Raw genomic sequence first — 57347 nt, 5'->3', positions numbered from 1 at the left:
TGGCCACCGCGCACCGCGGGGGTGAGCCAGGTGTTGCCGATCTCCACGGCGTCGGGAATCGACCCGCCGGGCAGGGCGGTGACCGGCTCGGCCGACAACGGCCAGCTCAGCGGCCCCTGCCAGTAGTCGAGCCGGGTGAAACGGGTCGCGCCGACCACGCTGTCGTCGGCGGCGGTGACGATCGCGAAGGCCAGCGCGGTGCCGGCGAGCTGGGCGGCCTCGGCCTGGAAGACATAGGTGCGCGCCTCCTGTTCACCGTGCGGGACGATGGTGAACCCGGCCGGGCCGCCGAACGCTGCGGCTGCGGCGGCCAGACCGGGAACATGGTGGGGCGCAAGGGGTTCCAGCCGTACGATGCGGCCGTCGAGGATAACGGGTGCGGGCATGAGACCGGCGTCCCTTCGTCTGAGGGGGTCACCGAATCACGAGGCGTGGATCTCACGCGGCACGTGATTGCGGCGAAGCGACACGAACGATCCAGCAGCATCGAAAAGAACTGGATGCAAGATAGCCGAACGTGACGCGTTCACCCGCTCGAACGCACAGGATGTCGGGGTCGAAATTTGGCCGATTTCGCGGCCGATTCTCGGAACTGCCTACCGCTTCTCGGCGATCGCCGCCACGATGAGTTCTTCCCACACCGTGAGCTTGCTGTCGACCGCGCGCAGCCCGACTTCGTCCTCGGCCTTGTCCCGATTCCAGATCGCGGCCGGGAGGACACCGGGTTCCTGGATGCGCAGGTCACCGAACAGGGCGATGATCTCCTCCTCGGTGCGCCAGCGCCCGCGGCCGAAGGTCGACTGCAGTGTGCTCTCGGCCTGGATGGTCTCGTCGTTGTGCCCGGACCGGAAGTGGGAGATGAACACGCTGGAGCCGGCGGGAATCTGCTCGGACCAGTACCGCACGATGCCGTGCGGGTCCTCGTCGTCGTTGAGGTGGTGCAGCAGCGCGCTGAAGATCACCGCGACCGGCTGGTCGAAATCGATGAGCGCGGTCACCTCGGGGTTGACCCGGATGTCGGCGGAATCGCGCACGTCGGCCTGCACGACGGTGGTTCGCTCGTCGGTCGCCAGCAGGGCGCGGCCGTGGGCGAGCACGATCGGGTCGTTGTCGATGTAGACCACCCGGGAGTCCGGATTGATCTTCTGCGCGACCTGGTGGACGTTGTTCGCGGTGGGCAGGCCGCTGCCGAAATCGAGGAACTGGGTGAGCCCGGCCGCGGCCAGCTCGCGCACCGCGCGGACGAGGGCCTCGCGGTTGGTGGTCGCGATCGCCACCGAACCGGGCAGATTCAGCTTGAAGTGGTCACCGACGGCGCGGTCCACCTCGTAGTTGTCCTTGCCGCCGAGCATGTAGTCGTAGACCCGGGCGATGCTCGGCTTCGACTGGTCGATCACATTCGCGTTGTCGCTCATCGTCGACGACCCCTCCGCTGTTCTGGTGTGTTTCCGCCGCCCATCGTAGGAGAACACCGGCGTGTCGGCACGGTTTCCACGTGGTCGGTGCGCGAAATCGGTTCGGCGCGTACCGGTTCCGTGGTACGCGGTGCGATGGGGCGGTCCGCGGTCGTCACGGTCTCGTGTCGGTGACCGGGATTGGTCGCGAGGACGTCGCAATCGCCTTCCGGACGTGTTTTCGCACGTCAGGGGCGTAACGGTTCGATAAATGACACGGATGTGGGCAATGTGATCAAACGTCCAGTTGGGCAGGGGTTTTGCCAGTACCGACGCGTGTTCTCCGAAAAGGTAACGCGCGTTATCCTTTCGTGTCGTACAGGTGTTCGATGTGATGCAGATCACATCGTCTGTCTTTCGGCTACCGCAGCTGGCACGCTCGTAATTGCTGAACGTTAACCGTTCGTGATCATCGGCCAGGTCGGCGCGGACCTTCCGTCACGAACGCCCCGATCGTCCGCTTCGGCGCGACGACCACCGAAAGATCCAGCTGGGATCACCATCGGCCGTGTCGGGACGGTCGTCCAGAAGGGACCTCATGGTTATGAGCAGCATCTACTTCGAACCGAACAGCAATCTGTCAGTTACCGACCGTGATCGCCGCGTCACCGACTCGTCCATCGCCCCGCTGGCGATGCCCGGGCTGATCCTCGGCCTGGTCCTGCTCGGCCTCGGTGTCGCCGCGCTGCTGCGCCTGGGGGACTGGGCGGGCAACTACGGTCCGGTCCTCGTCCTGGTCGCCTACCTGCTCTATGTGGCCGCGGCGCTGCGACTCGTGCTCTGGGGCGCGGTCACCGTGCGATCGTTGCACCGCAGATAGTCGATCGACTTTTCCGAGCCGCCGCGCACTGCGCGGCGGCTTTATTCTTTCGTCGCCTTTCGGCCGCGGGAAATCCGGTAATGTCTGTCGAGCGGATTCCGGTCTGTCGACGAGGTTTCTCGGTGCGGGTATTCGACCTACTCCAGCTGGCGGAGGTGCGGACATGACCGATCCCACGGGTGACGCCGAACGTGTATTGGTCTCCCCGGTGCCCGAACCGCCACCGGACGACAATTCCCCCGAACGGGTGGCGATCCGGGCCAGGATCAAGAAATTCGTGCTCACCGTCGTCATCATCGCCGCGCTCGGCGGCGCGCTGTTCGGCTACGACACCGGCGTCATCTCCGGCGTCCTGGTCTTTCTCACGCCCGATTTCGGGCTGAGCCAGACCCAGGTCGGCATCCTCACCAGTTCGCTGCTCATCGGCGCCGCGGTCGGCTCGATCAGCGGCGGCTGGATGGCCGACCGGTGGGGCAGACGCGCGACGTTGCTGTTCGCGGGCGTGCTGTTCTTCTTCGGCGCGCTCGCGCAGGCACTGTCGCCCGATGTGGGGACCATGATCGCCACCCGGTTGCTGCTCGGTGTCGCGGTGGGCACCGCCTCGCTGGTGGTCCCGATGTACGTCTCCGAGATCGCCCCGCCCACCTATCGCGGGCGGCTCGTGTCGATGAACAGCCTGATGATCGCCAGCGGGCAGTTGCTCGCCTACATCGTCAATGCCGCGCTCTCGCCGACCGGGAACTGGCGGCTGATGCTGGCGATGGCGGCCATTCCGGCGGCGGCCCTGGTGATCGGCATGTATTTCATGCCGGATTCGCCACGGTGGTATCTGAAGAAAGGGCGCGACGACGAGGCGCGCAGGGTGCTCGAACAGTCCTATTATCCCGAGCACGTCGAGCCGACGATCACCGATATCAAAGACACCGAAGCGGCCGACGAGGCGGTCAAAGCCAGATTGCGCGACCAGCTCCGTAAACCGAAAGTCCGCGCGCTGTTCTGGACCGGTGTCGGATTGGCCTTGATCCAGCAATTCGTCGGCGTCAACACCGTCATCTATTACGCGCCCTCGACCTTGAAATCGGCGGGAATGGGCGACAGCGCGGCGGTCACCTCGTCGATCGGCATCGGTATCGGCGCGGTGGTCGGGGTGATCATCGGGATGACCCTGATCGATCGCATCGGCAGGCGGCCGCTGATGTTCGTCGGCCTGTCGGTGATGGTCGTCGCGCTGATCGCGATGGGGCTGGTCGAGCGGCTCACCCAGAACGCCACCACCGGCTACATCCTGCTGGCGTCGATGATCGTCTACGTGTGCTCGTTCCAAGTGGGCGTCGGCGTGCCGACCTGGCTGCTGCTCTCGGAGATCTTCCCCGCCCCGATCCGGGCCACCGCGATGAGTATCTGCACCTTCCTCATCTGGATGGGCAATTTCGTTGTCTCGCTGGTGTTCCCGCCGCTGGGCGAGCTGTGGGGCGCCTCGACGATGTTCTTCTTCTTCGCCGTGGTCTCGGCGTTCTCGCTGTACTTCTGCTTCCGGCGGGTGCCCGAGACCAAGGGCGTGACGCTGGATCAGATCACCGCGGCGGCGGAGAGCTGATCCAGCGGCCGGCTCAGTCCTGCGGCGGGTCGACGAAGATGTCGTACTCGAGTTCGCCCGCGCCGCCGTAGCCGGACAGGTCGGTGATGCCCTCGGCCGCGAGCACGTCGACATCGAGGAAGGTGTTGCCGGTGGTGGTGCGGGCGTCCTTGGACAGGATGGCCACGGCCGCGTCGGCCACGATCTCGGGCGTGCGCGCCTTGGCGATGGCGTCGTCGCCGCCGAGCAGGTTCTGCACCGCGGCGGTGGCGATCAGCGTCTGCGGCCACAGGCAGTTCGCGGCGACCCCGTGCTCGGCGTATTCGGCGGCCCAGCCCAGCGTGAGCAGCGACATGCCGTACTTGGCGAGCATGTAGGCGGGGTAGGAGCCCAGCCACTTGGGGGTGAGGTTCAGCGGCGGCGACAGGCTCAGGATGTGCGCGTTCTCGCTCTCGCGCAGATGCGGCAGGCAGGCGCTGGAGAGCAGGTAGGTGCCGCGCAGCTGGATCTGCTGCATCAGGTCGAAGCGCTTGATCGGCAGTTCCTCGGTGGGGGCGAGCGCGATGGCCGAGGCGTTGTTGACGCAGTAGTCGATCCCGCCGAAGCGCTCCACCGCCTTGGCGACCGCGCCTGCCACCGACGCCTCGTCGCGCACGTCGCCCACCACGGCCAATGCCTGACCACCCGCGGCCTCGATCTCGGCGGCCGCGGTGTGGATGGTGCCCGGCAGGCGGGGGTCGGGCACGTCGGTCTTGGCCAGCAGCACGACATTGGCGCCCTGCTTCGCGGCGGCGACGGCGATGGCCAACCCGATTCCCCGGCTGCCACCGGACATGATCATCGTGCGCCCGGCGAGCGGGTGGGTAGCGGTCATGGCGAGCTCCTTGTCGTCGATGGCGCCGGAGCGGCGGGTGCCGGTGACGTTACAGATATTCGACGAGCGTGGCAATAGTGAAATATGTAGACTCGACCCGTGAAATCCGCTGTGACCGGCCTCGACGCGGACATCCGCCCCGTGTCGGCCCGCTCGGCGCTGATCCGCATCCTCATCGCGGCCGATTCCCCGACCATGACCGCGCGCGAGATCTGCGCCGCCACCACCGCCGTCGGCTACCCGGAGGCCACCGTCCGGGTAGCGGTCTCCCGGATGGTCGCCGCCGGTGACCTGCTGCGCGAACGCCGTGCCTACACCCTCACACCCGGCCTGCGCGCGCGCCGCACCGAACTCGCCGCCCCGCACACTGTGACATGGAACGGCGACTGGGAGCAGGTGCTCGTCACCGCCACCGGCCGCCCCGCCGCCGATCGCGCCGCCCTGCGCACCACGCTGCTCTCGCTGCGCCTCGCCGAACTCCGCGAGGGTGTCTGGATGCGCCCCGCCAACCTCGTGCGTGCCTGGCCGAGCGGCCTCGACGACACCACCTACCGATTGCGCACCCACCCCGTCGACGACGCCGTAGCGCTCACCCGCCGCCTCTGGCCGCTCGACGAGTGGTCCGCCCGCGCCCGCACCCTGCTCGACGCCATCGACAACCCCGACACCACCGCCAAGTTCGCCGCGGTCTGCGCCGGACTCGACCACCTCACCACCGACCCGGTGCTGCCCGCCGAACTCCGGCCCACCGAATGGCCCACCGACCTGCTGCGCACCACGACCGCCGCCTACCTCACCTGGTTTCGCGAGCTGGGGCAGCAGGTCCGATAGGCACCGGTCAGCCGCGTAGGCTGGGTCGGTGAAGCAACTGTGAAAGACCTGACCGTCGGCGTCGTCGCGACCTCCCGCAAGGAAAACGAACACCGTTTGGCCGTCCATCCGGCCCATCTGGACCGCATCGACCCCGGACTGCGCGGGCGGATCTTCCTCGAACACGGCTACGGCGAACGCTTCGGCTACACCGACGAGATCCTCGCCCCGCTGGTCGCCGGGCATCGCACCCGCGAAGAGCTGTTCGCCGAATGCGATGTGCTGCTGCTGGCCAAGCCGCTGGCCGAAGACCTCGAACAGATGCGCCCCGGCACGATCGTGTGGGGCTGGCCGCACTGCGTGCAGGACGCGCGCATCACCCAGCTCGCCGTCGACCGCGAGCTGACGCTGATCGCCTGGGAGGCGATGAACCACTGGACCAGCTCCGGCGCCTTCAGCGTGCACGTCTTCCACAAGAACAACGAGCTCGCCGGATACTGCTCTGTTCTGCAAGCGCTCCAATTACGCGGTGTCACCGGGGATTACGGCCGACGCATGCGCGCCGCGGTGATCAGTTTCGGCGCCACCGCGCGCGGCGCGGTGCGGGGGCTCTCGGCGCTCGGGATCAGTGACGTGACCGTGCTGACCCAGCGCAGTGTCTCGGCGGTCGCCTCGCCGTTCGCCTCGGTCCGGATGCAGCACTTCCAGCGCGATCCGGCCGATCCCGGCCGCACCCTGGCGTTGAAGGCCCCCGAGCCGGGACCGCTGGCCGAGGTGCTGGCCAACTATGACGTGATCGTGAACTGCATGTTCCAGGACACCGAGGAGCCGTTGACCTTCGTCACCAACGACGATCTCGACTTGTTTCCGCGCGGAACGCTTTTCGTCGACGTGTCCTGCGACGAGGGAATGGGCTTCGAATGGTCACGGCCCACCTCGTTCGCGGACCCGATGTTCACCGTCGGCGACGACCTGCACTACTACGGTGTCGACCACAGCCCGTCGTATCTGTGGAACTCGGCCACCTGGGAGAACTCCGAAGCACTGCTGGAGTACCTGCCGATCGTGCTGGGTGGTCCGGAGGCGTGGGACGGTGACGAGACGATTCGTCGCGCCATCGAGATCCTCGCCGGGCGGATCCAGAATCCGCGCATCCTGTCGTTCCAGGGGCGCGCTCCCGAATACCCGTACGCGGTCGCGTAGGTAGTCCACGCGCTGGTATCGGGCGCGGTGCCGGGAGTGGTTCCGGCGCCGCGCCCGCGGTGTCAGCGAAGGCCGAGCAAGCCGAGGGCGAAGTCGGCGTATTCGGTGGCGATCTGCTCGGGGGAGGCGGGCCCGTCGAGCCGGAACCACTGCGGCAGTGCGGTGCACATCGTCGCGATGGCGCGGCCCGCTGCTCGGGCGTGGTCGGTCGGTAGGCGCGCCTCGGTGAGGGCGATGTCGATGTCGTCGTCGAGCAGGTATTGGATCTCGTTGCGTGAGTGGGTGATCCGGCGACGGTTCGAGGGTTCGAGGCTGCGCATCTCGCTCGCGCCGATGAAGGCGAGTTCGCGGCGGTGGGTGTGGAACAGTGCGAGCGCTTCGACTGTGCGGATCACCCGGTCGCGGCCGGTCGCGGCGTCGCGGCGGGCCGCGCGCACGCGCTGGTGCAGCTCGTCCATGGTCAGGTCGAGCGCACGGACCAGCAGTTCCTGTTTGTCGCGGTAGTGGTGGTAGACGCCGGGCACGCTCATGCCCGCGCGCCGGGCGATGGAGCGCATGGTGGCGCCGTGATAGCCGGTCTCGACGAACGAGGCGATGGCGGCGGCGAGTACGGGGTCGATGTCGAGCGTGGGGAATTCGCGCCACGCGGACGACGGGTCGGTCCGGTGATCGGACTCGGTCTCGCGGGAACCGGGCGCGCCGGAGGTTGTTGCGTTGGACTCGGTGGCGTGCGAGGTGGTCGTGTATGGGCGGCGCGGGGATGTGCGGGTGGCGTCCTGCTCGCCGATCAGCCAGGGCACTGTGGTGCCGAGTTCGGCGGCCAGGGTCTTGAGGCGGGGGACCGAGACTCCGGTCCGGCCGTTCTCCACGGCGCTGAGCGTGGCGGGGCTGACGCCGATCCGCCGGGCCGTCTCCCGCAGCGACAGGCCCGCTGCCGTCCGGGCGTCCCGCACCCGCGCCCCCAGCTGTCGCTGCTCCGATGCTTCCATGATGTTCAGGATAGCTGAACGTCTGGCGCTGACGGAATGGCGTTGTTGACAGGGATTGTCCAGTCATGCCACTGTCGAGGCAGTTCATTGCCGAGCGATCGTTCGGCATCCGCGAGCGAGGAGTGTCACCGTGGCGATCGATCTGTCCCACCCCGCCGAGGTGCGGGAGTTGGCCGAGCGCACTCGCGCGTTCATTCGCGAACAGGTGCTCCCGATCGAGGACGAGCACGACGGGAACATCACCGCCGCCGGTGGCGAGAAGCTGCGCCTCGAGCTGCAGGCGGCCGCCCGTGACGCCGGTGTCTTCGCGCCCCACGCCCCGGTCGAATACGGCGGCCACGGACTCGGCATGTCCGATCGCGCCCCGGTCTTCGAGGAGGCGGGCTACTCCCTGTTCGGTCCCACGGCGCTCAACATCGCCGCGCCGGACGAGGGCAATGTGCACATGCTGGCCCACATCGCCGACCCGGAGCAGAAGCAGCAGTTCCTCGAACCGCTCGCCCGGGGCGAGGTGCGCTCGGCCTTCGCCATGACCGAACCCGCCCCCGGCGCAGGCTCGGACCCCTCCGCGCTGACCACCCGCGCCGTGCGCGCCGAGGGCGGCTGGCGGATCACCGGCCACAAATGGTTCATCACCGGCGCCGACGGGGCGGGCTTCTTCATCATCATGGCCCGCACCTCCGGCGAACCCGGCGAGCGCGGCGGCGCCACGATGTTCCTCGCCCCGGCCGACACCCCCGGCCTGCGCGTCGGCCGCCACATCGACACCGTGGACAAGTCGATGATCGGCGGCCACTGCGAGGTCTTCTTCGAGGACCTGCTCGTCCCGGAGTCGGCGGTGCTCGGTGAGGTCGACCGCGGCTTCGACTACGCCCAGGTGCGGCTCGGACCCGCCCGGATGACCCATGTGATGCGCTGGCTGGGTGCCGCCCGCCGCGGTCACGACGTCGCGGTGGCGCACGTGGCGCAGCGCCGCGGATTCGGTTCGCGCCTCGGCGATCTGGGCATGGTCCAGCAGATGATCGCCGACAACGAGATCGACATCGCGGCCACCCGCGCGCTGCTGACCCGCGCCTGCTGGGAACTCGATCGCGGCGAACCGGCCGCGAACGCCACCTCCATCGCGAAAACCTATGCCGCCGAGGCGATCTTCCGCATCGTCGACCGCAGTACCCAGATGTGCGGTGGTCTCGGTGTCGCCGCCGATCTGCCGCTGGCGCGGCTGGCGCGGGAGGTGCGTCCGTTCCGGATCTACGACGGACCCTCCGAGGTGCACCGGTGGGCCATCGCCAAGCGCGCGGTGAGCGCGGCCAAGCGGGCGCAGCGGGACGCCGAATGAGTCTGCCCGGCATGGACATCGACGCGCTGGGACGGTTCCTGCGCGAACAAGTTGTCGAGGTGCGTGGCGACCTGCGGGTCGAGCTGATCAGCGGCGGCCGGTCGAATCTCACCTATGTGGCCGCCGATGACGTCTCGCGCTGGGTGGTGCGCCGCCCGCCCGTCGCCGGGCTCACCCCGTCGGCACACGACATGGCGCGCGAGTTCACCGTCACCGCCGCACTGTGGGAATCCACTGTGCCGGTGGCGAAGACGATCGCCTTCGACGCGACGGGATCGACCCTCGGCGCGCCGATGACCGTCGTCGAATTCGTCGACGGGACCGTGATCCGCGACCAAGACGACCTCGCCACCCTGGACGACGACCAGGTGCGCGCCACCGCCGACGAGCTGGTGCGGGTGCTCGCCCGGCTGCACGCGGTCGATCCGGCGGCGATCGGGCTGGCGGAGTTCGGGCGGCCGCACGGGTTCGTCGCCCGGCAGGTGAAACTGTGGGCGTCGCAATGGGATCGGGTGAAGACCCGCGACCTGCCCGATGTGGCGACCCTGCACACGGCGCTGCTCGAGGCGGTGCCGCGGGAATCGTCGGCCTCGATCGTGCACGGCGACTTCCGCATCGACAACACCATTCTCGACACCGCCGACCCGAGCCGGGTGCGTGCCGTGGTCGACTGGGAACTGTCCACCCTCGGCGACCCGCTCACCGATGTCGCCCTCATGTGCGTCTACCGGTCACCGGTCTTCGACCTCGTACTCGGCTCGCGCGCCGCCTGGACCAGCGACCGGATGCCGACCGCCGACGCACTCGCGCAGACCTACGCCACCGCCGCCGGTCGCGACCTCGGTGACTGGGGCTTCTATCTCGCGCTGGCCAACTTCAAGCTCGGCGTCATCGGCGAGGGCATCACGCACCGGGCCAGGCAGGGCTCCGACGCGGGCGCCGCGGCCGAACGCGCGGCCGAGGCGACGCCGGAGTTCATGGCGGCGGGCCTGCGCGCGCTGAAGGGAGACCGGACATGACCGAAACCAGGACCGCGCTGATCAGTGGTGCCTCGCGTGGCATCGGGCTTGGTATCGCGAATCAACTTGCCCAGCAGGGATATTCGCTCACCATCACCGCTCGTGACGCGGTGCGGCTCGACGCGGTTGCGGTCGACCTGCGGGCCGCCGGTGCACCCGAGGTGGTCACGGTCGCCGCGGACATGGCGGACGAGGACGGTGTCGGCCGGGTGCTCGGCGCGCACGCCGACCGCTTCGCGTCGATGTCGGCGCTGGTCCTCAATGCGGGCGTCGGCACCGCGGGTACGTTCGCGGAGTCCTCGATGCGGCGCTTCGACAAGACCTTCGCGGTGAATGTGCGCGCACCGGTGCAGCTGATCCAGGGCGCCCTGCCCCTGCTGCGTGCCGGAGCCGCCGCCGAACCCGAGCGTGGTGCGAAGGTGATCGCCCTGGCTTCCATCGCCGGGGTGTACGCCGAAGCCGGACTCTCGGTGTACGGCGCCGCCAAGGCGGCACTGATCTCGTTGCTGGCCACGCTCAACGCCGAGGAATCGACCCACGGTGTCACCGCGACCTCGATCGCGCCGGGCTATGTCGACACCGAGATGAGCGCCTGGATCCACGACCGGATTCCGCCCGACCGCATGATCGCGGTGAACGATGTGGTCGAGATGGTCGATTCGCTGCTGCGGCTGTCGGCGCGGGCCGTGGTCCCGAACATCGTGATGTCCCGCGCGGGGTCGGACGCCTATCGGGCGTGAGTCGTCGGGTGAACCGATTGCCACGCGAGGGGGCAGACGCTTATCGGCGCGACTGTCGCGGCAGTGCGTGCGAAGAAGTGCCGTACCGCGCGACTGCAGGCGCGCTTGGATGGACGCGCGCCGGGCGTCCTCGAGTACCGTTCCTGACCGTGACCGCACCACACCTCCCCGATGACGCCACCCGATCGCGGTGGCGCGGTGGTGTGGTGGTCGGACCAGGGTTGATGGCTTTCACCGGTCGGATCGGGGACGCACCCGCGCATGCGCACGCGGGGGTGCAGGTGCTGTTCGTCGCGCGCGGCCGGATCGTCCTGCGGGATGCGGAGGGTGGGGAGGCCGTTGCCGAGATGGCGATCATTCCGCCCGGTGTCGGGCACGAGGTGCGGGCCGATCCGGACACCATCGGGTTCGTCGCCTACTTGGACCCGGACGGTCTCACCGCCCGGGCGGCCCTGCGGCGCTTCGCCGGGCTGTCCACCGGCCGGGCCGAGAGCTGGGTGGCCGCCGCCCAGCCGCGCCCACCCGCGAATCCGCTCGACCTGCCCGCCGGCAATGTGCGTAGCACCCATCCCGCGGTCGCCGACGCCCTGCGCATCGCGACCGGCTACGAAGGTGGACCGCCCACCCTCGTGGAATTGGCCGCACGCGTGGGGATCTCGCCGAGCCGCCTGTCCCATGTCTTCGCGACCGAGGTCGGGCTGCCGTACGCGGCGTGGCGGCGCTGGACCCGGTTGCAGCTGGGGCTGGGCGTGGTCGGGTCCGGCGGGTCGCTGACCGAGGCCGCGCACGCGGTGGGATTCGCCGACAGCGCCCACCTCACCCGCACCTGCCGGGAGTTGATGGGGCTGACGCCGACCGAGGTGCTGATCGCGATCGGCTGGCGCCCTGACCCACAGGTCAGCTGATTTCTACAAGCCCGCGCCGCGGTGTCGGGGCGAGGCTGAATCCATGTCCACCTTCTTCGCCCCGCTCGTCCGCTACGGCTACGCGCCGTTCATGCTGCTCGGCGTCAACGGCACCGGGATCGTCCTGGCCGCGGCCGGTGCGCCCAAGTTCTGGCTGCTGGCACTGCTGATCCTCGCGATCGCGGTGTCGTTCGTCGTCGAGCGCGTCCTGCCCTATCAGGACAGCTGGAACACCTCCCAGGGCGACCTCGGCCGCGACACCGCGCACACCTTCGTCAACGAAACCCTGATCCTGGTCAGCGTCGGCGTGATTCCCCTGCTGGCCGCGGTGATTCCCGGTGACGGGATCTGGCCGGGCGACTGGCCGTTCGTCGTGCAGGTGCTGATCGCGATCCTGTTCGCCGACTTCGGCATCACCCTGACCCACTACGCCAGCCACAAGATCGGAGTGCTGTGGCGGTTCCACGCGGTGCACCACAGCGTCACCCGGTTCTACGGTCTCAACGGGCTGATGAAGCATCCCGTGCACCAGACAGTCGAGATGGCGGTCGGCGTGACTCCGCTTCTGCTCCTCGGTATTCCGGTCCCGGTGGCGGCGGCGATGTCGCTGGCCGTCGCGGTGCAGTTGCTGCTGCAACACTCCAATGCCGACTACCACGTCGGCCCGTTCAAATACGTCCTCGCCCTCAACGAAGGCCACCGCTTCCACCACCTCAAATGGGCGGGCATCGGCGATGTCAACTTCGGCCTGTTCACCCTCATCTGGGACCACCTGCTGCGCACCTACAGCTACGACCCCGGTCGCCGCTTCACCACCGCCGACCTCGGCATGGCCGCGAAACCGGACTACCCGGTCACCTATCTCGCCCAACTGGCCGAGCCGTTCAAACCGGTCGCGCCTCAGTCCGCGCGCGGCACCCGACCGTCGACATCGGTGAAGCCGTAGGCCTCGGCCAGATCGGCGACCTTCCATGCTTTCCCGGTGCGCGCCAGCCGATCCGGGTCCGCCGCCAGCGCCACCACGGCGCGGCCGGGGAAGCGCGGGGTCTCGGCGGTGGCGAGGTCGAAGGTGCCCTCGCCGGGCAGGGTCACCTGGCGGCGGCCCTGCGCGTCGGCCGGAACCAGTTGCAGCAGTTCGGTGTCGACGATGCCCGGCCAGATCGAGACCGCGGTTGCGCCGGTGCCGTCGAGGTCGTGCGCGAAATCGGCGGTGAGCCGGTCCAGCGCGGTCTTGCCGACGCCGTAGACGGCATTGTGCATGTACCGCTGGGAGCCGGGGGAGGACACGTTGACGATCAGCCCCGCCGACTCGATCAGCAGCGGTGCGGCCAGCACACCGGCCACATAGTGCGAGCGGACACCCACGTCGAAGGTCTCGTCCCACGCCTTCGCGGGCACCTCCCAGAACTTGCGGCCGAGCCAGCGGGCGGCGGCGGGGGAGTTGTAGACATTGTTCACCAGCACGTCGAGACGGCCCTGCTCGTCGCGCACCTGCGCGAACAGCTTCTCGACCGCGGCGTCGTCGCGGTGATCGCAGACCACCGCCACACCGTGTCCGCCCAGCTCGGTGATCTCGGCGGCGGTGTCGTGCACGGTGCCGGGGAGCCTGCCGGGCGTGGTGGTGCGCCCGGTGACATACACCGTCGCTCCGGCCGTACCCAGCTCGAGGGCGATGCCCTTGCCGATGCCGCGGCTGGCGCCGGTGACGACCGCGACCCGCCCGGTGAGAATTTTGGGTGTTCCGCTCATGACCTCAGGACACTACCGTGAAAATAGGAACACGTTCTAGATTTCTTGGAGGCGGCAGTGGAACTGACCCATCGATTCCTCGACACCGGCGGCGTCCGCATGCACATCGCCGAGCAAGGGCAGGGGTACCCGGTCGTCTTCTGTCACGGGTTCCCGCACACCTCGTTCATCTGGCACCGGCAGTTGGCGGCGGTGGCCGCGGCCGGGTTCCGGGCCATCGCGCCCGACCTGCGCGGCTACGGGCAAACCGACGCGCCCGAGGACATCGCGGCCTACACCAACGAGGCCGTGATCGGCGATCTGCTGGCCCTGCTCGACGACATCGGCGCCGAGAAGGCCGTCTTCGTCGGTCTGGATTTCGGCGCCCAGCTCGTCTGGGAACTGTCGCTGCGTGCCCCTGAACGCGTGGAAGCCCTTGTGGTGCTGAACAATCCGTTCGCCCCGCGCCCGCCCCGCCCGCCGTCGGCGTTCTGGACCAAGGCGGCGCAGCGGCACTTCCTGCACCTGTCCTACTTCCAGGAGCCCGGCGTGGCCGATACCGAGCTGGCCGCGAACCCCCGCGACTTCCTGGCGCGCGTCTACTACTCGCTCTCCGGCGACTACCACTACCTCGACACCTGGAAGAACCCGCCGGGGCTCGGCTACCTCGACGTCCTCCCGCAGGCGCCCGCCCTGCCGTGGTCCTGGCTCAGTGAAGGCGAATTCGACACTCTGGCAGCGGATTTCGAACGCACCGGCTTCACCGGCGGGCTGAACTGGTACCGCAATCTCGACCGTAACTGGGAACTCACCGCGGACTTCGCCGACGCCACGGTGGGAGTGCCGACCTACTTCCTCTACGGCGAGAACGATCCCGACATGGAAGGCTTCAGCGGCCGCGACCCCCTCGCCACCCTGCGCGCCAACGTCACCGATCTCCGTGCGGTGGAGAAGGTTCCGGGCGCGGGCCACCTGGTGCACCTCGAACGCACCGAGGCGGTCGACACCTTCCTGCTGGCCGCCCTCGGGGAACTCGTGCCCTCGACCGTCGGCCAGTAGCCCAGGAACCCTTCGGCATTGCCGCGGCCGAGCACGGCCGTCGGGTGACCAGTCCGGCCCTGGCCAGTGTCTGCAGATGCTTGGTGGTCTGTGGTTGCCGCAGACCGGTCAGCTCCGCCGGCTCGCCGACCGACCGTGGCCGCTCGGCGAGCAACTCGACGATGCGCCATCGCGCACCGTCCCCGAGTGCGGAAACCGCGCTCGACATGGGAACTTCTGGCGTAGCGGTACTTTCGGTGGGAGGCACAGCGGTGTGGACCACGGAAAGGACGCGGCCTCTTGGAGATCGGCGCGGCATTCTCATCGAATCTCTTGGTCGACGTACGTGGTGAACCTCCCCACGTGACCCGGCACGGCCGGGAGGCGGTCTAGTGTTCGCGCGCTGGGGAGAACTCGTCCACCGGTTCCGGTTCGGCGTGCTCGGCATCGTCGTGGCGGCGCTGCTGGCACTCGGTGGGTACGGCTTCGGTCTGCAGGACCAGCTCACTTCCGGCGGGATGGACGATCCCGGGTCGGAATCGGCGCTGGCGGCCCGGCTGGCGGACGCGGCGTTCGGCCGTAATCATGATCTCGACGTGGTCGTCCTCTACACCGCGCCGCCCGGAAAGACCGTCGACGACCCGGAATTCGCTCGCCGGATCGTCGAGAACCTCAACAGCCTGCCCCGCGACTACCCGGGGGTGATCGCGGGTGTCAACGGCGCCTACTGGCCCACCGAGACCGGCCGGGCCAGCGGCACACCGTTCGCGACGCCCGACCGCACCCGTGCCGTCGCCGCGGTCGCCCTCGTCGGTGACGACGACACCGAGATGCTGCGCAGCAACCGAAAGGCGCAGGACGCCTTCGCCATTCCCGGTATCGACGTGCAGGTGGCCGGTCTGCAACCGGTGGTCGGCACGCTCAACGACACCCTGGCCGACGACATCCGGCGGATGGAATTCCTGGCCTTCCCGGTGGTCGCGCTGCTGCTGTTCTTCATCTTCGGCGGTGTCGTCGCCGCCGCGCTGCCGCTGATCGTCGGTGGGCTGACGATGATCGGCGCCAGTGGGATCGTGCGCACGTTCACCTACGTCACCGAGGTGAATTCCTTTGTGGCGCCGGTCGTCTCGATGATCGGCGCGGGACTGGCCATCGACTACGGGTTGTTCATCGTCAGCCGGTTCCGCGAAGAACTCGCCGCCGGGCACTCGACCGAGGCGGCGGTGCGGCGCACCATGACGACGGCCGGGCGCACCGTGGTGTTCTCCGCGACGATGATCATCGCCAGCGCGGGCGGGCTGCTGCTGTTTCCGCAGGGCTTCCTGAAATCGATCGCCTACGGCGCCATCGCGACCGTCTCGCTGGCCGCGCTCGCCGCGATCACCCTGCTGCCCGCGATGCTGGCCGTCCTCGGGCCGCGGGTGGACATGTGGGGGATCGCGCGGCTGCGCAAGACCAAGACCGCGCAGGAGGTGGAGGACGGTTTCTGGGGGCGGTCCGCGCAGTGGGTGATGCGGCATCCGGTGAAGGTCGGCGGCGCGCTGTGCATCGTGCTGCTGCTGTTGATCCTGCCCGCGCGCAATCTCGAGTTCGGTGGCCTCAGTGAGCGATATCTGCCGCCGGACAACGACACTCGCCTCGCCCAGGAGCAGATCGACGCCGCCTTCCCCAACCGCAGGTCCGATCCGATCGAACTGGTCTTCGTCGGTGCCGACAGCGTCGCGGTCGGCACCGCGTGGAAATCGGCCAATGCCGCGCCCGGGCTGGCCGCGCCGTTCGAGGTGCCGTCGCGATCCAGCGTCGATTCGACGGTCTACCGCACCAAGGCCACGCTGGCGGACTTCGACGCCGCGGACGCGACGATCGACTACCTGCGATCGATCGACCCACCCGATGGGGTGCGCATGCTCGTCGGCGGCATGCCCGCCATCCAGAAGGACAGCCTCGACGCCCTGCTGAACCGCATGCCGCTCATGATCGCGCTGGTCCTGCTGGTCACCACGCTGCTGATGTTCCTCACCTTCGGCTCGCTGATCCTGCCGCTCAAGGCCGCCCTCATGAGCGCGCTCGGTCTCGGCTCGACCCTGGGCATCCTCACCTGGATCTTCATCGACGGCCACGGTGCCGGCCTGCTGAACTTCACCCCGCAACCCATCCAGGCCAACATGCTGGTGATGATCATCGCGATCATCTACGGCCTGTCCACCGACTACGAGGTCTTCCTGCTCTCGCGCATGGTCGAAGCCAGAGCGCGGGGCGCGACCACCACCGAGGCGGTCCGCGTCGGCACCGCCCACACCGGCCGCATCATCACCGCCGCGGCCCTGATCCTGCTGGTCGTCACCGGCGCCTTCGCCTTCTCCGACCTGGTGCTCATGCAATACGTCGCCTACGGCATGATCGCCGCCCTGATCATCGACGCCACCGTCCTGCGCATGCTCCTGGTCCCCGCCGCCATGAAACTGCTCGGCGACGACTGCTGGTGGGCCCCCGCCTGGATGAAATCCCTCCACCGCCGCATCGGCTTCGGCGAACCCGTCCTCACCGACGACCACCCCGACCCACCACCCCGCCTCGAGAAAGTTGGTGCCCTGCGATGAGTGAGTCGACTGTCTTCGACGAGGGGCTCGCGCCGTTGCGGCAGTGGCAGGCCAGCCCCTGGGGACGGCTGCGGTACACCACCGCGTTCGCGAACCTGGCCACCCGGCTGCCGCCCGGCCCACTCGACATCCTCGACATCGGCGGTGGCAACGGACTGGACGCCGTCGAGCTCGCCGCCGCGGGCCATCGGGTGACGATCGTCGACTTCTCCGAGCAGTCACTCGCCGAAGCGCGGGCGATCGCGGAAGACCGTGGCCTCGCCGAGCGCATCACGACGCAGTGCGCCGGAATCGACGATGTCGCAGACGAATTCGGACCGAGCTGCTTCGACGTACTGCTCTGCCACAACGTGATCCAGTATCTGCCCGACCCGGCTGCCTCGATCGCGGCCGCGCTGGCGGTCCTGCGCCCGGCCGGTCTCGTGTCGGTGATCGCGCCCAACGCGGATGCCGACCCGCTGTTGAGCGCGGTGCGCAACCATGACCTCGACGGTGCCTTGGACATGCTCGACGCTCCTACCCGCTACACCGTCGCCTACGACACCGAGACCCGCGCCTGCTATCCGGACCGCGTCCGGACCGAGCTCGCCGGTATCGGGCTCGAGGTCGTCGGGCGCTTCGGGATCCGGACCGTGTGCGACTACATCGTCGACGACGAGGCGAAAGCCGATCCGGAGTTCTATCGCAAGCTCGAACGACTGGAGCTCGCCCTGGCCGGTCGTGTGCCGTATCTCTTCACCGCGCGTTTCTTCCACTTCGTCGCGGCCCGGAGCGATTAGTTTCGGGGTGCGAGGCGGTCTGTACAGGTATCCGGCCAGGAAGGGAGCGTCATGCACATCGAATCGACCAATTTGGACATCTACGGCAATGAGCCGCTGCCGTGGGCGCGGGCCCGGGAGGGGTTGGCGGGGTTCGCGGCGGGGCCGGGGGCTCCGGTGTTCCTGAGTACGAGTCGGCCGGATGGGCGCCCGCACACCGCGGGGGTCGGGGCGATCTGGTTGGACGATGGTGTGTATTTCGTCAGTGGGCCGTCCACGCGCAAGTCGCGCAATCTCGTGGCCAATCCGGCGTGTACGGTCGCGTTCCTGCTCGACGGGATCGACCTCGTCATCGATGGCACCGCCGCCGTGGTCACCGATCCGGAGACCTTGGAGCGGATCGCGGCGCGCTATCGCGATGCCGGGTGGTCGGCGACCGTCGAGGGCGCGGCGTTCACGGCGCCGTTCAGTGCTCCGAGCGCGGGACCGCCGCCGTGGAACCTGCACTTCGTCACCCCGCATACCGTGGTGGGTGTGGCGACGGCCGAGCCGCACGGCGCGACCCGCTGGCGGCTCAGTTGACCGAAGTGAATCCACCTCTGCACCAGGCGATCATCCTCATCACCGGGATTCAGGCGGCGGGCAAATCGACCATCGCGCAACTACTGGCGGAACGGTTGCCGCGATCGGTGCACGTGCGCGGTGATCTGTTCCGCCGCATGGTGATCAACGGCCGCGCCGACATGACCCCCGACCCGTCCGAGGAGGCGATCCGGCAACTACGTCTGCGACACCGGCTGACCGCCATGACCTGCGACGAGTACTTCCAGGCAGGCTTCACCGTGCTCGCCCAGGACGTGATCCTCGGCGACCACCTCACCGAAATGGTCGAACTCATCCGCCACCGCCCCCTGCTGATCGTCGTCCTCGCCCCACACCCCGCCGCGATCGCCGACCGCGAAGCCGCCCGCGGCAAGGACGCCTACGACCAGTGGACCATCGACCTGCTCGACCGAGGCCTGCGCGAGGAGACTCCCCGCCTCGGCCTCTGGCTCGACACCTCCGACCAGACCCCGGAAGAAACCGTCGAGACAATCCTGACCCGCGCATGGACCGAAGCCGCCGTGGGGTGATCGTCAGTTGTCGGTGACCGGTTCCGCGGGTAGGCGGTCGGCGCCCCAGCTGCGGCGGATGTAGCCGAAGACGCGGTCGAGTTCTGCCTGGTCGACGGCTGCTGATTCGCCGGGTTCCAGGGGGTCGAAGTGGAAGATGTAGAGGCGCGAGGCGAACTGTTCGAAGGGGAGGGAGGCTTCGCCGAAGCGCTCGCCGTGGCCGGCGGTGCCGACGACGACGCCGTCACCCCAGTCCTGGCCGCTGTCGTTGTTGGGGTTGTAGAAGTAGACCCGCATCTTCGATTCGGGGTCGAGGTTGACGCGCAGCACCGTGATCGCGTGCCAGCCGACGAAGCGGGCCGCGCTGTCGGTGATCGCGATGCCGGCCGGTTGGGGGTGGATCACCGGCTGGTTGCCGTTGTAGAAGGGGTGATAGCCGGCGTAGAAGTGGCGCTGGAAATCCTCGAGGTCGGTCAGTCGGCCGGTGGCCACGTCGACGTTGATCCGGAAGCCCCGCCCGGACCACCAGCCGTGGAACTCGGGGTTGATCCAGCGGTGCGGATCGCCCTCGCGGCCGACGCACCGCTGCCCCATCTCCGCGTAGATCCGGTCCAGGTGCGGAACCACCAGCAGCGACACCGGGTCCAGATCGGTGTGTAGTGCGGTCGAGACGCCCGCGCCGCTTTCGCGCGAGGAAATCGGCTGTCCCTCGAAGTGCATGACGATCTCGTCGTCGCGCGCCGCCCAGACCACCGTCTGCAGCAGGTAGTCGGGGTCGTTATAGGCCCACATCGACAGTGCCCGCGCCGATTGGCAGGTGGGATTGTCGCCCTGCCCGATTCCCAGCGGCAGCCCGAGCACCGAGAGCACCCCCGACAGCAACCACGCCCGCGCGGTCGGCGCGGGCCCGAAAACCTGGGTCAGCCGCTGCTGCGAATGCGGCGAAAGGCGCAGCGCGAGTTGACGCCACAGCGCGGGAGCGACCGGCGGCTGATAGAGGATGCCGCGTTCGAGCATCAGCGTGAGTCCGTAGATGCACTGGGCCGTTTCGACGTGCACGGCCTGCTCGATCAGACTGCGCACCAGTTCGTGATAGCAGAGCAGGCTGTCGCGGCCGGTGCTGGACAGGCCCATCGCCTCGCCGAGCAGGTACTCGCCCTTCCCGAGCAGAAACCGCAGCAGCACAGCGTGATACGGCGACACCAGGCCGGTGTCGTGCATGGAGCGCGCGAATCCGGTCGCCTCGTACTGCAAGGCGCTGTCGTCCATCGACTCCACGCGCGTGCGGTAGATCTCGACCCCGGGGTCCTCCCTGCACCCTTCGGTGGTGCCGTAGAGACTGCTGATCAGCCGGTCGGCCCCGAGCCCGCTGGCGCCCAGATCGACGTCCGGATTGGCGCGGGCGACCGCGATCTGGGTGATCATCCGTTTGACCGAATCGACCTGGATGGGCCGCTGCCGCAGAATGCGCCAGATCTCGTCGACCAGGTTCTCGAGCACCTTCTCGTACCCGATCTCGGTGACGAGGTAGTGCAGCAGCTCGCGCGAGACCTCCGCCATCCGCCCCTGCTGGACGCGTTCGGCCTCGGTGGGCGGGGTGAACAGCAGGGTCAGATTGACCGCGAGCACCTGCGACAGATGCTCGGTGGCCTGCTCGGCGGAGATCATCGGATGCTGGTGCTCACCCTTGGCCACCGCGAGCAGCCGCAGATCGCTCACCGCCTCCAACACCACGGTGTCGGCATTGGCGCTGCGCAGCGAGCCGGTGCTCAGCGCCGGGATGAGAATCTGCGGTTGCGCCCAATCCGTCCCGAGGAACAGGCCAGCGGCCTCGAGGTCCGCCGCGCGTGCGCGCACCGCGGCGGACCCGCCCGGGAGCAACAGCACGCGCCGCAGTGCGTCCATGACCCGGGGAAGTTTGACCTGCTTCCCGAAATCGCTTGCCGCCGAGAGGGACCGCGCGGCGTGATCCAGCGTGGCGACCCGCCTGTCGAGAGTCGCCGCACCGCTGTGTGGGCTCAATCGCCGATCCTCTCGTGCACCATCGCTGTCGCCGCCGATCAAACGTAGAAGTCGAGCTCTTCTTGTCGCTTCAGCAGATCCCGCAGAGTGTAGGGGTCCTCGCCGAAGAAGTAGAGCAGACCCCAGTGGTTCCCGAACGCGGTGCGTTTGGTGACCTTTTCGGCCATGGGCGCGGTCAGTTCGTGTGAGTCGAAGTAGTCGTGATCCTCGGTCTCCGACGGCACCGACAGCTGACTGACCACGCGCCGGCGCGGATATACCCCGAAACAGCCCGCGTGACCGGTGGCGTCCACCACTTCCTTCGGGAAGAATTCGTCGATCTCCGCGTCGGTCGTCTTCGGGTCGAAGGCCAGGACCAGGGCGTGGTAGGCGTTGAATCCGTAGGTCCGTTCGAGCAGCTCGAAAACCTTGAACCCGGGCGGACGGTAGGCGACCTCGCCGAAATACATCTCACCGTCGCTGGTGACGAAGTATTCGGGGTGGATGAAGCCGAATTCGATGTCGAAGGTCTTGATCAGTTTCTCGACCTGCCGGGTGATCTCGGGCCGGTATTTCTCCAGTTCCGGCGTCGCCGGTACGAAGACCGAGTAGCCGAGCGTCACGTACTCCGAGATGTTCAGGAAGCAGATGCGGCCGTTGTGCACCCAGGCCTCGACCGCGAACTCCCACCCGTCCAGGTGCGATTCCATCAGCACCGGGAATTCCTCGTCGGGGATCGTGTCGATCTCGTCGGGGGTCCGGATGACCCGGTGCCCGAGGCAGCCCGCCTTGTCGAACGCCTTGACGTGGATCGGATCGTTGGGATCACCGTCGAGTTTCAGCAGGGTCTGGTTGACCCGCTTCAGGAAGCGGATCACATCGTCGCGTTCGTGGGCTTCCTCGAAGATGCCCACCCGGATACCGCCGAGTTGCGCGCGTCGCTTCATCAGCGACTTGTCGCGCAGCAGCATGGCCTGTCCGAGCAGGCGGGGATTGTCGAGCAGGACGGAGTTGATCGCCCCCGCCCATTCCACCGTCTCCTCGAAGATCGGTATGGCGACATCCACGCCCTTTTCCTTCAGCGTCTCCGCGATCTCCATCGACCGGTCGTTGAGCCGCTCGAAATTCCATGGAATATAGGGGATGTCGTGTGCTGTGCAGTAATCGCTCGCCCACTCCGGGGCGACCACTATGTAGCGCCGATCGAAACGATCGATGGCTTCGACGGCGTTCAAACTCCACCCGAGCAGAGCGATATATCCTTTATCGGGGTTTCGACTTTTCGATTCGTCGGCTGAAATCGGCAAACCTCATCCCTTCTCGACCAACAACCCAGATGTCGGGATCCGGAACGGATCACCACAGGCTGCCATTACCGAGAAGTACCCGGGTCGACCACCGCCAACCATTACAGAGCTGTGACCGGGTGGATCGTCGAGCCCGACGAGACGGCGTCCAGGCCGACGAGGCGGGCGAGGCGCCGGTGCGCGTCGAGGCGGGCGGATCGGTCGAAAGTGCTGGTGTGTACGAGGATCTCGTCGGCGCCGGTCTGCCGGGTCAACTGTTCCAGCGCCGCCGCGACCTCGTGTTCGGTGCCGTGGATCTGGTCGCGCAGTGCCTGCTCGAACAGCCCGCGCTGGCGGTCGGTCATGGTGACGGCGTCGACCTCGGCGGGGGAGCGGAGCGGCGGGAACTCGCCGTGTGTGCGCGAGTAGGCGCTCGACCACGCCTCGGGCAGCAGCAGGCGGTGCGCCTGCTCGGTGGTGTCGGCGATCAGCACGGTCGCCGACACGATGACGTAGGGGCGTTCGGCCCGCGCGGACGGCCGGAACTCGGTGCGGTAGCGCTCGATCGCCGCCACCATGGCATCGCGCCCCCCGATCGGGGCGATGACCAGCGGCAGCCCGAACCGTGCCGCCCGCTGCGCACCCGAACCGGTGGCCAGCAGGAAGGTGGGCAGGTCGAGGCCCTCGGCCGATCTGGCGTGCACCCCGTGCCTGCCGGAGTCGAGGTAGTCGAGCAGCTCGGCCAGGCCGGTGTCGAAGTCCTCGGCGTCGTCGCGTCCGTGCGCCAGGGCCCGGCGCACGCCGTCGGTGAACCCGACCGACCGGCCGACACCCAGGTCGACGCGCCCGGGGAACAGCGCGCCGAGCACCCCGAACTGTTCGGCGACGACGAGCGGCTGATGATTGGGCAGCATCACCCCGCCGGTGCCCACCCGGATCCGGTCGGTGGCGGCCGCGACCGCCGCCGCCAGCACGGTCGGCGCGGTTCCGGCGACGCCCGGCACACTGTGGTGCTCGGCGACCCAGAACCGGTGGAAACCCCACCGCTCGGCCAGCACCGCGAACTCGACCGTCTCGCGCAGCGCGTCGGCGTGATCCTGTCCGCGCCGCACCCGGGAGCGGTCGAGGATCGAGAAGCGGACGGTGCCGAGTGCCGTGGTCATACCTGTTGTCAACGCTCTCGGCGCGGATGGATTCCGCGCGCTGACCGGCCGCGGTGAATTGTTGCGATCTTCGCAAGATTCGACGAGCACCAACCCTGAACCAACCTTGCGCCACCATAGTGTCCTGCGAACCCGACCAACGTCGAGAACCTGCCAGGAGTGCACCATGCTTCACCACGCCGGGTCCGCACAGCGCGAACGACATCTCAACGGCCGCAAACTGGATCATCGCCACCGCGCGGTCGCCACCAGCGACGATGCCCGCCACGTCCTGCAACTGCTCAACGCCATGCACGGACCGGTCGTGCTGTACCTGCCCGCCGATGCCGACGGGTACACCCCGATCTGCGTGCGGCGCAGTGATTTCCGTCCCGAGCCCGGTGACATCCTCGCCGGGCAGACCGCCTGGCACACCGAGTTCTGGATGGCGGACCGGTTCCACGTGGGGCTCGACGACATCGACGTGAGCGTCGATGTGCGCACTCGCCCCGGCGACGAACCGGGGACCTCGTCGCTGGAGACCGCGTGCGGCTTCCGCTTCGCGCTGCGCATCCACCGCGCCGAGGACGAACTCGTCGAGGAGGCCTCCTAGCTCACACCACGCTGTGCACCAGCACCAGCACGCCGCCGGCCAGCAGCGCGGCGACCTTGCCGACCTCGAGGGCGATGTAGACGTAGTGGCTGTGTGAGCGCGGCGCGTCGAGTCCGGCCAGGACCGCGTCGCTGCGGCGGGTGAGTCGTGGGCGCACGCCGACGAGCTGGGCGGCGAGCGCGACGACGGCCACCGCCAGTGCCGTCGTCGCGGCCGTGCCGGGCGCGTCGACCACGACGGCGACGAGAATCACCGCGGCGAGCAGGATTTCGGCGCCGTTGAGGGCACGGAACACGAGTCTGCCGATGCCGAGACCGATCGGCACGGTGACCCCGGGTGCCCGAAACTTCAGCGGTGCTTCCAGGAACGAGATCGCCAGCACCATCCCGAGCCAGCAGAATGTCGCCGCGGTGATGACGGCCCATGCGGTGGTCATCACCCCAGGATTCCGTATCGCAGGGTTCGTTGTCTGCCCGCCGATCACAATTCAGGGCCCGACTGCGGCAAATCCGGTTCCGTCGCGGGCCGCGGTCGTATAGTTCACGAACCCTGGTTCGGTGACCTGCGGAGCTGACCGGATTCAGGCGAACGTGCAGCACCTGGATGCGATGCGTCCGGTGGTTCGTCGGTCGGAACAGCAAGGGACACAGATGATTTCGACGCCTGGAGACTCCGGACCCAGCGAGCCCGGCTCGACGCGCGCGGCGAGGTCGCCGTCGAAGCGAGATGGTGGATTCAGCTTCAGTGGCCTGATCGGCGCGCTGGTGCTGGTGTGGTTGTCGTTGACCCCCTCGCTGCTGCCGCGCGGACCGCTGTTCCAGGGCGTCGTCTCCGGGGCGGCCGCCCTCGTCGGCTACGGCATCGGTGTCGCGGTCGCCGCGCTGATCCGATGGGCATGGCAGCGCGACTTCGCACCGGTGAACCGCTGGCTGCGCTGGGGACTCGCGGTCGTCGCCGTGCTGGGGACGGTCGCCGTGCTGATCTGGTACGCCGGGTGGCAGAACGAACTGCGCACGCTGATGGGCGTGGCCGGGCTGTCGTGGTCGGCCTATCCGATCATGGCGGTGATCGGGGTGCTCGTCTTCCTGATCCTGCTCGTGATCGCCCGCGTGTGCCGGGCCTCGTCGCGATGGGTCGGCGCGCTGCTCGGCCGGGTCCTGCCCGCTCGGGTCGGCACGCTGCTGGGTGGCGTCGTGGTGGTGGCGGTGGTGATCGCGCTGGTCAACGGAGTGGTCGCCAGTGCGGCGATGGCGGTGCTCAACACGACGTTCAAGGCCGTCAACCAGGAGACCTCCGCGGACACGCCCGAACCCGGGATACCCGAACGCTCCGGCGGTCCCGGCTCGCTGGTGACCTGGGACTCGCTCGGCCGTCAGGGACGGATCTTCGTCGCCAACGGCCCCACCGCCGAAGAACTGAGCGCGTTCAGCGGGCGCCCGGCCCGCACCCCGATTCGCGTCTACACCGGGCTCGAATCCGCCGAGAACATCAGGGCCGAAGCCGATCTCGCCGTCGCCGAGCTGCGCCGGGCGGGCGGATTCGAGCGGGCCGTGCTCGGCGTGGCGACCACCACCGGGACCGGATGGATCAACGAATCCACCGCTGCCGCTGTGGAATACCTGGCCAACGGGGACAGCGCCCTGGTCAGCATGCAGTACTCCTTCCTGCCGAGCTGGCTGTCGTTCGTCGTCGACCAGGAACGGGCCCGCCAGGCCGGTCAGGCGCTGTTCGAGGCGGTGCACGCCGTGTGGGACACGCTGCCGCCGCAGCAACGGCCGAAACTGGTGGTCTTCGGGGAGAGCCTGGGTTCCTTCGGCGGTGAGGCCGCCTTCGCGAGCGTGCAGGACATGGCCGCGCGCACCGACGGCGCGCTGTTCGTCGGTCCCACCGCCACCAACCCGGTGTGGCGCGACGCCACCGCGCGCCGCGATCCCGGCTCACCGCAGTGGCTGCCGATCTACCGGGACGGGCAGACCGTGCGGTTCGCCGCCGGTGCGCCCGACCTCGCCCGGCCGGACGCGCCGTGGCCACCGGCGCGCGTGGTCTACCTCCAGCACGCCTCCGACCCGATCACCTGGTGGACACCGCAGCTGCTGTTCCAGAAGCCGGACTGGCTGAGCGAGGAACGCGGCCCGGACGTGCTATCGAGCACCCGCTGGATTCCCGTGGTGACCTTCCTTCAGGTCTCCGCCGACATGGCCGTCTCGATCGACGTGCCCGACGGCCACGGCCACACCTTCCAGGCCGCCATCGCCGACGCCTGGGCGGCCATCCTGTCCCCACCCGACTGGACCCCCGCCGACACCGAACGACTGCGCGCCGTCCTGCGCGGCGAGGAGTGACCCCACCACCCCATCGATGAGAGGAATCCCGATGAACAACGGCGAAGTGAAGAAACCGTCCCTGCTCGCGCGCGTCTCGCCGACCCAGTGGGTCGCGATCGGGTTGGCCGTCCTGGCCGTCGTCTTCGTCCTGGAGAACCGGGCGAAAGTCTCCGTCGAGATCCTGCTGATCACCGTCCAGTCCCCGATGTGGCTCATCCTGCTGGCCATGTTCGTCATCGGCTGGATCACCGGCGTCCTCACCACCCGCCGCCGCGCCCGCCGCTGACGCGGACGAACACCGGATACGGGCCCTGAGCACGGCTTGACGTGCCGTTGCCGATTCGGCTCAGGGTGAATTCAATGCTGGTCGCGGTGGGGTCGGGGATGGTTTCGTGTGACCAGATCGTCCTGGTTCGAGCGAAAGGCCACCGTATGTCCGTCGATGACGCAGCCGTCCCCGGGACCGCCGTGCGGGTGGTCAAGCTCGGAGCGCACATCGGTGCCCGGATCGAGGGTGTCCGGCTCGGCGGCGATCTCGACGAGCGCACGGTGGCCACCGTGCGGGCCGCGCTCAACGAGCACAAGGTGATCTTCTTCCGCGATCAGCACCACCTCACCGAGGACGGGCAGTACGAGTTCGCCGAGTTGCTCGGCAACCCGACGACTCCGCACCCGACCGTCACCTCGGCGGGCGCCAAGAGCCTGGCCATCGACTCGCACCAGACCCGCTCCAATGTCTGGCACACCGACGTCACCTTCGTCGACCGCGTCCCCAGCGCCTCGATCCTGCGCGCGGTCGCCCTGCCCAGCTACGGCGGCTCCACCACCTGGGCCTCGACCGTCGCCGCCTACAACGCGCTGCCCGCGCCGCTCAAGCTGCTGGCCGAGAACCTGCGCGCCCGCCACACCAATCGCTACGACTACGCCGCCGACATCGAGGACCGCCCCGACGAGAGCGACCGCGCCTACCGCAGCGAGTTCGAGTCCACCTACTTCGAGACCGAGCACCCCGTCGTCGAGGTGCACCCCGAAACCGGCGAGCGCGCGCTGCTGCTCGGCTGCTTCGTGAAGGAGATCGTCGGCCTCTCGGGCAACGAGTCGCGGGCGCTGTTCCGGCTGTTCCAGGACCGGGTGACCCGCCTCGAGCACACCACCCGCTGGGACTGGTCGCTCGGCGATGTCGCCATCTGGGACAACCGCGCCACCCAGCACTACGCCGTGGACGACTACGACGGCAGCGAGCACCGCAGGCTCACCCGGATCACCCTGGCCGGCGAGATCCCGGTCGGCGTCGACGGCTCGACGAGCACGGTGATCTCCGGCGACGCCGAGCCCTACGTGAGCGCCCCGCTGAAGCGCGCGGCCTAGGAATTGACCGCCACCGCAACACCTCCTGCGCCCGAGGTCCCCGGCCGGACACGGTGTATCGATTACCCTTCGACGACGCGTATCTCCCCTTGCCCAGCCTGACGACGGGAATCTCGTGAATCTGTGGAGCTATGTCCGGGGGCGGGGCGAGGTGTTGACCTTCCTCACCTATCAGCACGCGTCCCTGGCGTTCCAAACGGTCCTGGTCGGCACGATCGTCGCCGTCCTCGTCGCGATCGCGGTCTATCGACTACCGCTGGGATCGGCGCTCACGCTCACCGCGAGCCGGGTCGCGCTGACCATTCCCTCGCTCGCGCTGCTGGCGCTGCTGCTGGTGCCGTTCGGTCTCGGCGTCACCCCGTCGTTCATCATGCTGGCGTTCTTCGCCGCCCTTCCGGTGATCGGCAACGCCATCGTCGGCCTGCGGTCGGTGCCCACCTCGGTGATCGAATCCGCGCGCGGAATCGGGTTGTCGCGCTGGCGGATCCTGCTGACCGTCGAGTTCCCGATCGCCTGGCCGGTGATCCTCACCGGGATCAGGATCTCCACCCAGATGATCGTCGGCGTCGCCGCCATCGTCGCCTATGTGCTCGGCCCCGGACTCGGTTCGCTCATCTTCAACGGCCTGTCCCGGCTCGGCGGCGCCAACGCACTCGAGATGGCGCTGACCGGCACCATCCTCATCGTCGCGATCGCGTTGGTGTTCGACGCGCTCCTCGTCCTGCTGGGACGTCTCACGATCGCCAAAGGACTGCAATGACCGATGTGACCAACCAGCCCGCCCCGGTGTCCCCGGAGCGCAACGTGACCGGTGCGGCCATCACGCTCGACGGGGTCGTCAAGCGGTACAAGGGCACCGACAAGCCCGCCGTGGAACGACTCGACCTCGAGATCGAGGCGGGGCACATCGTCGCGTTCGTCGGCCCGTCCGGCTGCGGTAAGACGACCACGCTGAAGATGATCAACCGGCTGATCGAGCCGACCGAGGGGCGGATCTTCATCGGTGGCCGCGACGTCACCCGCGAAGACCCCGACAAACTCCGGCAGTCGATCGGGTACGTCATCCAGTCCGGTGGCCTGTTCCCGCACTGGTCGGTCGCCAAGAACATCGGCGCCATTCCGCGGGTGCTCGGCTGGGACAAGAAGCGCATCGCCGAGCGCACCGAGTACCTGCTCGATCTGGTCGGACTCGATCCCGCCGTCTTCGCCGACCGGCTGCCCAAGGACATGTCCGGCGGCCAGCAGCAGCGCGTCGGCGTGGCCCGCGCGCTCGCCGCCGACCCGCCGGTACTGCTGATGGACGAGCCGTTCGGCGCGGTCGACCCGATCACCCGGGTTCGCCTGCAGGACAGCCTGATCGCGATCCAGCACGAACTCGGCAAGACCATCGTCATCGTCACCCACGACTTCGAGGAAGCCACCAAGCTCGGCGACAAGGTGCTCATCCTGTCCGAGGGCGGCCACGTCGAGCAGTACGCGCGCCCGGAGGAGATCCTCACCGATCCGGCCACGCCGTTCGTGGAGGAATTCGTCGGATCCGGCGCCAAGCTGGCGTATCTGACGGTCTCGCGCGTGCGCGATGTCGACCACGACCCGGTGACCACCGCGCGCATCGGCGAGCCCGCCGAGAAGGTGCTCGCGCGGGCGAAGGCGGCCGGGCACACCTGGGTCGTGGTGGTCGACTCGGCCGGGCGGCCGCGCTCGTGGCCCTCGCTCACCGAGGTCGCGAGCAAGCCGGAGATCTCGGACTATCTGGATCGGCGACTGCCGGTCGTCGCCCAGTCCTCCACGCTCAACGACGCCCTCGACGCCATGCTCGCCGCCAGCCAGGGCGCCACGCTGGTCACCGACGGGCGCGGCGCGGTGATCGGCTCGCTGAGCATCGGGTCGGTGACCGACGTGATCCAGACCAAGCTGGCCGAGGGGCAGGCCGCCGAGGCCGCACCCTCCTACGAGACCTACGTGGACGGGTCCGATCCGACGCCGACCCCGGTCGTCGCCGCCGACGAACCACCGGCCGTCGAAGCCGTGACGGCCGAACCGGGCACGGCCGAGACCGGAACGGCCGAACCGTCGTGAACCGGCTGCGCCGCCTGCCGATCGACGTCTGGTTCGAGCCGCTGATCATCGTGGTGATCGGTGTGGGCTACCTGCTCTGGTACCGGTCGACGACGTTCACCCCCACCGAGCAGGCCTCGCTGGGCTGGGCCAACCTGCAGACCACCATCGGCGAACACATCCGGCTGACCGTGGTCGCCACGCTGATCGTGGTGGCGGTGGCGATCCCGCTCGGCATCGCGCTCACCCGGCCCGCGTTGAAGCGGTTCGAGCCGGTCGCCGTGAACATCGCCAATATCGGGCAGGCCGCGCCCGCGGTGGGTCTGCTCGTGCTGTTCACGTTCTGGCTCGGCACCGGATTCCGCACGGCGGTCGTCGGTCTGGTCGTGTACGCGATCCTGCCGATCCTGCAGAACACCATCGTCGGGCTGCGGCAGGTGGATCAGCGCACGATCGAGGCGGCGCGCGGCATCGGGTTCTCGGGGGCGCGGACGCTGGTGCAGGTCGAACTGCCGCTCGCGGTGCCGGTGATCCTCAACGGTGTGCGCACCGCGCTGGTCATCCTGGTCGGCACCGCCACGCTGAGCACCTTCATCGGCGCGACCAGCCTCGGCACCCTGATCACCACCGGCGTCACCCTGTTCCTGCCCAAGCTGCTCATCTCCGGCGCCATCCTCGTCGGGTTGCTGGCGTTGATCATCGACTGGCTCGGCCGACTCGTCGAACTGGCCGCGACCCCACGAGGTGTCTCATGAGACGAGCACGGCTGATCGCCCTGATGGCCGCGACGATCGCGCTGGTCGCGGGGTGCGGTCTGGTGAGTTCCTCGGGCACCTTCCACGACGCGAGCCTGCCCGGTGGTGAACGACCGCTCGACGGCGCCACGCTGGTGGTCACCTCGAAGAGCTTCACCGAAGGTGTTCTGCTGGGCAAGATCTCGGCGACCTACCTGGCCGCGGCGGGCGCCTCGGTCACCGATCTGACCGGTGCGCCGGGCTCGGCCTCCTCGCGCCAGGCCCAGCTCAACGGCGACGCCGACGTGCTCTGGGAATACACCGGCACCGGCTGGGTCAACTACCACAGCCAGACCGAGACCATCACCGACCCCGACGAGCTGTGGCAGCGCGTCCACGACATCGAGAAGCAGGAATACGACCTCGAATGGCTCGCGCCGGCCAACTTCAACAACACCTACGCCTTCGCCGCCTCGACACCGACGGCGCAACGGCTGGGCGTGACCTCGCTGTCGCAGGTCGCCGACCTGCCGGTGGCCGAGCGCACCTTCTGCGTGGACGACGAGTTCTTCAGCCGCTCCGACGGTTTCCTGCCGATGCTGGAGAAATACGGCATCCCCTACAACACTCCGACCGGTGTGCCCGTCGAGAACGTCACCCGGATGGACGCCGGTGTCGTCTACACCGCCACGGCCAGGAGCGAACCGTGCAACTTCGGCATGGTCTACACCACCGACGGCCGGATCAAGAACCTGGACCTGACCGTCCTCGACGACGACCGCAAGTTCTTCCTGCCCTACAGCGGCACCGCCGTCATCCGCGGTGAAGTGCTCGCGGCACACCCCGAGATCCGCACGCTGCTCGGTACGGTCTCCGAGCGCCTCACCGACGACCTGATGCAGGAACTCAACGGCCGCGTCGACATCGACGGCGAGGACCCCGCCGATGTCGCCTACGACTGGTTGAAGAGCGAGAACCTGATCGAGTAGTCAGAGCCCGTAGCCACCGGCGACCTCGATGTTCTCGGCCGTGATCCACCGGCACTCGGGGGAGACCAGCGAGGCGATGACGGCGCCGATGTCGTCGGGCTCGCCGACCCGGCCCAGGGCGGTCTTGGCGGCGATGGCCGGTACGACCTCGGGGAAGCGTTCGAAGGCGTTGTCGCCGAGGCGGGTTCGGGTGGCACCGGGCGCGATGGAGTTCACCCGGATGCCGCGCGGGCTGAGTTCCTTGGCCAGGTAGCGGGTGAGGACGGTGAGCGCGCCCTTCATCGAGGCGTAGGCGGAGTAGCCCGGTTCCAGGCCCGAGGGCAGCGCCGAATTGCTGCTGACGTTGACGATCGCGCCGCCGTCGGTCAGCAGCGGCAGCAGCGTCTGGGTCAGGAAGTACGGGCCCTTGAACAGCACCCGGTGGAAGCGGTCGAACAGTTCCTCGGTGGTGTCGGCGAACATCGCGGTCTGCGCGAAACCCGCGTTGTTGACGAGGATGTCGAAGCTCTCGCGCTGCCAGGTCTCGCGCAGCGCGTCGGTGACCGCCTGCCGGAAGGCGGGGAAGGTCTCGGATTGCCCGAGGTCGAGTCGGAGGGCAACGCGACGAACTCCGTATGCTGCTCGCCCGCCACGCGCGTCCCGACACCACCACCGCCATCGACGGTGTGCTGATCTCCGCGGTGGACCGGTCCGCGGCGCCGTCGGCTTCGATGACGGGGACCGTCATGGCGCTGATCGCTCAGGGTGCCAAACGGCTGGCGCTGGGGGATCAGGTCTTCGAGTACCGGGACGGGCAGTACCTGGTCGCCTCGGTCGATCTGCCCGTCACTGGCCACTTCGTCGACGTCGACCCGCGGCGGCCCGCGCTCGGATTCGGGTTGGTGCTGCAACCGGCCGCGGTCGCCGAGCTGCTGTTGCGCGGCGCGCCGACCGAGACCCACCGTGGTGCCCGGCCGCCGCGCGGGATCGCCGTGAGCGATGCCTCCGACGATCTCCTCGACGCCGTGGTCCGGCTGCTGCGGCTGCTGGACCGGCCCGCCGACATCGCCGCGCTGGCGCCGCTCTACACGCGAGAGATCCTGTGGCGCTTGATCACCGGCGAGCAGGGCGCGACCGTGCGGCAACTCGGGCTGGCCGATTCGAGCCTGTCCCACATCGCCCGCGCCGTGCACTGGATCCGCGACAACTACCGCGAACCGTTCCGGGTGCAGGAGATCGCCCGGCGCGCGGGGATGAGCGAATCGGCCTTCTATCGCAATTTCCAGGCGGTCACCGCCATGAGCCCCATCCAGTTCCAGAAGCAGATCCGCCTGCAGGAAGCCCGGCTGTTGCTGGCCACCAGCCCCGGCGACATCACCGGCGTCGGCCACGCGGTCGGCTATGACAGCCCGTCCCAATTCAGCCGCGAATACCGCCGCCAATTCGGTGCTGCGCCGAGTCGGGACGCCGTGCGCCTGCGCGAGACCGCCTCGGCGGTGCTGTGAGTGCTCGGTCGGCGGTCGAGTCCGTCGAAGATGATGGCGATCTCGTCGTCGCGCCGACCGCGCCGAGGCCGAGGTCATTTCGCGGGCTCGGCGGCAATGACCGGTGCGGTGGGGGCCGGGGTGTGCCGGGGCAGGATGGCCGCGGCGACGAGTGCGCCGACGGCGAGCAGGACCGCGCCCCAGCGCAGGGCGATGCCGTACCCGTGGGCGAGGGAGGCCGGGTCGACGGCGTCGCCGATGCTGTGGGTGGCCACGGTGACCAGGACCGCCAGGCCGAGGCAGCCACCCAATTGCCGTGCGCTGTTGAGGATTCCGGAGGCAAGACCCGAGCGCTCCGGTTCGATTCCCGACACCGCCGCCATGCCCATGGCCACCATGGACGCGCCGATGCCGATGCTGCCGACCAGTGACGGGCCGAGGATTCCGGTCAGGAACGTGGTCTCCGGGTCGGACTGACCGAACCAGAGCAGACCGGCGGCGCCCACGAGACCGCCCACCAGCAGGACCGGGCGCGGGCCGGTGCGCGGCGTGACCGCCAGGGCGATGCGCAAGCCGATCACGACGCCGACGCAGAAGGGCAGGAACGCCAAGCCGGTGCGGGTCGGGCTGTAGTCGAGCACGCGCTGCATGAACTGCGCGACGAAGTAGAAACTCGCCACCTGACCGCTCACCAGCAGGAAGCCGAAAACGGTTGCGCCGACCAGGGATCGACGGCGCAGCATCTCGAGCGGCACCAGCGGCTGAGCCACCCGTGCCTCGACGGCGACGAAGAGTGCCAGTGCCACCAGGCCCGCCGCGAACCAGCCGAGTACCTGAATCGAACCCCAGTCGTTGCGGTCGGTCGCGATGACGCCGAGCACCAGCGCGCTCACCCCGAAGGTCGCCAGGACGGCACCCGCCACGTCGACCCGGCCGGTCCGGTCGGCGACGGTGTTGCTCACGCCGCGCAGCACCGCCACCACGGCACCGACCACGAAGATCAGGTTCACCCACATCACCCAGCGCCAGCCGAGATGGTCGGTGAGCACGCCGCTGAGGACCACGCCCACCGCGCCGCCGACGGCACCGGCGCCGCCCCACACCGCCATGGCCTTGGCGCGCTCGGAACCCTCCGGGAATTCCGAGGTGACCAGGGTCAGCGACATCGGCGCGAGGACCGCCGCCGCCACGCCCTGTCCGGCGCGCCCGGCCAGCAGTTCCCAGCCGTGCTGGGCCGCACCGCCCCACGCGCTCGACACCGCGAAGACGGCGAGCGCGCCCAGCAGCAGGGTGCGTCGTCCGGTGAGATCGGCCAGGCGTCCGCCCAGCAGCATCAGTCCGGCGAACGGGAGCATGAAGGCGTTGATCACCCAGCTCAGCTGGGTGGGCCCGAAGTCGAACGCCCGGTCGATCTCGGGGAGCGCCACATTCACGATCGACAGGTCGAGGGAGACGAGGAACATCACCAGGAAGACGACGGCGAGCGTCGCTCCACGATGTGTCCGGGACTGGTCCGCCACGGCGGCCTCCTAATTTCCAAACGCGTGTTTTAATTGAACTAAGCACACCCTGAGACGGCTGTCGAGAGGTTCGGTCAGGAGAATGGGGGCATGTCAGCCAGTACGAGTCCACGGCGTGGCCGGCCGGTCCGGGTGAGCCGTGACGTGGTGGTCGACACCGCGCTGCGGCTGGTCAGCGCGCGCGGCCACGACGGCGTCAGCATGCGCGGATTGGCCGATGAGCTCGGCGTGAGCACGGCCGCCGTCTATCACCATTTCCCCACCAAGGCCGCGCTGTTCATCGCGGTGTTGAGCGCGCGTGCCGAGGAGCTGGAGCGGCCCGAGCTGCCCGAGGATCCGCGCGATCGGCTGGTCGCGATCGTCGCCTATCTGATCGACACCCTGTACCGGATGCCCTGGGTGACCGACATCCTCGTCGCGGGGGAGTCCTTCGGCCGGGCGGCCATGTGGATCCTCGAGGAATTCGTGTCCACCGCGGTTGCGCTCGGCGCCGACGACGAATACGCCGGGTACATGTACAGCGTCAGCTGGCGCTTCGTCCTCGGCGAACTCGCCATGCGCCGCGCCGACGACGAACGCACCGCCGCCGCGGCGCAGGGCCGTCCCCGTCCGCGCTGGACCGACGAGGCACCCGAGCAACTCGCCGAGTTCCCGGTCGTCCTGCGCATGATCCCCCGGTGGGGAACGATCCGCGCCGACTACCGCACCGAAACCGCGGTCGGCCACCTCATCGACGGACTGCTGACTGACATCGCCCGCTGAACCTCGATTGCCGGATCAAGCGCCGGCCGTCGGGTTACCGCGCAGGACGATCAGCGGCGTGAGGTAGTGCTCGGTCACCTGCCCGCCCAGGTCGTCGACCGCACAGGCAGCCGCGTCCACCTCGGCGGCCGTCCAGCGGATCGGGCACCCGGACACTCTAATTCGGTGTCGACCGGTCCGCGTTCCTGGCGACGCCGGTCATCGCGCCGATCTGTCGGTGGGGTGTCACATACTCACCAGGTGACCGTCCTCGATGCCCGCGCGCTGAATCGCGCGACGCTGGCCCGCCAAATGCTGCTCGATCGTGCCGAGGTGTCGGCGTTCGACGCCATCGCTCACCTGGGCGGGTTGCAGGCGCAGGAGCCGCAGGAGCCGTTCGTGGGGCTGTGGACGCGTGTAGGCGGGTTCGAGCCGGTGGCGCTGTCGGAGCTGCTGGTCGGGCATCGGGTGCTGCGGACCCACCTCATGCGCCGCACGGTGCACCTGCTCACCGCCGAGGACGTGCTGGCCTGGCGGGCCCGCCACGACGCGATGCTGCGGCAGCGCGTGGTCGGGGTCTATCGCCGTCAACTCGACGGCGTCGACCTCGACGAGCTGGCCGCGGCCGGTCGTGCGGTGGCGGCCGACGGCGAACCCCGGTCGCTGACCGAACTGGCCCGCACGCTCGTCGAACGGTGGCCCGAGACCGATCAGCGGGCGCTGGGCGAGATGCTGGTCTCGCTCGTCCCGGTGGCGCAGCTGCCGCCGCGCGGGGTGTGGCGCGCCAAGGGCGGGGTGCGCAATGTGGCGGTGTCGGTGCTGCTCGGTCGCGAGATCGACCCGCTGCCCGACGATGTCGCCGATCCGGTGGGGCAGGCGATGATTCGCCGCTATCTCGCCGCCTACGGCCCGGCCGCCACGGCCGATGTCCGCGCGTGGAGCGGTGTCGCCGGACTGCCCGCGGCGGTGGCCGCGCTGCGCCCGGAGCTGGTCACCTTCCGCGACGAACGCGGCCGCGAACTCCTCGACCTGCCCGGCGCTCCGCTACCCGATCCCGACACCCCGGCGCCCGTGCGCTTCCTACCCGCCTTCGACAATGCCGTGCTCGGCTACGACGACCGCGGCCGGATCATCGACGACGCCCATCGCGGGCTGTCGGTGGCGGGTGCGCGCTTCGTCCTCGTCGATGGCCGGGTCGCGGCCACCTGGACCGTCGAGGACGGCACCGTCGCGGTCACCGCGCTGCGTCCGCTGGCGCGCGCCGAACGGGCCGAGGTCGCCGAGGAGGGCGAGCGGCTGGCGCTGTTGCTGTCCGAGGGCGACAGTGCGCGCGTGCGGGTTCCCGGCGCGGGGCTGTGACGGCAATTACGCACGCTCCTGCGTAATCGAAGACACCGCTGAGCAGGGCATATCCAGCTGCCGACTGGCGGTAGCGTCGACGCCATGCAGCTGACCGCGTCGACCGGGATCGGGCTCCACACCGTGCTGCGGCTGGCTTCGGCCGACCAGCACGGTGACCGGGTGACGATCAAGGCGATCGCCCACCAGGTCGGTGCCTCCGAACGTGCCGTGTCCACCGTCGTGGCCCGGCTCGTCGAGGCGGGCGTGCTCGCGACCAGTCGCGGCCGCGGCGGCGGGCTCGTGCTCACCGACAGGGCGCGGACGACGACTCTCGGCAGCCTGATCCGGCTGCTGGAACCTCGGCCGGAGGGCATCGAGGTGGCCGGACCGCCGACGCGACCGATGATCGCCGGATCCCGCCTGCGCCATGCCATGTCGCAGGCCACCGAGGCCTTCCATCGCGAGCTCGACCGGTACACGGTGGCCGATCTCGTCGCCGGGACGGCCGGTCAGCTGTTGCCGTTGCGCGCGCAGACGACACCGCGCGCGCCCGCCGACGAGGAGTCCCGATGACCGCACCCACCCGCTCGCACCCCGAACTCACGCCCGACCACGCCGCGACCGTGCGCGCGACCCTGCCTGCCATCGGCGCCGCAATCGACGAGATCACCACGGTCTTCTACCGGACCCTGTTCTCGGCGCATCCGGACCTGCGACGCGATCTGTTCAACCGCGGCAACCAGGCGCAGGGCAGCCAGCCACGCGCGCTCGCCGCCTCGATCGCGGCCTTCGCGACCTATCTCGTCGACCCGGCCCTGCCGCACCCGGCGGCGATGCTGGCCCGGATCGGACACAAGCACGCCTCGCTCGGCATCACCGCCGAGCAGTACCAGGTGGTGCACGACAACCTGTTCGCCGCGATCGTGGAGGTGCTCGGCGCCGAGGTCGTCACCGCGCCGGTCGCCGAGGCGTGGGACCGGGTGTACTGGCTGATGGCCGACGCGCTGATCGACCTGGAGAAGCGGCTCTACATCGACGCGGGCGTGCAGCCGGGGCAGGTGTGGCGCGCGGTGACCGTCATCGAGCGGACCGATGATCCCGCGGGTCCGGCGGTGTTCCGGGTCCGGGCCGTCGATCCCGCCGAGGAACTGCCGGGATTCGTTGCCGGGCAGTACATCTCGGTCGGCGTGCGATTGACCGACGGTGCGCGTCAACTGCGTCAGTACAGTCTGATCGGCGCGGCGGGTGACGGCACGCTGACCTTCGCGGTGAAGCGGGTCGCCGCGGCGCCGGGGTGCCCGGCCGGTGAGGTGTCGAGTTGGCTGCACGAGCGGGTCGGGACCGGCGATCGGCTCGAGATCTCGCTGCCCTTCGGCGATCTCACCATCGACCCCGACGCCACCACGCCGTTGGTGCTGGTCTCGGCGGGCATCGGCGTGACCCCGATGGTCGGCATCCTCGAACACCTCGCCGCGCACGATCCCGGCCGGCCGGTCACGGTCCTGCACGCGGATCGCCGCGCGTCGGAGCACCCCTTGCGTGCGCGCGTCCTCGCCCTGGTCGAGCGACTCGACAACGTCCGCACCGAATTCTGGTACACCGAGGACACCCACCGTGGTCGGCTGGACCTGACCGCTGTCGAACTTCCCGGCGACGCCGATGTCCACGTCTGCGGAAACGACCGATTCCTCGACACCGCACGTGCCCAACTGCGGGCCGCCGACGTGCCCGACGCGCGGATCCACATCGAGCAGTTCACCCCGACCGACTGGCGTCGCTGAGTCGCGTCAGCGCCCGGCGGTGTTCGCCTGCCGTCGGGCGCGGCGCCGGTCCAGCAGATGGGCGGCCAGCGGCGAGCCCGCCCCGTGCAGCACGATGCTGCCGAGCACCGTCAGCACCATGACGCTCAGGATGTCGTCGCCGTCGTCGGCGGGCAGCAGGTTGAAGGCGATCAGGCCGAACACGATCGAGGGGGTTCCGCGCGGACCGAGCCAGCCGACGAGCAGTACCTCGGTCCTGCTGAACTCGGATCCGATCAGCGACAGCGCGATCGGCACCATGCGCACCACCGTGAGCACGGCGAGGCAGAACACGATCAGCTGCCAGGTCACGTCCCCGGTGAGCGCGAGGAAGGCGGCGGCGCCGAAGACGAACCACATCTGGGCGGTCAGCAGGAACCCGACGTCGTCGATCAACCGGTGACCGTCCGCGAAGTGCTCGGACCGGCGGCGCAGGTGATGGAACACCACACCGCACAGGAACGGCGCCACGAATTCGTTGCCGCCCAGCCCGTACGAGGCGGCGAAGGCCAGCACCGGGGCAACGACGACGACCACCCGACCCGATTGCGCGGTCATCAGCCCGCGGCGTTCGGCCGCGTTGACGCCGCGGCCGAGCAGCCACCCGATCACCGCGCCGACCGCGATCGCCACGGCGATCGCCCAGCCCGCGGCGCCCAGCGCGCCGAGCACGCTGTCCGAGGGCGCGGTGCCCGCGGCGAGGGCGATGCCGAAGAACAGCACCGGGGCGAGGAGCCCGTCCTTGTAGCCCGCCTCGATGTTGAGCACATCGCGGACCCTGGCCGGAACCCGGTCGTCGCGCAGGGTCGCGGCGGCGGGGGAGAAGTCGGTGGGCACCACCACGCACGCGAGCACCAGCAGCAGCGCCCAGCCGACATCGGGGAACACCAGGGCGCCGAGCAGCATGGCCGCGGCGATGCTCAACGGCGTCGCCACCAGCAGCACCCGCAGCGCGGCGCCGGGACGGCTGCCGAGCAACCTGCCCCGCACCTCCGAGGAGTCGATGAACAGCAGGATCGCCAGAATGAGCTCGGCGGCGTGCAGGGCGGCCGACGCGTTGAGCGCTTCCCCGACCGTGTCGCGCCCGAACGCCCCGATCACGATCCCGGCCCCGACCACCACCATCGGCGCCGTGACCCGATGCCGCTCGAACCACCCGGCGAACATCGCCCAGATCACCAGCGCCGTCGATACCGCGAGAATCGGTCCGGTCACCTGGCCAGACTGCCAGAACCGAACCCCCGCGCCGGGGCGACACCCACGCGGTCACGACGTTCCGCCGGGAATCACCCGATCCGGGTGATTCGGATCGCGGGCCGCAGCGGGTTGACTCAGAGGTCGCAGGCCCCCGCCATGCCTGCGGGGAGGACAGGCCATGGTTGCCGCACTGGGGTCGTGGACCGAGGGCAGTGCCCGCGGCGCCATCGAGGAATTCCTCGCGCGCGTCACCGAGCCGAACGGTTCCGGTCATGTCGAACCCGCGGCGCGGGTGGCCGTCTTCGACAACGACGGCACCCTGTGGTGTGAGAAACCGATGCAGCCACAACTCGACTTCACCATCCAGCGGCTGCGCGAGATGGCCGACCACGACGTCGAGCTGCGCACCAGACAGCCCTGGCAGGCCGCCCACACGGGCGACCTGACCTGGCTGAACGAAGCGCTGATCAAGCACTATCGCGGCGACGACAGCGATCTCGCGGTGCTGATGGACGGGGTGACCCGCGCGTTCGGCGAGATCAGCGTCGAGGAGTACCAGCAGCGGGTCAGCGGATTCTTCCGCACCAGCGCGCATCCCAGCCTGGCGCGCCCCTATCGTGACTGCGGCTACGCCCCGATGGCCGAGTTGCTGCGCGTGCTCGACGAACACGGCTTCACCAGCTACATCGCCTCCGGCGGCGACCGCGACTTCATGCGCCCGGTCGCCCGTACCCTCTACGGCGTGCCGCCGGAACGGGTCATCGGCAGCTCGCTCGGCCTGACCTATCGCGCGGGAGCGGGTCGCGCGGAGTTGCTGTACGAGCCGACGATGGACTTCTTCGACGACGGGCCGGAGAAGCCGGTGCGGATCTGGAGCAGGATCGGACGCAGGCCGATCCTGTCGGTCGGCAACTCCAACGGCGACATCCCGATGCTTGCGTTCTCCGAGCTGCCCGGCGCCCCCGCGCTGCGGATGCTCGTCCGCCACGACGACGCGCAGCGCGAGTTCGACTACGACGCGGGCGCGGAGGAAGCGCTCGACCACGCCGACCGCAACGGATGGACGGTCGTGAGCATGCGGAACGACTGGACGCGGGTGTTCGCCGACCCGGCCGCGAAACTTCTCGGGCCGATGGGGCGATTACCTCGTGAAAGCGACGTCAGCGATAACGATTCTCGCGATACGTGCGGGTAACCCTGGCGCGCTGTACACATACGAGTGACCGGCGTGCAGACTCGGTGCTGAAGCTTCGAAGTCGCACCCGTGCCCGGCCGGGCCATGACCACTGCAGAGGAAGGGAGTCGGCGAGTGTTCAGCCGCATCGCCATCGTGAATCGGGGAGAGGCCGCTATGCGCCTCATCCATGCCGTCCGTGATCTGGCGGCGGCGACCGGGCTACGGATCGAGACCGTCGCCCTGCACACCGACGTCGACCGCACCGCCACCTTCGTGCGCGAGGCCGACATCGCCTACGACCTCGGCCCGGCTTCGGCCCGCCCGTACCTCGACCTCAAGGCGCTCGAGCAGGCCCTGGTGGCGACCAAGGCCGACGCGGCCTGGGTCGGCTGGGGATTCGTCGCCGAAGACCCCGCGTTCGCGGAACTGTGCGACCACATCGGCGTCACCTTCGTCGGCCCCAGCCCCGATGCCATGCGCAAGCTGGGCGACAAGATCGGCGCCAAGCTGATCGCCGAGGAAGTCGGCGTGCCGGTCGCCCCGTGGAGCCGCGGCCCGGTCGACACCGTCGAGGACGCCATCGAGGCCGCCACCCGGATCGGCTACCCGCTGATGCTCAAGGCGACCGCGGGCGGCGGTGGCCGCGGTATCCGCGTGATCACCAACGAGGCCGAACTCGTCGACGCCTACGAGCGCACCCGCCAGGAGGCCGCCCGCGCCTTCGGCAGTGGTGTCGTCTTCCTGGAGCGCCTGGTCACCGGCGCCCGCCATGTCGAGGTACAGGTCATCGCCGACGGTCAGGGCACCGCGTGGGCCCTGGGCGTGCGCGACTGCTCGGTGCAGCGCCGCAACCAGAAGGTCATCGAGGAGTCCGCCTCGCCGGTGCTCAGCGCCGAGCAGACCGCCGAACTCAAGGCCTCGGCCGAGCGCCTCGCCATCAAGGTCGGCTACCGCGGCGCCGCGACCGTGGAGTTCCTCTACCACCCCGGTGACCAGCTCTTCGCCTTCCTCGAGGTGAACACCCGCCTGCAGGTCGAGCATCCGATCACCGAGACCACCACCGGGTTCGACCTCGTGCACGCCCAGCTGCACGTGGCCGCCGGCGGCAAGCTCGAAGGCATCCCGCCCGCCGAGCGCGGCCATGCCATCGAGGCCAGGCTCAACGCCGAGGACCCCGACCGCGACTTCGCCCCCGCCCCCGGCCGCATCGTGCGCCTCGACCTGCCCGCGGGCCCCGGCATCCGCGTGGACACCGGCGTCAGCGAGGGCGACACCATCCCCGCCGACTTCGACTCGATGATCGCCAAGATCATCGCCTACGGCCGCGACCGCGGCGAGGCGCTCGGCCGCTTGCGTCGCGCCATGGCGCAGACCAGGGTCGTCATCGAGGGCGGCGCGACCAACAAGAGCTTCGTGCTCGACCTGCTCGACCAGCCCGAGGTGATCGACGCCAGCGCCGACACCGGCTGGATCGACCGGGTCCGCGGCGAGGGCCGCCTGGTGACCCACCGGCACTCGACGATCGCGCTGGCCGCCGCCGCCATCGACGCCTACGAGGAAGACGAGCGGGCCGAACAGCACCGCCTGCTCTCCACCGCCTCGGGTGGCCGTCCGCAGGTCCAGCACGAGAGCGGCCGCCCGCTCGACCTGAAGCTGCGCGGCGCGGGCTACCGCGTCCGGGTCGCCCGGATCGGCGCGCACCGCTTCCGCGTCGGCATCGAGGCGGGCGGCGAATTGCGCACCGCCGATGTCGATCTCGAGCGCTTCGACGACCACACCGGCCAGATCGTGGTCAACGGCAGCCGCTACCGCCTGATCACCGGCACGCACGGCCCCACCCACGTGGTCGACGTCGACGGCATCACCCACCGGATCAGCCGCGACGAGGGCGGTGTCGTCCGCTCGCCCGCCCCCGCGCTGGTCGTCGGCACCCCGCTGGAAGTGGGCGCCGAGGTCGAGGCGGGCGCCCCGGTGCTCGTGCTGGAGAGCATGAAGATGGAAACGGTGCTGCGCGCGCCGTTCCGGGCCCGGCTCAAGGAATGCGCCGTTTCGGTCGGCACCCAGGTCGAGACGGGCGCGCCGCTGCTGCGGCTCGAGCCGATCGCCGATGACGACGAGTCCGCCGAGACCGCGACCGTCGGCACCGTCGAACTCGACCTGCCCGCCGAGCCGACCACCCTGCGTGCCCACGAGCGGCTCACCCGCGGTCGCCAGGACCTGCGCAGCCTGCTGCTGGGCTTCGACGTCGACCCGCACGACGACCGTCGCGTTCTCGACGACTACCTCGCCGCCCGCCGCGACACCGTCGCCGACAACGTCCGCCCGCTGGGCGAGGAACTCGAACTCGTGCAGGTCTTCGCCGACCTCGCCGAACTGAGCCACAACCGTCCCGCCGATGACGACGGCGCCCAGGGCCACCTGCACAGCGCCCGCGAGTACTTCCACACCTACCTGCAGAGCCTCGATGTCGAGCGCGCCGGTCTGCCCGAGTCCTACCAGGCCAAACTGGCCGCGGCGCTCGGCCACTACGGCGTCACCGAACTGGACCGCACGCCCGAGCTCGAGGCCGCGGTCTTCCGGATCTTCCTGGCCCAGCAGCGGCCCGCCGACACCGTCGCGGTGATCACCACCCTGCTGCGGGAGTGGCTGCAGGAGCCGATGCCCGATCAGGTGCTGCGCGAGCCCACCGGTCTGGCGCTGGAGCGCCTGGTCGCGGCCACCCAGGTGCGTTTCCCGGTCGTCGCCGATCTCGCGCGCGGCCTGGTGTACGCCTGGTACGGCCAGCCGCTGCTGCGGCGCAACCGCGCCCGTGTCTACACCAATGTCCGCAAGAACCTGAGTCACCTGGACGCGCACCCGGATTCGGCCGATCGCGCCGAGCGCATCTCCGACATGGTGCGCAGCACCGAGCCGCTGGTGCGCCTGCTGGGCCAGCGGCTGGTGCGTGACAAGCCCGACAACACCGTCATGCTCGAGGTGCTCACCCGCCGCTACTACGGCAACAAGGGCCTCACCGGCGTCCGGACCGAACAGGTCGCCGGTTGCACCTTCGTCGTCGCCGAGCGCGACGGCTCCAGCCTGGTCTCGGCCGCGGTGAGCTTCGACGCGCTCGACACCGCCCTGGACGGCCTGGCCGAACTGGCCGCGGGCGCGGCCTCCATCGACGCCGACATCTACCTCAGCTGGGAATCGCAGCCCGAGGACTTCGACGCGATGGCCGCGGCCCTGCAGGAGGTGCTCGGCGCGCACCCGGTGCCCAACCAGGTGCACCGGATCACCGCCACCGTCGCGGGCAGCGACAACGCGGTCATGCACCACCACTTCACCTTCCGGCCCTCGGCCACCGGCATGGCCGAGGAGCGCCTGATCCGCGGCCTGCATCCCTACATCGCGCAGCGGATGCAGATGGAGCGGCTGCGCAAGTTCGACCTCACCCGGCTGCAGTCCTCCGACGACGAGGAGATCTACCTGTTCCGGTGCGTGGCCAAGGAGAACCCCTCCGACGATCGCCTCATCGCCTTCGCCCAGGTGCGTGACCTGGCGGCGCTGCGCGAGCACGACGGCCGCCTGCTGGCGCTGCCGACGGCGGAGTCCACCATCGCCACCTGTGTCGACTCGATCCGGCGCGCCCAGTCGCGGCGGCCCTCGGCCAAGCGGCTCAACACCAACCGCATCGTGATGTACATCTGGCCGCCGATGGACGTCACCCGCGCCGAGCTCGAGACGATCGGTGGCCACGTGCTGCCGACCGCCGCGGGTGCCGGGCTCGAGGAGATCCTGCTCATCGCCCGCCAGCGTGACTCGAAGACCGGTGAGCTCACCAAGGTCTCGGTCCGGATCGCCTTCGGCGCCACCGGTGGACCGCAGGTGACGGTGGGCGAGCCCACCGACGAGCCGGTCGAGCCGCTCGACGAGTACCGCCAGAAGGTGCTGCGGGCCGCCGCGCGCAACACCGTCTACCCCTACGAATTGACCGGTCTGCTCGGCGATTTCGCCGAGTACGACCTCGACGAGAACCACACCCTGGTACCGGTCGACCGTCCGAAGGGCCGCAACACCGCCGCGCTCGTGGCGGGCGTGGTCACCACCGCGACCGCGCGGCATCCGCAGGGCGTCACCCGCGTGCTGCTGCTCGGCGATCCCACCAAATCCCTCGGCGCGCTGTCGGAGCCGGAGTGCCGCCGGGTGATCGCCGCGCTGGATCTGGCCGAGAGCCTGCAGGTCCCGCTCGAGTGGTACGCGCTGTCCTCCGGTGCCCGGATCTCGATGGCCTCGGGTACCGAGAACATGGACTGGGTCGCGGCCGCGCTCAAGCGCATCGTCGAGTTCACCCAGGACGGCGGCGAGATCAACATCGTGGTCGCGGGCATCAATGTCGGCGCGCAGCCGTACTGGAACGCCGAGGCGACCATGCTCATGCACACCAAGGGTGTGCTGGTGATGACCCCGGATTCGGCGATGGTGCTCACCGGTAAGCAGTCGCTGGACTTCTCCGGTGGTGTCTCCGCCGAGGACAACTTCGGCATCGGCGGCTACGACCGGGTGATGGGCCCCAACGGTCAGGCCCAGTACTGGGCGCCGAACCTGACCGCCGCGCGCGATGTGCTCATGGCCCACTACGAGCACACCTATGTCGCGCCGGGCGAGCAGGGCCCGCGCCGGGCACTGACCACCGACCCGGTCGACCGCGATGTCTCCGGGTTCCCGCATGTGCTGGCCGACAGCACCTTCGCCACCGTCGGCGAGATCTTCTCCGCCGCCGCCAACCCGGATCGCAAGAAGCCCTTCGACATCCGCACCGTCATGCGGGCGCTGTCGGATCAGGACCACCCGGTGCTGGAGCGCTGGGCCGGGATGGCCGACGCCGAGACCGCCGTCGTGCAGGACGCGCACCTGGGCGGTATCCCGGTGTGCCTGCTGGGCATCGAGTCCCGCAATGTGGCGCGGCGTGGTTTCCCGTCCACCGACGGACCCGACACCTACACCGCGGGCACGCTGTTCCCGCGTTCGTCGAAGAAGGCCGCGCGGGCCATCAACGCGGCCAGCGGCAACCGGCCGCTGGTCGTGCTGGCGAACCTGTCGGGCTTCGACGGTTCCCCGGAGTCGATGCGCAAGCTGCAGCTCGAGTACGGCGCCGAGATCGGCCGGGCCATCGTCAATTTCGACGGCCCGATCGTGTTCTGCGTGATCTCGCGTTACCACGGCGGCGCGTTCGTGGTGTTCTCCAAGGCGCTGAACCCGAACATGACGGTGCTCGCCCTGGAGGGTTCGTTCGCCTCGGTCCTCGGTGGCGCGCCCGCCGCCGCGGTCGTGTTCGCCGGTGAGGTCAACACCCGTACCGCGGCCGATCCGCGGGTGCGTGAGCTGGAGACCCGCGCGGCGAGCGCCTTCGGCACCGACCGCGCCACCCTGACCGCCGAACTGGACGAACTGCGGTCCTCGGTGCGGGCGGAGAAGCTCGGCGACGTGGCCGCCGAGTTCGACCGCGTGCACAACATCCAGCGCGCGGTGGAGGTGGGCTCGGTCGACGCCATCGTCAGCGTCGCCGACCTGCGTCCGCGCATCATCGAGGCGATCGAATCCCGCCTCGACGGGCAGTCCGCCTAGACAGGATCGGCCGGCGGGCCGGGCTCGGGGTCATCGGACCTCGGACCCGGCCCGCTGTCGTCTCAGCGGGTCGGTGGCGTGAGCTCGGTGATCGTGCCGAGAAGGCTGGTGACGTAGAGCGCGTCGGGATTCCAGCCGGGCCCGGCGCCGAACCGCACCGACGACGACAGCGGCAGCCCGTCGGCGATCGAACAGGTCTGTCCCGTATCCAGATCCACCCGCTGCACCCGGCCCGCGACATTGAGCGCCACGTACGCCGCCCCGTCGGGTCCGACGGCGAGATCGTCCGCCGAGTTGAGCGGCCCGAAGCCGGGAACCACCACCTGGCGCGGTGCCCGGCCGGGATCGGCGTAGTCGACCGCGGCGACCACCGTCTCGGGATCGAATGTCGTCGACACGACCAGGCGGTCGCGCGCGTGATCGAAGGCGAGCCCGTTGGTCGACGACAGCGACGGCGCGTAGGGCGTCGCCGTGCCGTCCGGCGCGACCCGGGTCAGAGTGCCCGCGCCGATGTCCCGGCTGACGACGAAATCCCCGTTCGGCAACTGCGCCAACCCGTTCGGCATCGTCATGCCCTTCGCGACCGTCGTCACCACACCGGTGTCGAGGTGCACCGCCCGGATCGCGCCGTCGGTACTGCCCGTGAGCGCGGCGGTGGCGCTGTTGCCGGTGGTGAAGTAGGCGATGTCACCGACGACGAGCACCGCGCCGGGCCCCGCGATGTCGCCGACCGCGACCGAGGTCGACCCATCGGCGCCCCGGCGCTGCAACGATCCGCCCGTGCCCGAGGCCGACTGCTCCGACAGCAGCACATTGCCCCGCCCGTCGAAACCGAGGTTCTCCAGGATCCCGTACCCGGTGGCCACGGTCCGCGGCGTCCACTGCGGACACGAGACCGGCTCGGCGGCAGCCGAACCCGTCGTCGGCAGGACCGCGGCGGTCGCGGCGACCGCCACGGCGCCGAACACACGAGACGTCGAACGGGACAGGTTCATCGGATTCCTCGGGTCGATCCGGAGACCGGGCCCGCGCATCGGCGACCCGGCCGGAGGTCGGCCTCAGCCTAGGGTCGCCGCGCTGATCACATCGGGTAAATCGGATGCTTGCGCGGATTGAACTCCGTGGTGACCGGGGCCTTGTCGCGGAGCAGGCGCAGCGCGTGCCGGATCTCGAGGCGGGTGCGCGAGGGTTCGATGACGGCGTCGATGTAGCCGCGTTCGGCCGCGACCCACGGGGTGGCGACCGTCTCGTTGTACTGGTTGATCATGAACTCCCGCGCCGCAGCGCGATGTTCCTCCGGCACCGCGGCCAACTGCCGCTTGCCGATCAAGTCGACCGCGCTCTCCGCGCCGATCACCGCGATCCGGGCCGTCGGCCAGGCGAAACTGACATCCGCGCCGACCTGGCGGGCCGCCATCATGCCGTAGGCGCCGCCATAGGACTTGCGCACCACCAGATTGATGATCGGCACCGTCGCCTCGATGATGGCGCGCGGCACCCGGCCGCCGCGGACGATCACGCCATTGGCCTCCTGCTCGAGCCCGGGCAGCACGCCAGGGGTGTCGGCGACGAAGACCAGCGGGATGTTGAACGCGTCGCACAGGCGGATGAAATAGGTCGACTTGTCCGAGCAGGCCGCGTCGATCGAACCGCCGAGCACCAGTGGCTGATTGGCGATCACGCCGACCGGACAGCCGTCGACCCTGGCGAATCCGGTGATCAGATTCGGGGCGAAGGCGGCGCGGATCTCGTGGAAGTCCCCGTCGTCGAAGATCCGCAGCAGGATCTCGTGCATGTCGTATCCGGCGCGATCGGAATCGGGAATGATCGAGTCGAGTTCGCGGTCCGAGGCCGTGATCTCCGGCTCCAGCCCGGGATTCACGATCGGCGGCTGTTCCACGCAGCTCGTCGGCATGAAGCCGAGATAGTCGCGGGCCCACGCGTAGGCGTCCTGCTCGGTCTCGGCCACGTGATGCAGGGTGCCGCGCTCGGCCTGCACCTGCGCGCCGCCGAGATCCTCGGCGGAGATGTCCTCGCCGTTGACGGCCTTGATCACCTCCGGCCCGGTGACGAACATGTAGGAATCCTTGGTGCCGATCAGCACATCGGTGTTGATCGGCCCGTACACCGACCCCGCCGCGCACTTGCCGAGAATGATCGACACCTGCGGCACGTATCCCGACAGCTTCTCCAGCACCCGCGAGATGTCACCGAACGAGGCGATCGAGCCCACCGCGTCCTGGATGCGCGCACCACCGGAATCGTTGATCGTCACCACCGGGCAGGCGTTGTCGAACGCCAGTTGCAAGGCCCGCATGAACTTTCGCGCCGAGGTGACGCCGACCGACCCGCCGTACACGGTCTGATCGTGCGCGATCACCACCACCGGCCTGCCGCCGATCAGCCCGCGCCCGGTGACCAGCCCGTCGCCGTAGAGCGCGTCGGGCTGCTCGGGTTGGCGGGCCAGCGCGCCGATCTCGATGAACGTCCCCGGATCGAGCAGCATGTCCATCCGCCGCCGAACACTCGGAATCCCCTTCTTCGCCCGCTTCGCGACCCCCGCCTCGCCCGCCGGTTCCGCGGCCACCGCCAGCGTCTTGACCAGTTCCTCGAGCTTCGCCTGGGTAGTAACCACGCCGCAACCTTCCGACCAACCATTGTGCCGCCGACGACGTTAAGCGGTATCGACGCCCGATAGGCCGTTGCGCCGGGGACCAGGGACAGGTCACAGTCGAGGCCGGAACTACATCCCCTCCCGAACAACCCGCGAGTGGCCCGGCGGGTGGGCTCCATGGATTTCTCAATGGTGTTGTGTTGCCTTGCTGCTGGGGGCCCGAGTCTGCCTAGAGTGGACAGATGGGTGTATCGCTTGCGCACAGGCAGACCGGCGTCATCGCGGTCGAGGAGATTGTGGTCTCGGTGCGGCATTCCGCGGCGATCGAGCTGTCGGCCTTGCTGCTGACCGCGCAGGGGTCGGTGCTCGACAGCAGTGGCCTGGTCTTCCGTGGCAGGCCGGTGGGGCCGGGGGTGCGACTCGCGCCGGGGCTGGGCGGACGGGCGGATTCGCTGGTGGTCGCGCTGCGGTCCGTGCCGGCGGGGATCGCGCACATCCGGATCGTGGTCACGCTGGCCGATCGGTCCGCGCACCTCGAGGACTATGCGCCGGGGGAGGTGAGTGTGGACGACGCGAACGGGAATCCGCTGTACGACTACGTGATCGATCGAGCCGGTCCGGAATCGACGGCCATCGCGGTCGACCTGGATCTGGTCGAGCGCGGCTGGCAGGTGCGCGCGGTCGGCGCGGGGTATCGCGGTGGTTTCGACGCGCTGGTCGCCGCGCACGGCGGCACCGTCGAGAGCCCGGCGCCCGCACCGGCCGCCGCACCGCGTGCGGTCCCGATTCCGCTGCCGGACAAGCCCGTTCGTCCCAAGGAATCCCGCCCGAACTCCGCCACGCCGAAGATCAGTTTGCGGAACGGCGACGACCCGCTGGCCTTCGTGAAGATGGGCCTCGGCTGGGATCCGGTGCGGGTGCAGGGTCAGTACGGCCTGCGCGAGGTCGACATCGATCTCGACGCCTCGGCGCTGCTGTTCGCCGGGGAGACGCTGGTGGACGCCGCGTTCTTCGGCGGGCTGGCGTCCAAGGACGGCTCGGTCCGCCATCTGGGCGACAACCTGACCGGTGACGGCGAGGGCGACGACGAGGTCATCACCGTCGACCTGACCAGGCTCCCGGCCCAGATCACCACCGTCGTCTTCGTCGTCACCTCCTATGCGGGGCACACCTTCGAGCTGGTCCGCAACGCGTTCTGGCGCTTGGTCAACGGCGCGAACAACACCGAGCTGGTTCGGTCGAATCTTCAGGTCGGCGGCCCGAACACGGGCATGGTGGTGGCCAAGTTGTATCGCGACGGCGCCGAGTGGAAAGTCGAATCGATCGGCGCGCCGATCCAGGCCGGTCACCCCGTCGAGGCGGCCGAACAGGTGCGGCGGTTCCTGGATCTCACCGAGTAAGGACTCGAGTCGAACTCAATCAGCCTGTGGGGCACGATGAACAGGCACAATTGTCAGCAGCCCAACGCGAGGAGGAACAGATGACCACAGGTGGCTACGACCCTCAGCTCGGTACGGCGGCCGGACTGTCGCCGGGCGGGCTCGGCAGGCGGGCCGGAGCTCGATTCATCGACTGGATACTCGCCGGAATCATCGGCGCGATCGTGTTCTGGTTGCTGAACAAGGCCAACGTCCCCGATTGGGTGTCGATTCTGCCGGGCGCCGGATTCGCGTTCCTGTACTTCGTCGTCTTCGAGGTCTCCAGCGGGTCGACGCCCGGAAAGAAGATTCTCGGCCTGCACGTCAACGGTGCCGGGGGCGCGGCGAAGCCGAGCGTCAAGGACTCCGCGCTGCGCAATGCGTACATGCTGCTCAACCTGATCCCCTGGGTCGGTGGTCTTCTGTGGTTCATCGCCGCCATCTCGATCGCGGCGACGATCAGCTCCAGCCCGACCAAGCAGGGCTGGCACGACCGGCTCGCCGACGGCACCCAGGTCGTCAGGGACTGACCCGCGCAACCTCGTGCGCCTGCTGGGCTCGCCGCCATGCGGCCGAGCGCAGCAGGCGCAGTCCGTTCAGCCCCACGATGATGGTCGACCCTTCGTGCCCGGCCACGCCCAGCGGCAGCGGCAGGTGCCCGACGAGGTCCCAGGTGACCAGGACGGCGATGAACGCGCCCGCGATGGCCAGATTGGCCAGCACCACCCGCCGTGCCCGCCGGGACAGGGCGATGACCGCCGGGATGGTCGTCAGGTCGTCGCGCACCACGACCGCGTCGGCGGTCTGCAGTGCGAGATCGGAACCCGCTCCGCCCATGGCGATTCCGACGTGCGCGGTGGCGAGGGCGGGCGCGTCGTTGATGCCGTCACCGACCATGGTCACCCGCGCGCCGCCGGTTTCCAGCTCGCGAATGGCCGATACCTTCGCCTCGGGGAGCAGATTCGCGTGGACTTCGGTGATCCCGACCCGCGCGGCGAGGTGGATCGCGGTGGTGCGGTCGTCGCCGGTGAGCAGGACCGGCGCGGCCCCGGTCGACGCGGTGAGCGCGGTGACGGCGGCGGCCGCGTCCGGGCGGACCTGGTCGGCGATCCCGAGTACCGCGATCGGGGTCCCGTCGGCGAGCACGATCACCGCGGTCATTCCGCGAGTGCGAAGCGTCTCGATGATCGCGGTCGTGTTCTCGTCGGCGGTGGGCAGCAGGGTGGTGGGGGAGCCGACCCGGATGAGCTGCCCGTCGACCAGCGCGGACACACCCCGGCCGGGCTGCGCCGCGAAGTCCTCGGCAGGTGGGACCTCGAGTCCGCGTCGCCGCGCGGCCCGCAGGATCGCCGCGGCCAGCGGGTGCTCGCTGGCATGTTCGGCCGCGGCGGACAGGCGCAGGACCGCGTCGTCGGTGTATTCCCTATCGAGGGAACGGATTTCGGCGAGTTCGGGGACGCCGCGGGTGAGCGTGCCGGTCTTGTCGAAGGCGACCCGCGTGGTCGTGCCGAGCTGTTCCATGACGACCGCGGACTTCACCAGCACGCCGTGCCTGCCCGCGTTGGCGATCGCGGCCAGCAGCGGCGGCATCGTCGCCAGGACGACCGCGCACGGTGAGGCGACGATCATGAAGGTCATCGCCCGCAGCAGTGAATCACGCAGTGTCGCACCGAAAGTCAGCGGGATGGTGAACACCGCCAGGGTGGCCACCACCATGCCGACAGAGTAGCGCTGCTCGATCTTCTCGATGAACAGCTGCGTCTTCGCCTTGGTCCGCGAGGCCTCCTCGACCAGGCTCGCGATGCGCGCGACGACGGAGTCCGCCGCGCGTCGATCCACCCGTATCCGCAGTACGCCGGTGCCGTTGAGGGTGCCTGCGAACACTTCGTCGCCGGTGAGCTTGTCGACCGGCATGGATTCGCCGGTGACGGTGGCCTGGTCGACTTCGCTCGCCCCACCGAGCACCGTGCCGTCGGCCGCGATCCGTTCGCCCGGGCGTACCAGGATCACCGCGCCCACCTCGAGCGCCTTGGCCTCGACGGTGCGCTCCTCGCCGTCGGTGAGCAGCGTCGCGGTGTCGGGCGCGTAGTCGAGCAGTCCGCGGACGGAGTCCTCGGTGCGTGCGGTCGCCACCGCTTCGAGCGCGCCGGACACCGCGAAGATGACGATGAGCAGGCCGCCGTCCAGCACCTGCCCGATCGCGGCCGCCCCGATCGCGGCGACGACCATCAGCAGGTCCACGTCCAGGGTCTTCGCCCGCAGGGCGCGCAGCCCGGCGAGTCCGGGTTCCCAGCCGCCCGCGCCGTAACAGGCCAGGTAGAGCGCCGTGGCCACCCAACCCGGCGCACCGCTGAACTGCGCTGTCAGGCCGAGCAGGAACAGCACCGAGGCTGCTGCTGCCCAACGCATTTCGGGTACATCGCGCAGGCGCGTCCGGCGGGCCGAGATCGGCGCGAGCGCGATGCCGGGACGCAGGGGTGTAGCGGTGGACGAGGCCACGGGTCACCTCCGGAAGTGGGAAGAACCCGAAGATACCAGAACACATGAAGACGTATTCATGTGTACCTGAACGGTACACTCCGTCGCATGGGACACGGCGTGGATGGTCGCGACCGGCCGGTCGGACGGCTGGACGCCGACGCCGCCGCGCACGTCGCCACCACCCTGCAGGCCCTGGCCACCCCCAGCCGGCTGCTCATCCTCGCCGAACTACGCCACGGCCCCCTGCCGGTGACCGAACTCGCCGACGCCGTCGGCATGGAGCAGTCCGCGGTCTCACACCAGTTGCGCCTGCTCCGCAATCTCGGCCTGGTCACCGGCACCCGCTCCGGCCGCAGCGTGATCTACAGCCTCTACGACGCCCACGTCGCCCAACTCCTGGACGAGGCCATCTACCACAGCGAACACCTCCGCCTCGGCCTCGCCGACCGCCCGGAATCCGCACGCTCCACCGTCGAATCGTGAGTGGCAGAAGGCATTCGGTGAGCGCGCCGGGCCGCTCACTCACACCGGGTCGCGCAGCGTCGCCGGTGTACCGATCGTGATGACCGCGGCGACCACGATCGCCCCGGTCGCCACCGCCACCGTCATCGGCCACCCCATCCACGCGACCGCCCAGGCGCCGAACGCCGTTCCCAGGCTGCCGCCGACGAAGTACACCACCATGTACGCGCTGTTGAACCGGGCGGGCGCGGTGGGATCGATCGCCAGCACGGTGCTCTGGTTCGCGACCTGGGCCGCGAACAGCCCCGCATCGAAGAGCGCCAGACAGATCAGCGCGGTGACGGTACTGGCGAGGCCGAGCCCGAGCACGGCGGCCGCGGCCGCGGCCATGGCCAGGCCGATCAGCACGACGCGGCGGGCGCCGACGCGATCGGTCCACGTGCCCGCCACCCGCGTGGCGACGATCCCGAGCAGTCCGGCGAGGGCGTAGAGACCGATCCGTTCGGCCGAGTACTCGAACGGCGGGGCCGACAGCGCGACCGCGAGCCCCGCCCACACGGCGCAGAACGCGAAGAACCACAGCGCACCGCGCGTGGCGGCGAGCCGCAGCGTCGCGTACCGGGCGAACAGGCCCGGAATCGACCGCAGCACAGCGAGATAGCCTCGCGCGCCCGCACCGGGGGCGGCGGGCAGGATCAGCGGCGCGGTCGCCGCGATCACGGCGCAGGCCGCGGCGAACACCAGCAGCGCACCCCGCCAGCCGATGGTGTCGGTGAGCCAGCCGCCCACGATCCGCCCGGCCAGGATCCCCGCCGAGATCCCCGCGGTCACGATGCCGAGCACGGTCGCCCGCCGCGGCGCCGCCGCCAACCGGCCCGCCACCGAACTCAATCCCGCACCCACCGCGGACCCGGCCCCGACCACCCCGAGCACCACACCGAGTAGCCACACCTGTCCGACCACGGCATTGAGCGCCAGAGCCGCTGCGAGGCAACCGAACTGCGTCGCGATCACGGATCTCGGCGGAAACCGGTCGACCAGCGGAACCAGGAGCATCAGCCCGCACAGATACCCCACCGGCCCGCACGCCAGCGCCACCCCCACCGCCGCCGGTGAACTGTCCAGCGATCCCGCGACCGCGCCGATCGCCGGTTGCAGCGGATACACCGTCGCCGTCCCCAGCGCCGCCGCCAACGACATGTACCAGACGACAGGGTCGCGCAGTTCGCGCGTCCCGGTCCCTACGACAAGATCAGTCTTCATTTCCCGAGCGTAGGAATTCGCGACCCCGCGACGCTGGCAGGAAACGGACGTCAACAGGACGGCTCCACGATCGTGGGCGCACCTGCCACGAGGGAGCGGATTCAGCCGGTCGAACGGCGGATCAGCGGCGGACCGTGTGGGTGCTGCCCGCGGTCTTGGCGGCGTAGAGCGCACGGTCGGCGCGGTCGAGGACGGCGTCGGCGTCGGCGCCCGCCATGGGGGCGAGGACCGCGCCGATGCTCACCGCCACGGTGATGCGGGCGCCGTCGACGGTGAAGGGCTGGGCGAGGGCGCGGTGCATGCCGGTGACGATGCTGTCGATGTGGTCGTTGTCGGCCGGTGGGGCGGCCAGCACGATGAATTCGTCGCCGCCGGTGCGGGCCAGCAGACAGCCGTGCCGGATGGCGGCGGCCTCGAGCCGCGCCGAGACCTCGGCCAGCAGCCGGTCACCGGCGATGTGGCCGAAGGAGTCGTTGACCTCTTTGAAGTTGTTCAGATCCAGGGCGAGCACCCCGGCGACGGCATCGGGCGCCGCGTCGGCGATCACGGTGTGCAGGCGGTCGAGCAGGTGCCTGCGGTTGGGCAGCGCGGTGAGCGGATCGTGCATGGCCTGCCACTGCAGCTGCTCGGTGGCGGTGCGGCGCTCGGTGATGTCCTCGCCGAACGCGAGCAGATAGCCGCGGTCGCCGCCGGGGGAGGCGCACCGGATCACCGTCCACGCCGTCCACACCATCGAGCCGTCGGACCGGGGAAAGCGACCCTCGATGTGGATGGTGCCGGTGGGGGAGGCGTCCAGCGCCGACTCGACCCGTTCCTGTACCTCGGCGCGACGTTCGGGCGGGAACAGCATGAAGCCGTCGGTGCTGCGCAGTTCGTCGACCGAGTGCCCGGCGAGCCGCTCGAAGGCGGGGTTGGCGTCGAGGATGTGGCCGCGCTCGTCACCGAGCGAGATCCCGATCGAGGCATGCCGGAAAGCCAGCTCGAAGCCCTCGGCATAGGGCGCCGGGGAGTGCAGCGCGCGGGCGAACCCGGTGCAGAAACCACCGATCACGGCGTCGGCGGCCGCGATGTCGCCGGGGCGTGCCGTCTCGGCGAGCGTGCGCAGGACCGGCACCGCGGTGCCGAGGGCCGCGGGGTCGGTGATCCCGGCCGCGACCAGTCCGGCGCCCGCCTGCTCGGCCACGGCGGGGTCGAACTCGGGGCGAGCCAGACCCGCGCGCAGGTGGGCGACCAGATCGACGACCGCCGTGGCCAGGACATCGGCGGGCAGCGGGCCGAGGTCGGCCAGCTGTTCGAGCCACTGCTGCACGGTGTCGTCGAAGGTCATGTCGGTGTCGGTTTCCGGGTCGGTCACCTCGGCCGGGGCGGCGCGGAGGCGATTGCCGTGATCATGCCACGGGTGGCCGGACATTATCAGGTCGATCGACCAGATCGCGGTCGCGTCTGCTGTCCGCGCGGCACGGCACCGGACTGTGAATGGACACAGTCTTGCGCGCGAGGGCGGCGGCCGTGCCCGCCAGGGCCGAGGGTGGAACGATGAAGCACCTTTCCGACCGTGACATCCTGGCCGAACTCGCGCCCGTCGCCGAAGCCAATCTCAACGACCATCTCGCCAAGGCCAAGGCGTGGAATCCGCACGATTACGTGCCCTGGGACGAGGGCCGCAATTTCGCCGCCATGGGCGGCATCGACTGGGAACCCGGGCAGTCGCGACTGAGCGAGGTCGCGAAAGCCGCGATGATCACCAATCTGCTCACCGAGGACAATCTGCCCTCCTACCACCGTGAACTCGCCGACACCTTCGGGCTCGACGATGCCTGGGGCACCTGGGTGGGCCGCTGGACCGCCGAGGAGAACCGGCACGGGATCGTGCTGCGCGACTACCTCGTGGTGACCCGCGCGGTCGATCCGGTCGCGCTGGAACAGGCGCGGATGACGCACATGACCGCCGGAATAGCGAAACCGGAGAAGGGTTCGCAATTCCTGCGCTCGGTCGCCTATGTCACCTTCCAGGAATTGGCGACCCGGATCAGTCATCGCAATACCGGGGCGCTGTGCGCGGAGCCGGTCGCCGAACGCATGTTGCAGCGCATCGCCGCCGACGAGAACCTGCACATGATCTTCTACCGCAAACTCTGCGCGGCCACCCTCGACCTGACGCCCGACGAGAGTATTCGCGCCATCACCGATGTCGTCCTGCGATTCCAGATGCCCGGCCTCAACCAGCCCAACTTCCGGCGCAACGCGGTGCTGCTGGCCAAACACGGCGTCTACGATCTGCGCCAGCATCTCGACGTCGTCCTGAAGCCGGTGCTGCGGGCGTGGAATGTCTTCGAGCGCAACGATTTCACCGGACCGGGCGAGCAGGCACGCGAGGAATTGCACCGGTACCTCGTCGACCTCGAGACCAAGGCGGCCCGCTTCGAGGAACAGCGCGAACGGGTGCTCGCGCGTGAGCACGCGCGCGCCGCGAGCTAGCTCAGCGCTCTTCGCTGTGCAGCCAGGTGCCGATCATCCTGGCGGTCATGGCGATCGATGATTCGCGATCGGTATCGGAGATGCCGTCGGCCGAGGCGCGCAGCACGGCGGCGAATCCGGTATTGATCAGCACGCGCGCCATCATCTCGTTGTCGCGGTCGTTGCCCGGCCCGAGATAGTTGATCAACACGAGTTTGACCAGCAGCCGCAGCCGCGGTTCGAGTTCGGGCAGGCCGCTGCTGTAGAACTGGACGCTGGCGACGAGCGCGCGCACCAGCGCGGCCTTGGCGACCAATACCTCGGCGA

At 69.3% G+C, this 57347-nt stretch carries 51 protein-coding genes and 2 pseudogenes (2 of these 53 only partly in view); 33 read left to right on the top strand and 20 right to left on the bottom strand.

Features of this window, described 5'->3' with window-relative positions; genetic code table 11:
* Together ACFVVM_RS12315 and ACFVVM_RS12310 are read right to left on the bottom strand one after the other, a co-directional pair.
* Positions 1-386, bottom strand: the 5' portion of a protein-coding gene (locus ACFVVM_RS12315; RefSeq protein WP_387616586.1) for a GNAT family N-acetyltransferase. The gene continues 331 nt to the left of window position 1, outside the view; the window shows 386 of its 717 coding nt (coding positions 1-386); it begins with the start codon at positions 384-386; its stop codon lies off the left edge, out of view.
* A 210-nt stretch (positions 387-596) separates the two neighbouring features.
* On the bottom strand, positions 597-1415 hold the full coding sequence (locus ACFVVM_RS12310) for an SAM-dependent methyltransferase (RefSeq protein WP_387616584.1): 819 nt from the start codon (positions 1413-1415) through the stop codon (positions 597-599).
* A gap of 583 nt (positions 1416-1998) precedes the next feature.
* Between ACFVVM_RS12310 and ACFVVM_RS12305 the strand changes: the two genes are divergently transcribed.
* Both ACFVVM_RS12305 and ACFVVM_RS12300 read left to right on the top strand, forming a co-directional pair.
* On the top strand, positions 1999-2274 hold the full coding sequence (locus ACFVVM_RS12305; protein ID WP_387616582.1) for a hypothetical protein: 276 nt from the start codon (positions 1999-2001) through the stop codon (positions 2272-2274).
* Positions 2275-2437: 163 nt separating this feature from the next.
* Positions 2438-3871 carry a sugar porter family MFS transporter gene (locus ACFVVM_RS12300; protein ID WP_387616580.1) on the top strand — a complete coding sequence of 478 codons (1434 nt, stop codon included), beginning with the start codon at positions 2438-2440 and terminating at the stop codon, positions 3869-3871.
* 13 nt (positions 3872-3884) lie between these two features.
* On the opposite strand, the gene ACFVVM_RS12295 is transcribed toward ACFVVM_RS12300, so the two are convergent.
* The gene (locus tag ACFVVM_RS12295; protein WP_387616578.1) at positions 3885-4724 is read right to left on the bottom strand and encodes an SDR family oxidoreductase; all 840 of its coding nucleotides are present in this window, start codon (positions 4722-4724) and stop codon (positions 3885-3887) included.
* A 99-nt stretch (positions 4725-4823) separates the two neighbouring features.
* Here ACFVVM_RS12295 and ACFVVM_RS12290 point away from each other — a divergent pair, with 99 nt between their 5' ends.
* Together ACFVVM_RS12290 and ACFVVM_RS12285 are read left to right on the top strand one after the other, a co-directional pair.
* Entirely contained in the window at positions 4824-5555 is a 732-nt protein-coding gene (locus ACFVVM_RS12290; RefSeq protein WP_387616576.1) for a PaaX domain-containing protein, C- domain protein, read from the top strand.
* Positions 5556-5594: 39 nt separating this feature from the next.
* The gene (locus ACFVVM_RS12285) at positions 5595-6737 is read left to right on the top strand and encodes a N(5)-(carboxyethyl)ornithine synthase (RefSeq protein WP_387616574.1); all 1143 of its coding nucleotides are present in this window, start codon (positions 5595-5597) and stop codon (positions 6735-6737) included.
* 62 nt (positions 6738-6799) lie between these two features.
* Here ACFVVM_RS12285 and ACFVVM_RS12280 read toward each other — a convergent pair whose 3' ends face one another.
* Positions 6800-7726, bottom strand: a complete 927-nt coding sequence (locus ACFVVM_RS12280; RefSeq protein WP_387616572.1) for a TetR family transcriptional regulator — start codon at positions 7724-7726, stop codon at positions 6800-6802.
* 130 nt (positions 7727-7856) lie between these two features.
* Here ACFVVM_RS12280 and ACFVVM_RS12275 point away from each other — a divergent pair, with 130 nt between their 5' ends.
* The 5 genes from ACFVVM_RS12275 to ACFVVM_RS12255 all read left to right on the top strand — a co-directional run bounded on the left by ACFVVM_RS12275 (position 7857) and on the right by ACFVVM_RS12255 (position 12675).
* Positions 7857-9065, top strand: a complete 1209-nt coding sequence (locus ACFVVM_RS12275) for an acyl-CoA dehydrogenase family protein (protein WP_387616570.1) — start codon at positions 7857-7859, stop codon at positions 9063-9065.
* Complete coding sequence (locus tag ACFVVM_RS12270) at positions 9062-10084, top strand: phosphotransferase family protein (protein WP_387616568.1); 1023 nt, start codon at positions 9062-9064, stop codon at positions 10082-10084. Before ACFVVM_RS12275 ends, ACFVVM_RS12270 begins: the two co-directional genes overlap by 4 nt.
* Complete coding sequence (locus tag ACFVVM_RS12265; RefSeq protein WP_387616566.1) at positions 10081-10824, top strand: SDR family NAD(P)-dependent oxidoreductase; 744 nt, start codon at positions 10081-10083, stop codon at positions 10822-10824. Before ACFVVM_RS12270 ends, ACFVVM_RS12265 begins: the two co-directional genes overlap by 4 nt.
* Positions 10825-10973: 149 nt before the next feature.
* Positions 10974-11729, top strand: coding sequence for an AraC family transcriptional regulator (locus tag ACFVVM_RS12260; RefSeq protein WP_387616564.1), 756 nt, complete (start codon positions 10974-10976; stop codon positions 11727-11729).
* A 43-nt stretch (positions 11730-11772) separates the two neighbouring features.
* Positions 11773-12675, top strand: a complete 903-nt coding sequence (locus ACFVVM_RS12255) for a sterol desaturase family protein (protein WP_387616562.1) — start codon at positions 11773-11775, stop codon at positions 12673-12675.
* Here the strand turns inward: ACFVVM_RS12255 and ACFVVM_RS12250 are convergent.
* A complete protein-coding gene (locus ACFVVM_RS12250) occupies positions 12630-13478 on the bottom strand; it encodes an SDR family NAD(P)-dependent oxidoreductase (RefSeq protein ID WP_387616560.1) in 849 nt (282 codons plus the stop codon). The two genes, ACFVVM_RS12255 and ACFVVM_RS12250, sit on opposite strands and share 46 nt — an antisense overlap.
* 57 nt (positions 13479-13535) lie before the next feature.
* On the opposite strand from ACFVVM_RS12250, the gene ACFVVM_RS12245 reads away from it, so the two are divergent.
* The gene (locus ACFVVM_RS12245) at positions 13536-14516 is read left to right on the top strand and encodes an alpha/beta fold hydrolase (protein WP_387616558.1); all 981 of its coding nucleotides are present in this window, start codon (positions 13536-13538) and stop codon (positions 14514-14516) included.
* A 46-nt stretch (positions 14517-14562) separates the two neighbouring features.
* On the opposite strand, the pseudogene ACFVVM_RS12240 reads toward ACFVVM_RS12245, so the two are convergent.
* Positions 14563-14724 (bottom strand): annotated as a pseudogene (locus ACFVVM_RS12240) (ArsR/SmtB family transcription factor); the annotation flags it as partial.
* Positions 14725-14887: 163 nt separating this feature from the next.
* Here ACFVVM_RS12240 and ACFVVM_RS12235 point away from each other — a divergent pair.
* From ACFVVM_RS12235 to ACFVVM_RS12220, 4 genes are read left to right on the top strand one after another with little or no spacing between them, the layout of a single operon-like run.
* Entirely contained in the window at positions 14888-17095 is a 2208-nt protein-coding gene (locus ACFVVM_RS12235) for an MMPL family transporter (RefSeq protein WP_387616556.1), read from the top strand.
* Positions 17092-17874 (top strand): methyltransferase domain-containing protein, encoded by a 783-nt coding sequence (locus ACFVVM_RS12230; protein ID WP_387616553.1) that lies wholly within the window; start codon positions 17092-17094, stop codon positions 17872-17874. Before ACFVVM_RS12235 ends, ACFVVM_RS12230 begins: the two co-directional genes overlap by 4 nt.
* Before the next feature lie 51 nt (positions 17875-17925).
* On the top strand, positions 17926-18435 hold the full coding sequence (locus ACFVVM_RS12225) for a pyridoxamine 5'-phosphate oxidase family protein (protein WP_387616551.1): 510 nt from the start codon (positions 17926-17928) through the stop codon (positions 18433-18435).
* 5 nt (positions 18436-18440) lie between these two features.
* Positions 18441-18986 carry an AAA family ATPase gene (locus ACFVVM_RS12220; RefSeq protein WP_387616549.1) on the top strand — a complete coding sequence of 182 codons (546 nt, stop codon included), beginning with the start codon at positions 18441-18443 and terminating at the stop codon, positions 18984-18986.
* Between the two features lie 3 nt (positions 18987-18989).
* On the opposite strand, the gene ACFVVM_RS12215 is transcribed toward ACFVVM_RS12220, so the two are convergent.
* The 3 genes from ACFVVM_RS12215 to ACFVVM_RS12205 all read right to left on the bottom strand — a co-directional run bounded on the left by ACFVVM_RS12215 (position 18990) and on the right by ACFVVM_RS12205 (position 23415).
* Complete coding sequence (locus tag ACFVVM_RS12215) at positions 18990-20987, bottom strand: hypothetical protein (protein ID WP_387616547.1); 1998 nt, start codon at positions 20985-20987, stop codon at positions 18990-18992.
* Between the two features lie 38 nt (positions 20988-21025).
* Positions 21026-22066, bottom strand: coding sequence for an acetyl-CoA carboxylase biotin carboxylase subunit family protein (locus ACFVVM_RS12210; RefSeq protein ID WP_387616846.1), 1041 nt, complete (start codon positions 22064-22066; stop codon positions 21026-21028).
* A gap of 308 nt (positions 22067-22374) precedes the next feature.
* On the bottom strand, positions 22375-23415 hold the full coding sequence (locus tag ACFVVM_RS12205) for an LLM class flavin-dependent oxidoreductase (RefSeq protein ID WP_387616545.1): 1041 nt from the start codon (positions 23413-23415) through the stop codon (positions 22375-22377).
* Between the two features lie 166 nt (positions 23416-23581).
* On the opposite strand from ACFVVM_RS12205, the gene ACFVVM_RS12200 reads away from it, so the two are divergent.
* On the top strand, positions 23582-24007 hold the full coding sequence (locus ACFVVM_RS12200) for a DUF779 domain-containing protein (RefSeq protein WP_387616543.1): 426 nt from the start codon (positions 23582-23584) through the stop codon (positions 24005-24007).
* A gap of 1 nt (position 24008) precedes the next feature.
* Here the strand turns inward: ACFVVM_RS12200 and ACFVVM_RS12195 are convergent, their stop codons facing one another.
* Complete coding sequence (locus ACFVVM_RS12195; protein ID WP_387616541.1) at positions 24009-24443, bottom strand: hypothetical protein; 435 nt, start codon at positions 24441-24443, stop codon at positions 24009-24011.
* A 214-nt stretch (positions 24444-24657) separates the two neighbouring features.
* On the opposite strand from ACFVVM_RS12195, the gene ACFVVM_RS12190 reads away from it, so the two are divergent.
* From ACFVVM_RS12190 to ACFVVM_RS12160, 7 genes are all read left to right on the top strand, one after another.
* Positions 24658-26349 (top strand): alpha/beta hydrolase, encoded by a 1692-nt coding sequence (locus ACFVVM_RS12190; RefSeq protein WP_387616539.1) that lies wholly within the window; start codon positions 24658-24660, stop codon positions 26347-26349.
* 31 nt (positions 26350-26380) lie between these two features.
* Positions 26381-26617 carry a hypothetical protein gene (locus ACFVVM_RS12185; protein ID WP_387616537.1) on the top strand — a complete coding sequence of 79 codons (237 nt, stop codon included), beginning with the start codon at positions 26381-26383 and terminating at the stop codon, positions 26615-26617.
* A gap of 146 nt (positions 26618-26763) precedes the next feature.
* Positions 26764-27699 carry a TauD/TfdA dioxygenase family protein gene (locus tag ACFVVM_RS12180; protein ID WP_387616535.1) on the top strand — a complete coding sequence of 312 codons (936 nt, stop codon included), beginning with the start codon at positions 26764-26766 and terminating at the stop codon, positions 27697-27699.
* Positions 27700-27814: 115 nt separating this feature from the next.
* On the top strand, positions 27815-28459 hold the full coding sequence (locus ACFVVM_RS12175; RefSeq protein WP_387616533.1) for an ABC transporter permease: 645 nt from the start codon (positions 27815-27817) through the stop codon (positions 28457-28459).
* Positions 28456-29778: an ATP-binding cassette domain-containing protein gene (locus tag ACFVVM_RS12170; RefSeq protein ID WP_387616531.1), complete on the top strand. Its 1323-nt coding sequence runs from the start codon at positions 28456-28458 to the stop codon at positions 29776-29778. The genes ACFVVM_RS12175 and ACFVVM_RS12170 overlap by 4 nt, the downstream gene beginning before the upstream one ends.
* Positions 29775-30512, top strand: coding sequence for an ABC transporter permease (locus ACFVVM_RS12165; RefSeq protein ID WP_387616529.1), 738 nt, complete (start codon positions 29775-29777; stop codon positions 30510-30512). The genes ACFVVM_RS12170 and ACFVVM_RS12165 overlap by 4 nt, the downstream gene beginning before the upstream one ends.
* Positions 30509-31480: a glycine betaine ABC transporter substrate-binding protein gene (locus ACFVVM_RS12160; protein WP_387616527.1), complete on the top strand. Its 972-nt coding sequence runs from the start codon at positions 30509-30511 to the stop codon at positions 31478-31480. The genes ACFVVM_RS12165 and ACFVVM_RS12160 overlap by 4 nt, the downstream gene beginning before the upstream one ends.
* Here ACFVVM_RS12160 and ACFVVM_RS12155 read toward each other — a convergent pair.
* Positions 31481-32065: pseudogene (locus tag ACFVVM_RS12155) on the bottom strand (SDR family NAD(P)-dependent oxidoreductase); the annotation flags it as partial. It abuts the gene before it with no gap.
* A 29-nt stretch (positions 32066-32094) separates the two neighbouring features.
* Between ACFVVM_RS12155 and ACFVVM_RS12150 the strand changes: the two are divergent.
* The gene (locus ACFVVM_RS12150) at positions 32095-32964 is read left to right on the top strand and encodes an AraC family transcriptional regulator N-terminal domain-containing protein (RefSeq protein WP_387616525.1); all 870 of its coding nucleotides are present in this window, start codon (positions 32095-32097) and stop codon (positions 32962-32964) included.
* A gap of 74 nt (positions 32965-33038) precedes the next feature.
* Here the strand turns inward: ACFVVM_RS12150 and ACFVVM_RS12145 are convergent, their stop codons facing one another.
* The gene (locus tag ACFVVM_RS12145; RefSeq protein WP_387616523.1) at positions 33039-34463 is read right to left on the bottom strand and encodes an MFS transporter; all 1425 of its coding nucleotides are present in this window, start codon (positions 34461-34463) and stop codon (positions 33039-33041) included.
* Positions 34464-34553: 90 nt separating this feature from the next.
* Here ACFVVM_RS12145 and ACFVVM_RS12140 point away from each other — a divergent pair, with 90 nt between their 5' ends.
* Positions 34554-35225, top strand: coding sequence for a TetR/AcrR family transcriptional regulator (locus ACFVVM_RS12140; RefSeq protein ID WP_387616521.1), 672 nt, complete (start codon positions 34554-34556; stop codon positions 35223-35225).
* A gap of 15 nt (positions 35226-35240) precedes the next feature.
* Here ACFVVM_RS12140 and ACFVVM_RS12135 read toward each other — a convergent pair whose 3' ends face one another.
* Positions 35241-35381, bottom strand: coding sequence for a hypothetical protein (locus ACFVVM_RS12135; RefSeq protein WP_387616519.1), 141 nt, complete (start codon positions 35379-35381; stop codon positions 35241-35243).
* Between the two features lie 84 nt (positions 35382-35465).
* Between ACFVVM_RS12135 and ACFVVM_RS12130 the strand changes: the two genes are divergently transcribed.
* The 3 genes from ACFVVM_RS12130 (at position 35466) to ACFVVM_RS12120 (ending at position 38326) form a co-directional block, all read left to right on the top strand.
* A complete protein-coding gene (locus tag ACFVVM_RS12130; RefSeq protein ID WP_387616517.1) occupies positions 35466-36563 on the top strand; it encodes a winged helix DNA-binding domain-containing protein in 1098 nt (365 codons plus the stop codon).
* 84 nt (positions 36564-36647) lie between these two features.
* Positions 36648-37118, top strand: a complete 471-nt coding sequence (locus ACFVVM_RS12125) for an RrF2 family transcriptional regulator (RefSeq protein WP_387616515.1) — start codon at positions 36648-36650, stop codon at positions 37116-37118.
* Positions 37115-38326 carry a globin domain-containing protein gene (locus ACFVVM_RS12120; protein ID WP_387616513.1) on the top strand — a complete coding sequence of 404 codons (1212 nt, stop codon included), beginning with the start codon at positions 37115-37117 and terminating at the stop codon, positions 38324-38326. The genes ACFVVM_RS12125 and ACFVVM_RS12120 overlap by 4 nt, the downstream gene beginning before the upstream one ends.
* Positions 38327-38332: 6 nt before the next feature.
* On the opposite strand, the gene ACFVVM_RS12115 is transcribed toward ACFVVM_RS12120, so the two are convergent.
* Complete coding sequence (locus ACFVVM_RS12115; protein WP_387616511.1) at positions 38333-39559, bottom strand: cation:proton antiporter; 1227 nt, start codon at positions 39557-39559, stop codon at positions 38333-38335.
* 160 nt (positions 39560-39719) lie between these two features.
* Between ACFVVM_RS12115 and ACFVVM_RS12110 the strand changes: the two genes are divergently transcribed.
* Positions 39720-40736: an HAD family hydrolase gene (locus ACFVVM_RS12110; RefSeq protein ID WP_387616509.1), complete on the top strand. Its 1017-nt coding sequence runs from the start codon at positions 39720-39722 to the stop codon at positions 40734-40736.
* A 114-nt stretch (positions 40737-40850) separates the two neighbouring features.
* On the top strand, positions 40851-46325 hold the full coding sequence (locus ACFVVM_RS12105; RefSeq protein WP_387616507.1) for a carboxyl transferase domain-containing protein: 5475 nt from the start codon (positions 40851-40853) through the stop codon (positions 46323-46325).
* Positions 46326-46387: 62 nt separating this feature from the next.
* Here the strand turns inward: ACFVVM_RS12105 and ACFVVM_RS12100 are convergent, their stop codons facing one another.
* Both ACFVVM_RS12100 and ACFVVM_RS12095 read right to left on the bottom strand, forming a co-directional pair.
* A complete protein-coding gene (locus tag ACFVVM_RS12100; RefSeq protein ID WP_387616505.1) occupies positions 46388-47320 on the bottom strand; it encodes an SMP-30/gluconolactonase/LRE family protein in 933 nt (310 codons plus the stop codon).
* Positions 47321-47406: 86 nt separating this feature from the next.
* Positions 47407-48960: an acyl-CoA carboxylase subunit beta gene (locus ACFVVM_RS12095; protein WP_387616503.1), complete on the bottom strand. Its 1554-nt coding sequence runs from the start codon at positions 48958-48960 to the stop codon at positions 47407-47409.
* A gap of 221 nt (positions 48961-49181) precedes the next feature.
* Here ACFVVM_RS12095 and ACFVVM_RS12090 point away from each other — a divergent pair, with 221 nt between their 5' ends.
* Positions 49182-50339, top strand: coding sequence for a TerD family protein (locus ACFVVM_RS12090; protein ID WP_387616501.1), 1158 nt, complete (start codon positions 49182-49184; stop codon positions 50337-50339).
* Positions 50340-50419: 80 nt separating this feature from the next.
* On the top strand, positions 50420-50887 hold the full coding sequence (locus ACFVVM_RS12085) for an RDD family protein (RefSeq protein ID WP_387616499.1): 468 nt from the start codon (positions 50420-50422) through the stop codon (positions 50885-50887).
* On the opposite strand, the gene ACFVVM_RS12080 is transcribed toward ACFVVM_RS12085, so the two are convergent.
* Positions 50877-52856 carry a heavy metal translocating P-type ATPase gene (locus ACFVVM_RS12080; protein WP_387616497.1) on the bottom strand — a complete coding sequence of 660 codons (1980 nt, stop codon included), beginning with the start codon at positions 52854-52856 and terminating at the stop codon, positions 50877-50879. The two genes, ACFVVM_RS12085 and ACFVVM_RS12080, sit on opposite strands and share 11 nt — an antisense overlap.
* An 87-nt stretch (positions 52857-52943) precedes the next feature.
* On the opposite strand from ACFVVM_RS12080, the gene ACFVVM_RS12075 reads away from it, so the two are divergent.
* A complete protein-coding gene (locus ACFVVM_RS12075) occupies positions 52944-53321 on the top strand; it encodes an ArsR/SmtB family transcription factor (protein ID WP_387616495.1) in 378 nt (125 codons plus the stop codon).
* Positions 53322-53360: 39 nt separating this feature from the next.
* On the opposite strand, the gene ACFVVM_RS12070 is transcribed toward ACFVVM_RS12075, so the two are convergent.
* Positions 53361-54563, bottom strand: a complete 1203-nt coding sequence (locus tag ACFVVM_RS12070; RefSeq protein WP_387616493.1) for an MFS transporter — start codon at positions 54561-54563, stop codon at positions 53361-53363.
* A gap of 121 nt (positions 54564-54684) precedes the next feature.
* Positions 54685-55974: a diguanylate cyclase domain-containing protein gene (locus tag ACFVVM_RS12065; RefSeq protein WP_387616490.1), complete on the bottom strand. Its 1290-nt coding sequence runs from the start codon at positions 55972-55974 to the stop codon at positions 54685-54687.
* A gap of 125 nt (positions 55975-56099) precedes the next feature.
* On the opposite strand from ACFVVM_RS12065, the gene ACFVVM_RS12060 reads away from it, so the two are divergent.
* On the top strand, positions 56100-57041 hold the full coding sequence (locus ACFVVM_RS12060; RefSeq protein ID WP_387616488.1) for an acyl-ACP desaturase: 942 nt from the start codon (positions 56100-56102) through the stop codon (positions 57039-57041).
* A 1-nt stretch (position 57042) separates the two neighbouring features.
* Here the strand turns inward: ACFVVM_RS12060 and ACFVVM_RS12055 are convergent, their stop codons facing one another.
* A protein-coding gene (locus ACFVVM_RS12055; RefSeq protein ID WP_387616486.1) for a TetR/AcrR family transcriptional regulator crosses the window boundary here: on the bottom strand, positions 57043-57347 show its 3' portion. It continues 334 nt past the right edge of the window; 305 of the gene's 639 nt are visible here — the last part of the coding sequence; its start codon lies off the right edge, out of view; its stop codon occupies positions 57043-57045.

The sequence above is a fragment of the Nocardia sp. NPDC058176 genome (genome assembly GCF_042883805.1).
Classification (GTDB): Bacteria; Actinomycetota; Actinomycetes; order Mycobacteriales; family Mycobacteriaceae; genus Nocardia.
The sequence above is the reverse complement of the archived record's forward strand: the minus strand, read 5'-3'. Positions and strand labels throughout refer to the sequence as shown.

Bases quoted from the DNA above. Each gene is read 5' to 3' on its own strand.
- ACFVVM_RS12265 (WP_387616566.1), top strand. From the start codon at position 10,081: ATGACCGAAACCAGGACCGCGCTGATCAGTGGTGCCTCGCGTGGCATC.
- ACFVVM_RS12300 (WP_387616580.1), top strand. From the start codon at position 2,438: ATGACCGATCCCACGGGTGACGCCGAACGTGTATTGGTCTCCCCGGTG.
- ACFVVM_RS12195 (WP_387616541.1), bottom strand. From the start codon at position 24,443: ATGACCACCGCATGGGCCGTCATCACCGCGGCGACATTCTGCTGGCTC.
- ACFVVM_RS12170 (WP_387616531.1), top strand. From the start codon at position 28,456: ATGACCGATGTGACCAACCAGCCCGCCCCGGTGTCCCCGGAGCGCAAC.
- ACFVVM_RS12185 (WP_387616537.1), top strand. From the start codon at position 26,381: ATGAACAACGGCGAAGTGAAGAAACCGTCCCTGCTCGCGCGCGTCTCG.
- ACFVVM_RS12085 (WP_387616499.1), top strand. From the start codon at position 50,420: ATGACCACAGGTGGCTACGACCCTCAGCTCGGTACGGCGGCCGGACTG.
- ACFVVM_RS12180 (WP_387616535.1), top strand. From the start codon at position 26,764: ATGTCCGTCGATGACGCAGCCGTCCCCGGGACCGCCGTGCGGGTGGTC.
- ACFVVM_RS12140 (WP_387616521.1), top strand. From the start codon at position 34,554: ATGTCAGCCAGTACGAGTCCACGGCGTGGCCGGCCGGTCCGGGTGAGC.
- ACFVVM_RS12090 (WP_387616501.1), top strand. From the start codon at position 49,182: ATGGGTGTATCGCTTGCGCACAGGCAGACCGGCGTCATCGCGGTCGAG.
- ACFVVM_RS12110 (WP_387616509.1), top strand. From the start codon at position 39,720: ATGGTTGCCGCACTGGGGTCGTGGACCGAGGGCAGTGCCCGCGGCGCC.
- ACFVVM_RS12200 (WP_387616543.1), top strand. From the start codon at position 23,582: ATGCTTCACCACGCCGGGTCCGCACAGCGCGAACGACATCTCAACGGC.
- ACFVVM_RS12310 (WP_387616584.1), bottom strand. From the start codon at position 1,415: ATGAGCGACAACGCGAATGTGATCGACCAGTCGAAGCCGAGCATCGCC.
- ACFVVM_RS12295 (WP_387616578.1), bottom strand. From the start codon at position 4,724: ATGACCGCTACCCACCCGCTCGCCGGGCGCACGATGATCATGTCCGGT.
- ACFVVM_RS12250 (WP_387616560.1), bottom strand. From the start codon at position 13,478: ATGAGCGGAACACCCAAAATTCTCACCGGGCGGGTCGCGGTCGTCACC.
- ACFVVM_RS12280 (WP_387616572.1), bottom strand. From the start codon at position 7,726: ATGGAAGCATCGGAGCAGCGACAGCTGGGGGCGCGGGTGCGGGACGCC.
- ACFVVM_RS12070 (WP_387616493.1), bottom strand. From the start codon at position 54,563: ATGAAGACTGATCTTGTCGTAGGGACCGGGACGCGCGAACTGCGCGAC.
- ACFVVM_RS12230 (WP_387616553.1), top strand. From the start codon at position 17,092: ATGAGTGAGTCGACTGTCTTCGACGAGGGGCTCGCGCCGTTGCGGCAG.
- ACFVVM_RS12225 (WP_387616551.1), top strand. From the start codon at position 17,926: ATGCACATCGAATCGACCAATTTGGACATCTACGGCAATGAGCCGCTG.
- ACFVVM_RS12305 (WP_387616582.1), top strand. From the start codon at position 1,999: ATGAGCAGCATCTACTTCGAACCGAACAGCAATCTGTCAGTTACCGAC.
- ACFVVM_RS12160 (WP_387616527.1), top strand. From the start codon at position 30,509: ATGAGACGAGCACGGCTGATCGCCCTGATGGCCGCGACGATCGCGCTG.
- ACFVVM_RS12065 (WP_387616490.1), bottom strand. From the start codon at position 55,974: ATGTCCGGCCACCCGTGGCATGATCACGGCAATCGCCTCCGCGCCGCC.
- ACFVVM_RS12125 (WP_387616515.1), top strand. From the start codon at position 36,648: ATGCAGCTGACCGCGTCGACCGGGATCGGGCTCCACACCGTGCTGCGG.
- ACFVVM_RS12060 (WP_387616488.1), top strand. From the start codon at position 56,100: ATGAAGCACCTTTCCGACCGTGACATCCTGGCCGAACTCGCGCCCGTC.
- ACFVVM_RS12210 (WP_387616846.1), bottom strand. From the start codon at position 22,066: ATGGAGATCGCGGAGACGCTGAAGGAAAAGGGCGTGGATGTCGCCATA.
- ACFVVM_RS12255 (WP_387616562.1), top strand. From the start codon at position 11,773: ATGTCCACCTTCTTCGCCCCGCTCGTCCGCTACGGCTACGCGCCGTTC.
- ACFVVM_RS12150 (WP_387616525.1), top strand. From the start codon at position 32,095: ATGCTGCTCGCCCGCCACGCGCGTCCCGACACCACCACCGCCATCGAC.
- ACFVVM_RS12190 (WP_387616539.1), top strand. From the start codon at position 24,658: ATGATTTCGACGCCTGGAGACTCCGGACCCAGCGAGCCCGGCTCGACG.
- ACFVVM_RS12075 (WP_387616495.1), top strand. From the start codon at position 52,944: ATGGGACACGGCGTGGATGGTCGCGACCGGCCGGTCGGACGGCTGGAC.
- ACFVVM_RS12120 (WP_387616513.1), top strand. From the start codon at position 37,115: ATGACCGCACCCACCCGCTCGCACCCCGAACTCACGCCCGACCACGCC.
- ACFVVM_RS12270 (WP_387616568.1), top strand. From the start codon at position 9,062: ATGAGTCTGCCCGGCATGGACATCGACGCGCTGGGACGGTTCCTGCGC.
- ACFVVM_RS12205 (WP_387616545.1), bottom strand. From the start codon at position 23,415: ATGACCACGGCACTCGGCACCGTCCGCTTCTCGATCCTCGACCGCTCC.
- ACFVVM_RS12100 (WP_387616505.1), bottom strand. From the start codon at position 47,320: ATGAACCTGTCCCGTTCGACGTCTCGTGTGTTCGGCGCCGTGGCGGTC.